General features: G+C 60.6%; 53 protein-coding genes and 1 pseudogene (2 of these 54 cut by a window edge). 30 read left to right on the top strand and 24 right to left on the bottom strand.

Translation table 11 applies throughout. From position 1 onward, the window contains the following. On the bottom strand, nucleotides 1-28 hold the start of the coding sequence (locus FRF71_RS06685; protein ID WP_147089853.1) for a 3'(2'),5'-bisphosphate nucleotidase CysQ. It extends 752 nt beyond the left edge of the window; 28 of the gene's 780 nt are visible here — the first part of the coding sequence; the start codon lies at nucleotides 26-28; its stop codon lies off the left edge, out of view. Nucleotides 29-190: 162 nt separating this feature from the next. Between FRF71_RS06685 and sucC the strand changes: the two genes are divergently transcribed. The 4 genes from sucC to FRF71_RS06665 all read left to right on the top strand — a co-directional run bounded on the left by sucC (nucleotide 191) and on the right by FRF71_RS06665 (nucleotide 4,149). Continuing rightward, on the top strand, nucleotides 191-1,399 hold the full coding sequence (gene sucC, locus FRF71_RS06680; RefSeq protein WP_147089851.1) for an ADP-forming succinate--CoA ligase subunit beta: 1,209 nt from the start codon (nucleotides 191-193) through the stop codon (nucleotides 1,397-1,399). Between the two features lie 79 nt (nucleotides 1,400-1,478). Beyond that, complete coding sequence (locus tag FRF71_RS06675; RefSeq protein ID WP_147089849.1) at nucleotides 1,479-2,231, top strand: electron transfer flavoprotein subunit beta/FixA family protein; 753 nt, start codon at nucleotides 1,479-1,481, stop codon at nucleotides 2,229-2,231. Continuing rightward, nucleotides 2,231-3,163 (top strand): electron transfer flavoprotein subunit alpha/FixB family protein, encoded by a 933-nt coding sequence (locus FRF71_RS06670; RefSeq protein WP_147089847.1) that lies wholly within the window; start codon nucleotides 2,231-2,233, stop codon nucleotides 3,161-3,163. The genes FRF71_RS06675 and FRF71_RS06670 overlap by 1 nt, the downstream gene beginning before the upstream one ends. Nucleotides 3,164-3,264: 101 nt before the next feature. Continuing rightward, nucleotides 3,265-4,149: an energy transducer TonB gene (locus FRF71_RS06665; RefSeq protein ID WP_147089845.1), complete on the top strand. Its 885-nt coding sequence runs from the start codon at nucleotides 3,265-3,267 to the stop codon at nucleotides 4,147-4,149. On the opposite strand, the gene FRF71_RS06660 is transcribed toward FRF71_RS06665, so the two are convergent. From FRF71_RS06660 to FRF71_RS06630, 7 genes are all read right to left on the bottom strand, one after another. Beyond that, the gene (locus FRF71_RS06660) at nucleotides 4,146-4,673 is read right to left on the bottom strand and encodes a GNAT family N-acetyltransferase (RefSeq protein ID WP_147089843.1); all 528 of its coding nucleotides are present in this window, start codon (nucleotides 4,671-4,673) and stop codon (nucleotides 4,146-4,148) included. The genes FRF71_RS06665 and FRF71_RS06660 overlap by 4 nt on opposite strands. Next, entirely contained in the window at nucleotides 4,670-5,878 is a 1,209-nt protein-coding gene (locus FRF71_RS06655) for a DUF445 domain-containing protein (protein ID WP_147089842.1), read from the bottom strand. Before FRF71_RS06655 ends, FRF71_RS06660 begins: the two co-directional genes overlap by 4 nt. A gap of 62 nt (nucleotides 5,879-5,940) precedes the next feature. Then, a complete protein-coding gene (locus FRF71_RS06650) occupies nucleotides 5,941-9,375 on the bottom strand; it encodes an efflux RND transporter permease subunit (protein WP_147089841.1) in 3,435 nt (1,144 codons plus the stop codon). A gap of 31 nt (nucleotides 9,376-9,406) precedes the next feature. Continuing rightward, nucleotides 9,407-10,594: an efflux RND transporter periplasmic adaptor subunit gene (locus tag FRF71_RS06645; RefSeq protein ID WP_147089839.1), complete on the bottom strand. Its 1,188-nt coding sequence runs from the start codon at nucleotides 10,592-10,594 to the stop codon at nucleotides 9,407-9,409. A 232-nt stretch (nucleotides 10,595-10,826) separates the two neighbouring features. Then, complete coding sequence (locus tag FRF71_RS06640) at nucleotides 10,827-11,093, bottom strand: GlsB/YeaQ/YmgE family stress response membrane protein (RefSeq protein ID WP_147089837.1); 267 nt, start codon at nucleotides 11,091-11,093, stop codon at nucleotides 10,827-10,829. 143 nt (nucleotides 11,094-11,236) lie between these two features. Beyond that, nucleotides 11,237-11,536, bottom strand: a complete 300-nt coding sequence (gene sciP / locus FRF71_RS06635; RefSeq protein WP_147089836.1) for a CtrA inhibitor SciP — start codon at nucleotides 11,534-11,536, stop codon at nucleotides 11,237-11,239. Between the two features lie 8 nt (nucleotides 11,537-11,544). Next, nucleotides 11,545-11,862, bottom strand: coding sequence for a hypothetical protein (locus FRF71_RS06630; protein ID WP_147089835.1), 318 nt, complete (start codon nucleotides 11,860-11,862; stop codon nucleotides 11,545-11,547). 136 nt (nucleotides 11,863-11,998) lie between these two features. Between FRF71_RS06630 and mnmA the strand changes: the two genes are divergently transcribed. Then, the gene (mnmA, locus tag FRF71_RS06625; RefSeq protein ID WP_147089833.1) at nucleotides 11,999-13,141 is read left to right on the top strand and encodes a tRNA 2-thiouridine(34) synthase MnmA; all 1,143 of its coding nucleotides are present in this window, start codon (nucleotides 11,999-12,001) and stop codon (nucleotides 13,139-13,141) included. Between the two features lie 6 nt (nucleotides 13,142-13,147). Here mnmA and FRF71_RS06620 read toward each other — a convergent pair whose 3' ends face one another. The 3 genes from FRF71_RS06620 to FRF71_RS06610 all read right to left on the bottom strand — a co-directional run bounded on the left by FRF71_RS06620 (nucleotide 13,148) and on the right by FRF71_RS06610 (nucleotide 15,370). Continuing rightward, nucleotides 13,148-13,951 (bottom strand): class I mannose-6-phosphate isomerase, encoded by an 804-nt coding sequence (locus FRF71_RS06620; protein WP_147089831.1) that lies wholly within the window; start codon nucleotides 13,949-13,951, stop codon nucleotides 13,148-13,150. After that, nucleotides 13,948-14,985, bottom strand: a complete 1,038-nt coding sequence (locus FRF71_RS06615; protein WP_147089829.1) for a mannose-1-phosphate guanylyltransferase — start codon at nucleotides 14,983-14,985, stop codon at nucleotides 13,948-13,950. Before FRF71_RS06615 ends, FRF71_RS06620 begins: the two co-directional genes overlap by 4 nt. Before the next feature lie 67 nt (nucleotides 14,986-15,052). Then, entirely contained in the window at nucleotides 15,053-15,370 is a 318-nt protein-coding gene (locus FRF71_RS06610; RefSeq protein ID WP_147089828.1) for a hypothetical protein, read from the bottom strand. Between the two features lie 57 nt (nucleotides 15,371-15,427). On the opposite strand from FRF71_RS06610, the gene FRF71_RS06605 reads away from it, so the two are divergent. From FRF71_RS06605 to FRF71_RS06595, 3 genes are read left to right on the top strand one after another with little or no spacing between them, the layout of a single operon-like run. Further along, the gene (locus FRF71_RS06605) at nucleotides 15,428-16,567 is read left to right on the top strand and encodes a serine hydrolase domain-containing protein (protein ID WP_192900040.1); all 1,140 of its coding nucleotides are present in this window, start codon (nucleotides 15,428-15,430) and stop codon (nucleotides 16,565-16,567) included. Beyond that, entirely contained in the window at nucleotides 16,564-17,625 is a 1,062-nt protein-coding gene (gene gmd, locus FRF71_RS06600; RefSeq protein ID WP_147089824.1) for a GDP-mannose 4,6-dehydratase, read from the top strand. The genes FRF71_RS06605 and gmd overlap by 4 nt, the downstream gene beginning before the upstream one ends. Before the next feature lie 7 nt (nucleotides 17,626-17,632). Continuing rightward, nucleotides 17,633-18,580, top strand: a complete 948-nt coding sequence (locus tag FRF71_RS06595) for a GDP-L-fucose synthase family protein (protein ID WP_147089822.1) — start codon at nucleotides 17,633-17,635, stop codon at nucleotides 18,578-18,580. On the opposite strand, the gene pdxH is transcribed toward FRF71_RS06595, so the two are convergent. After that, the gene (gene pdxH, locus FRF71_RS06590; RefSeq protein WP_147089820.1) at nucleotides 18,571-19,182 is read right to left on the bottom strand and encodes a pyridoxamine 5'-phosphate oxidase; all 612 of its coding nucleotides are present in this window, start codon (nucleotides 19,180-19,182) and stop codon (nucleotides 18,571-18,573) included. The genes FRF71_RS06595 and pdxH overlap by 10 nt on opposite strands. A 90-nt stretch (nucleotides 19,183-19,272) precedes the next feature. Here pdxH and FRF71_RS06585 point away from each other — a divergent pair, with 90 nt between their 5' ends. The 11 genes and pseudogenes from FRF71_RS06585 to FRF71_RS06535 all read left to right on the top strand — a co-directional run bounded on the left by FRF71_RS06585 (nucleotide 19,273) and on the right by FRF71_RS06535 (nucleotide 29,961). Beyond that, nucleotides 19,273-20,211, top strand: a complete 939-nt coding sequence (locus FRF71_RS06585; protein ID WP_147089818.1) for a DnaJ C-terminal domain-containing protein — start codon at nucleotides 19,273-19,275, stop codon at nucleotides 20,209-20,211. Between the two features lie 7 nt (nucleotides 20,212-20,218). After that, nucleotides 20,219-21,238, top strand: a complete 1,020-nt coding sequence (locus FRF71_RS06580) for a YihY/virulence factor BrkB family protein (protein WP_238339480.1) — start codon at nucleotides 20,219-20,221, stop codon at nucleotides 21,236-21,238. A gap of 3 nt (nucleotides 21,239-21,241) precedes the next feature. Further along, a complete protein-coding gene (fabI, locus tag FRF71_RS06575) occupies nucleotides 21,242-22,045 on the top strand; it encodes an enoyl-ACP reductase FabI (RefSeq protein ID WP_147089815.1) in 804 nt (267 codons plus the stop codon). Between the two features lie 106 nt (nucleotides 22,046-22,151). Further along, nucleotides 22,152-22,723, top strand: a pseudogene (gene rfbC / locus FRF71_RS15765) (dTDP-4-dehydrorhamnose 3,5-epimerase). Nucleotides 22,724-22,753: 30 nt separating this feature from the next. Further along, a complete protein-coding gene (rfbB, locus tag FRF71_RS06565) occupies nucleotides 22,754-23,809 on the top strand; it encodes a dTDP-glucose 4,6-dehydratase (RefSeq protein WP_147089813.1) in 1,056 nt (351 codons plus the stop codon). A gap of 5 nt (nucleotides 23,810-23,814) precedes the next feature. After that, nucleotides 23,815-24,726, top strand: coding sequence for a dTDP-4-dehydrorhamnose reductase (rfbD, locus tag FRF71_RS06560; protein WP_147089808.1), 912 nt, complete (start codon nucleotides 23,815-23,817; stop codon nucleotides 24,724-24,726). After that, nucleotides 24,723-25,607, top strand: a complete 885-nt coding sequence (rfbA, locus tag FRF71_RS06555; RefSeq protein WP_147089807.1) for a glucose-1-phosphate thymidylyltransferase RfbA — start codon at nucleotides 24,723-24,725, stop codon at nucleotides 25,605-25,607. Before rfbD ends, rfbA begins: the two co-directional genes overlap by 4 nt. Nucleotides 25,608-25,641: 34 nt before the next feature. Further along, on the top strand, nucleotides 25,642-26,646 hold the full coding sequence (locus FRF71_RS06550) for a KpsF/GutQ family sugar-phosphate isomerase (RefSeq protein WP_147089806.1): 1,005 nt from the start codon (nucleotides 25,642-25,644) through the stop codon (nucleotides 26,644-26,646). 28 nt (nucleotides 26,647-26,674) lie between these two features. Continuing rightward, the gene (locus tag FRF71_RS06545) at nucleotides 26,675-27,484 is read left to right on the top strand and encodes a 3-deoxy-manno-octulosonate cytidylyltransferase (RefSeq protein ID WP_147089805.1); all 810 of its coding nucleotides are present in this window, start codon (nucleotides 26,675-26,677) and stop codon (nucleotides 27,482-27,484) included. Between the two features lie 144 nt (nucleotides 27,485-27,628). Continuing rightward, nucleotides 27,629-29,200 carry a glycosyltransferase family 2 protein gene (locus FRF71_RS06540; RefSeq protein ID WP_238339478.1) on the top strand — a complete coding sequence of 524 codons (1,572 nt, stop codon included), beginning with the start codon at nucleotides 27,629-27,631 and terminating at the stop codon, nucleotides 29,198-29,200. Nucleotides 29,201-29,217: 17 nt separating this feature from the next. After that, the gene (locus FRF71_RS06535) at nucleotides 29,218-29,961 is read left to right on the top strand and encodes a DUF5672 family protein (RefSeq protein WP_238339477.1); all 744 of its coding nucleotides are present in this window, start codon (nucleotides 29,218-29,220) and stop codon (nucleotides 29,959-29,961) included. Nucleotides 29,962-29,979: 18 nt separating this feature from the next. On the opposite strand, the gene FRF71_RS06530 is transcribed toward FRF71_RS06535, so the two are convergent. Beyond that, complete coding sequence (locus FRF71_RS06530; protein ID WP_147089802.1) at nucleotides 29,980-30,684, bottom strand: glycosyltransferase; 705 nt, start codon at nucleotides 30,682-30,684, stop codon at nucleotides 29,980-29,982. A gap of 45 nt (nucleotides 30,685-30,729) precedes the next feature. After that, a complete protein-coding gene (locus tag FRF71_RS06525) occupies nucleotides 30,730-31,062 on the bottom strand; it encodes a hypothetical protein (RefSeq protein WP_147089801.1) in 333 nt (110 codons plus the stop codon). Nucleotides 31,063-31,447: 385 nt separating this feature from the next. Between FRF71_RS06525 and FRF71_RS06520 the strand changes: the two genes are divergently transcribed. The 6 genes from FRF71_RS06520 to FRF71_RS06495 are packed head-to-tail and all read left to right on the top strand — an operon-like array spanning nucleotide 31,448 to nucleotide 42,354. After that, nucleotides 31,448-33,979: a glycosyltransferase gene (locus tag FRF71_RS06520; RefSeq protein ID WP_147089800.1), complete on the top strand. Its 2,532-nt coding sequence runs from the start codon at nucleotides 31,448-31,450 to the stop codon at nucleotides 33,977-33,979. Further along, nucleotides 33,976-35,682: a glycoside hydrolase family protein gene (locus tag FRF71_RS06515; protein ID WP_147089799.1), complete on the top strand. Its 1,707-nt coding sequence runs from the start codon at nucleotides 33,976-33,978 to the stop codon at nucleotides 35,680-35,682. The genes FRF71_RS06520 and FRF71_RS06515 overlap by 4 nt, the downstream gene beginning before the upstream one ends. Then, on the top strand, nucleotides 35,675-36,304 hold the full coding sequence (locus FRF71_RS06510) for a hypothetical protein (RefSeq protein ID WP_147089798.1): 630 nt from the start codon (nucleotides 35,675-35,677) through the stop codon (nucleotides 36,302-36,304). The genes FRF71_RS06515 and FRF71_RS06510 overlap by 8 nt, the downstream gene beginning before the upstream one ends. 34 nt (nucleotides 36,305-36,338) lie before the next feature. Continuing rightward, nucleotides 36,339-38,651 (top strand): hypothetical protein, encoded by a 2,313-nt coding sequence (locus tag FRF71_RS06505; RefSeq protein ID WP_147089797.1) that lies wholly within the window; start codon nucleotides 36,339-36,341, stop codon nucleotides 38,649-38,651. Continuing rightward, the gene (locus FRF71_RS06500) at nucleotides 38,648-40,165 is read left to right on the top strand and encodes a hypothetical protein (protein WP_147089796.1); all 1,518 of its coding nucleotides are present in this window, start codon (nucleotides 38,648-38,650) and stop codon (nucleotides 40,163-40,165) included. The genes FRF71_RS06505 and FRF71_RS06500 overlap by 4 nt, the downstream gene beginning before the upstream one ends. Continuing rightward, the gene (locus FRF71_RS06495) at nucleotides 40,162-42,354 is read left to right on the top strand and encodes a glycosyltransferase family protein (protein WP_147089795.1); all 2,193 of its coding nucleotides are present in this window, start codon (nucleotides 40,162-40,164) and stop codon (nucleotides 42,352-42,354) included. Before FRF71_RS06500 ends, FRF71_RS06495 begins: the two co-directional genes overlap by 4 nt. A gap of 6 nt (nucleotides 42,355-42,360) precedes the next feature. On the opposite strand, the gene FRF71_RS06490 is transcribed toward FRF71_RS06495, so the two are convergent. Genes FRF71_RS06490 through kdsA form a run of 6 tightly spaced genes read right to left on the bottom strand, consistent with a single transcriptional unit; the run spans nucleotide 42,361 to nucleotide 48,331 of the window. After that, nucleotides 42,361-43,359, bottom strand: a complete 999-nt coding sequence (locus FRF71_RS06490) for an FkbM family methyltransferase (protein WP_147089794.1) — start codon at nucleotides 43,357-43,359, stop codon at nucleotides 42,361-42,363. Next, complete coding sequence (locus FRF71_RS06485) at nucleotides 43,356-44,489, bottom strand: NAD-dependent epimerase/dehydratase family protein (protein ID WP_147089793.1); 1,134 nt, start codon at nucleotides 44,487-44,489, stop codon at nucleotides 43,356-43,358. Before FRF71_RS06485 ends, FRF71_RS06490 begins: the two co-directional genes overlap by 4 nt. A gap of 21 nt (nucleotides 44,490-44,510) precedes the next feature. Continuing rightward, on the bottom strand, nucleotides 44,511-45,554 hold the full coding sequence (locus tag FRF71_RS06480) for a methyltransferase domain-containing protein (RefSeq protein ID WP_147089792.1): 1,044 nt from the start codon (nucleotides 45,552-45,554) through the stop codon (nucleotides 44,511-44,513). A gap of 48 nt (nucleotides 45,555-45,602) precedes the next feature. After that, the gene (locus FRF71_RS06475; protein WP_147089791.1) at nucleotides 45,603-46,697 is read right to left on the bottom strand and encodes a GSCFA domain-containing protein; all 1,095 of its coding nucleotides are present in this window, start codon (nucleotides 46,695-46,697) and stop codon (nucleotides 45,603-45,605) included. 4 nt (nucleotides 46,698-46,701) lie between these two features. Then, complete coding sequence (locus tag FRF71_RS06470; protein ID WP_147089790.1) at nucleotides 46,702-47,454, bottom strand: hypothetical protein; 753 nt, start codon at nucleotides 47,452-47,454, stop codon at nucleotides 46,702-46,704. Between the two features lie 34 nt (nucleotides 47,455-47,488). Beyond that, on the bottom strand, nucleotides 47,489-48,331 hold the full coding sequence (kdsA, locus tag FRF71_RS06465) for a 3-deoxy-8-phosphooctulonate synthase (RefSeq protein WP_147089789.1): 843 nt from the start codon (nucleotides 48,329-48,331) through the stop codon (nucleotides 47,489-47,491). A gap of 269 nt (nucleotides 48,332-48,600) precedes the next feature. Between kdsA and FRF71_RS06460 the strand changes: the two genes are divergently transcribed. Both FRF71_RS06460 and FRF71_RS06455 read left to right on the top strand, forming a co-directional pair. After that, complete coding sequence (locus FRF71_RS06460; RefSeq protein WP_147089788.1) at nucleotides 48,601-49,251, top strand: FkbM family methyltransferase; 651 nt, start codon at nucleotides 48,601-48,603, stop codon at nucleotides 49,249-49,251. A gap of 524 nt (nucleotides 49,252-49,775) precedes the next feature. Then, a complete protein-coding gene (locus FRF71_RS06455; protein ID WP_147089787.1) occupies nucleotides 49,776-51,284 on the top strand; it encodes a GSCFA domain-containing protein in 1,509 nt (502 codons plus the stop codon). 344 nt (nucleotides 51,285-51,628) lie between these two features. On the opposite strand, the gene FRF71_RS06450 is transcribed toward FRF71_RS06455, so the two are convergent. From FRF71_RS06450 to FRF71_RS06435, 4 genes are all read right to left on the bottom strand, one after another. Further along, the gene (locus tag FRF71_RS06450; protein ID WP_147089786.1) at nucleotides 51,629-52,546 is read right to left on the bottom strand and encodes a hypothetical protein; all 918 of its coding nucleotides are present in this window, start codon (nucleotides 52,544-52,546) and stop codon (nucleotides 51,629-51,631) included. 44 nt (nucleotides 52,547-52,590) lie between these two features. After that, on the bottom strand, nucleotides 52,591-53,259 hold the full coding sequence (locus tag FRF71_RS06445; RefSeq protein ID WP_147089785.1) for an ABC transporter ATP-binding protein: 669 nt from the start codon (nucleotides 53,257-53,259) through the stop codon (nucleotides 52,591-52,593). Continuing rightward, a complete protein-coding gene (locus tag FRF71_RS06440; RefSeq protein WP_337678501.1) occupies nucleotides 53,256-53,984 on the bottom strand; it encodes an ABC transporter permease in 729 nt (242 codons plus the stop codon). The genes FRF71_RS06445 and FRF71_RS06440 overlap by 4 nt, the downstream gene beginning before the upstream one ends. A 70-nt stretch (nucleotides 53,985-54,054) precedes the next feature. Next, nucleotides 54,055-55,179 (bottom strand): KpsE/RkpR family capsule polysaccharide export protein, encoded by a 1,125-nt coding sequence (locus tag FRF71_RS06435; RefSeq protein ID WP_238339475.1) that lies wholly within the window; start codon nucleotides 55,177-55,179, stop codon nucleotides 54,055-54,057. Between the two features lie 167 nt (nucleotides 55,180-55,346). Between FRF71_RS06435 and FRF71_RS06430 the strand changes: the two genes are divergently transcribed. From FRF71_RS06430 to FRF71_RS06420, 3 genes are all read left to right on the top strand, one after another. Then, a complete protein-coding gene (locus FRF71_RS06430; RefSeq protein ID WP_238339474.1) occupies nucleotides 55,347-56,624 on the top strand; it encodes a polysaccharide biosynthesis/export family protein in 1,278 nt (425 codons plus the stop codon). A 122-nt stretch (nucleotides 56,625-56,746) separates the two neighbouring features. Beyond that, nucleotides 56,747-57,271 (top strand): NAD-dependent epimerase/dehydratase family protein, encoded by a 525-nt coding sequence (locus FRF71_RS06425; protein ID WP_202878095.1) that lies wholly within the window; start codon nucleotides 56,747-56,749, stop codon nucleotides 57,269-57,271. Between the two features lie 265 nt (nucleotides 57,272-57,536). Continuing rightward, nucleotides 57,537-57,671, top strand: the 5' portion of a protein-coding gene (locus tag FRF71_RS06420) for a capsular polysaccharide export protein, LipB/KpsS family (RefSeq protein WP_161597896.1). Its footprint extends 1,218 nt past the window's final position; 135 of the gene's 1,353 nt are visible here — the first part of the coding sequence; its start codon is at nucleotides 57,537-57,539; its stop codon lies off the right edge, out of view.

The following is a 57,671-nucleotide window of genomic DNA, read 5'->3' as shown; positions in this document are numbered from 1 at the left end:
TGTCTTCAAGGCGGGCGCGGTCGATCATTGCTCCCGATTTGTGCCGTGCCCCTGCCCTTGGCAAGCCAGCCTTCATCAAAATCCGCAGTTAAGCGGGTGATCAAGGCTCTTTTCAAGCTTGCCGCACTGTGCTTAGGCCCGTGGCACTTTCCGGTCGCCTCACGGCCATCCCCAGTCCAGGAAAACCCAGATGAACATTCACGAATACCAGGCCAAGGAACTGCTCGCGAAGTTCGGCGTTGCCGTGCCCAAGGGCATTCCGGCCATGTCGGTGGAAGAGGCGGTTGCCGCCGCCAAGCAGCTCCCCGGGCCGCTTTATGTCGTGAAGGCCCAGATCCATGCCGGCGGACGCGGCAAGGGCAAGTTCAAGGAACTCGGCCCCGATGCCAAAGGCGGCGTGCGCCTGGCCAAGAGCCTTGCGGAAGTGGAAGCCCACGCGCGTGAAATGCTCGGCAATACCCTGGTCACCGTGCAGACCGGCGAAGCCGGCAAGCAGGTCAACCGCCTCTACATCACCGACGGCGTGGATATCGGCAAGGAGTTCTACCTCGCGCTGCTGGTCGATCGTGCCACCAGCAGGATCGCCGTAGTCGCCTCGACCGAAGGCGGCATGAACATCGAAGATGTCGCGCACGAGACACCCGAAAAGATCCACACCGTGACGATCGATCCGGCCACCGGCCTGATGCCGCACCACGGCCGCGTCGTTGCCAAGGCGCTGGGCCTGTCGGGTGATCTCGCCAGGCAGGCGCAGGCGATCCTTGCGGGTCTCTACGCTGCATTCCTGGGGACTGATGCCGAGCAGATCGAGATCAACCCGCTGGCCGTCTGCCCGACTCCGGAGGGCAACAAGCTTTATGTCCTCGACGCCAAGGTCGGCTTCGACGGCAATGCCATGTTCCGCCACAAGGACCTGCTGGAACTGCGCGACACCACCGAAGAAGATCCGGCTGAGCTCGAAGCCAGCGAATTCGATCTGGCCTACATCAAGCTCGACGGGAACATCGGCTGCATGGTTAATGGCGCGGGCCTGGCCATGGCGACGATGGACATCATCAAGCTGAACGGCGAATTTCCGGCCAACTTCCTCGACGTCGGGGGCGGTGCTTCGAAGGAAAAGGTCACGGCCGCCTTCAAAATCATCCTCAAGGACCCGGCGGTGAAGGGCATTCTCGTCAATATCTTTGGCGGGATCATGAAGTGCGACATCATCGCCGACGGTATTGTCGCTGCGGCCAAGGAAGTGAACCTCTCGGTGCCGCTGGTGGTTCGCCTCGAAGGTACCAACGTCCAGCAGGGCAAGGACATCCTGGCCAATTCGGGCCTGCCGATCGTCCCCGCCAACGATCTGGGCGATGCCGCGAAGAAGATTGTCGCCGAAGTCCGCGCGGTAGCCTGAGGCTGCTGATCGGAGTTGACGTTTACGTAAACGGCAGTAATGCCGCGTTGCAACATGGCAAAGCGAAAGGCTTGAACCGATGAAGGCCCTGGTCTGCGTGAAGCGCGTGATCGACTACAACGTGAAGCCGCGGGTAAAATCCGACGGCAGCGGTGTTGATCTCGCCAATGTGAAGATGAGCATGAACCCGTTCGACGAGATCGCGGTTGAGGAAGCCATTCGCCTGAAGGAAAAGGGCGTGGTGACCGAGATTGTGGCGGTGTCGGTCGGTCCAGCCAAGGCCCAGGAAACGCTGCGCACCGCGCTGGCGATGGGTGCGGACCGGGCGGTGCTGGTCCAGGTCGATGACGGGGTCGAGGTGGAACCACTCGCGGTTGCCAAGATCATCAAGGGCGTGGCCGAGGAAGAGCAGCCTGGCCTGATCATCACCGGCAAGCAGGCGATCGACGACGATTCGAACCAGGTCGGCCAGATGGTCGCGGCGCTGATGGGCCGCCCGCAGGGGACCTTCGCCAACGAAGTCACCGTGGAAGGCGATTCGGTCGTCGTGAAGCGCGAGATCGACGGCGGTCTGGAAACGGTGAAGCTGGCCCTGCCGGCCGTGGTCACCACCGACCTGCGCCTCAACGAGCCGCGCTATGCCTCGCTGCCGAACATCATGAAGGCCAAGTCGAAGCCGCTCGCCACCAAGGCACCGGCCGACTACGGCGTAGACATCGCGCCGCGCCTCAAGACCCTCAAGGTCAGCGAACCGCCGGTGCGCAGCGCCGGCATCAAGGTGGCAGACGTGGACGCCCTCGTCGCCAAGCTCAAGGAAATGGGAGTCGCCTGATGGCCAAGACGCTCGTTTGGGTCGAACACGACAACACTGCGGTCAAGGATGCTACCTTGGCCGTCGTCACCGCCGCCGCGCAGCTGGGTGAAGTCCACCTGCTGGTCGCCGGTCACAATTGCGCCGCTGCCGGTGCCGCCGCCGCGCAGATCGCCGGCGTGGCCAAGGTCCACGTGGCCGATGATGCCGCCTATGCCAACGCATTGGCCGAGAACGTCGCGCCGCTGATCGCGGACCTGATGGGGCACCACGACGCCTTCCTGGCGCCGGCCACCACCACCGGCAAGAACATCGCGCCGCGCGTCGCCGCGCTGCTCGATGTGATGCAGATTTCGGACATCCTCTCGGTCGAAGGCCCCAAGACCTTCACCCGGCCGATCTACGCCGGCAACGCCATCGCCACGGTTGAATCGAGCGATGCCAAGCTGGTGATCACCGTGCGCGGCACCGCCTTTGCCAAGGCTGCCGCTACCGGTGGTTCTGCCCCGGTCGAAGCTATTTCGGCGACTGCCGCTGCTGGCACCAGCAGCTTCGTCGGCGCGGAAGTCGCCAAGAGCGAGCGTCCGGAACTGACCAGCGCCAAGATAATCGTCTCGGGCGGCCGCGCGCTCAAGGATGCGGACACCTTCAAGGCGACCATCTTCCCGCTGGCCGACAAGCTGAACGCCGGCGTCGGCGCCAGCCGCGCGGCAGTCGATGCGGGCTATGTCCCCAACGACTACCAGGTTGGCCAGACCGGCAAGATCGTCGCTCCGGAAGTCTACATCGCAGTCGGCATCTCGGGCGCGATCCAGCACCTGGCTGGCATGAAGGATTCCAAGACCATCATCGCCATCAACAAGGACGAAGACGCCCCGATCTTCCAGGTCGCCGACATCGGCCTGGTCGGCGATCTCTTCACAATCGTGCCGGAACTGACCAGCAAGCTTTGATCAGCCGCACCACTCGCGGAATACGGAAAGGCCCTGCGCAAGCGGGGCCTTTTCTTTTACGCACGAACGACTTAGCCTTACGGCCAAAGAAGGGGATTGCCGTGAACAGCTTCTGCAAAGTCGCCCTGCCGGTTACCTTGATCTGTTCCGGTACGCTGGCCCTGGCCAAGGAGCCGGAAGCGCCCCTGAAGCGCGAAGGCAAATGGGCAATGGAATATGCCGAAGGGGCTTGTCACCTTTCAGCTGCCTTCGGTACCGGCAAGGATCAGGTGATAGCCCGGTTCACGCAGGTCGGGCCAGATCAGTCCTTGCGACTGAGCCTGTTCGGCAAGCGGCTCGACAATCCTTCCGTGTTCACGCGGGCCCAACTGACATTCCTGCCCTCTTCCGCGCGCAGCGAATGGCAGGAGGTGACCAATGGTTCCGTCAATCGGGCGGACGGGAAACTGCCGGCCATGTTCGTCGGCAGCGTGCGGTTCGACAATCTGCGCTACACTGGCCCGGATGATCCGCCCTTGCCGGCCATAGCGCCGGAAATCGAAAAGAGCGTAAGCGCACTGCATGTGCGGCGCGGCGGCGGTTCATTCACGCTTGCACTGGAGACGATGGGTCCGCCGATGGCGGCGATGCGGAAATGTATCGACAACCTGGTACGCCATTGGGGGTTCGAACCATCCGAACTGGCATACCGGCAAAGCCGCGCCGCGCCGATCGGAAACCCGGCCTATTGGGCGCGCTCTTCGGACTACCCCAGTTCGATGATTTCCGAAGGTTCGTCTGCCTTTGTGACTTTTCGCGCGCAGGTCGATGCGGCAGGGGCAGTTTCGGACTGCACCGTGCTGGAAGCCACCAATCCACCGACAATCGGCCCGCACACTTGCGGTCTGATCAAGAAGCGCGCCCGGTTCACTCCTTCACGGGACAAGGACGGCAAGCCTGTTCCCGACTTCTATATCAACCGGGTGTTCTGGCGGATGGGCGGCTAGAGCCGCTCCCACAGTCCCAGCGGCGCACCATCATCGGGCACCTGCTGGCCATAGCGCGTGAAGCCCAGCTTCAGCGCGATCGCCTCGCTGACCACGTGGCCTTCCTCGATCATGCAGGCAACGCGCTGGCGGCCGTGGATGGCGTCGAACCAGTCAATTGCTGCGGTCATGACCTCGCTGGCCAGGCCCTGACCCCAGGCGTCGCGATGGACGATCCAGCCGGCTTCGGGGACGTTGTCGAGGCCTTGGCCTGTGCCAAACCCGCGGTGGCTGCGGAAGACGCCGCAGTTGGCAATGATGCGCCCCTCCCCCTTCCGCCGGACCATGAAGGTGCCATAGCCCCACAGCGCCCAGGACCCGGCATTGCGGGTCAGGCGGGCGAAGCTGTCCATCTCAGTCGGGGTAAAGCTGCCCAGGAAACGCCGGGTCTCCTCATCGCGGGTCAGTTCGAACAGGTCGGCCAGGTCACCAACCTGCGGCTGCCACAGCTCGTAGCGGTCAGTGGTGAGGACCGGGGCGCTCACAGCAGCTGATCGACCGCGTGAATGATCACGCCGACCAGCCCGCCGACCATCGTGCCGTTGATGCGGATGAATTGGAGGTCGCGGCCGACAGCACCTTCGATCCGATCGGTCACGGTCTGCGCATCCCAGCGCTTGACGGTTTCCGAGACCAGCCGGACGATCTGATCGCCATAGCGGACCGATGCGCCGACTAGGGTGCGGCGGGCGAAGCGGTTGATCTGGGCCTGGAGCGCGGGATCATCACGCAAGTGGCGGCCGAGTTCGGCGAGCGCCTCGGCGGCCTGGCTGCCAATCTGGCCTTCGGGCTGGCGCAGGCGATCGAGCAGCTTGAGGCGCAGGCGTTCCCACACACCCTGCCACCAGGTCGAGACGGCTGGATTGGCGATCAGATCGCCCTTCATCCGCTCGATCTTGGTGCGCAGTTCCGGATCGCGCTGCAGGTCATCAGCGAGCTTGGCGAGGCCTTCCTCGATCTTGCCGCGCAGCGGGTGGTCAGGATCGACGATCACTTCGGCAAGCAGCTTGTAGAGCCCGTCGAGCACCGAATTGGCGAGGCGTTCGTCGAGGCCGGTCCAGCGCAGGATCGCATTGGCGCGGGTGTGGATCAGCTCGCGCACCAGCGGCTCGTTGTCTTCCAGCGTCAAGCCGGCCCAGCGGACCAGCGACTCGATCACCGGCATGTGGCGCTTGTCGACAATCGCGGTGCCAAGCATCTGACCCAGCAGCGGCGAAACCTCGAGCTTGTCGATCTGCTTGAAAAGACCGCCCCGAACCTGGTTGCCGAGCCGGTCCGGATCGAGCGATTCGAGCACGTGGGCGAGCATTTCCGCCGCCCCAGCGCGCAATCGGCTGGAGCCGCCGGTCTGCGGATCGGCCAGCCAGTTGCCGACCGCTGCCGCCAGGTTCATGCTCCGCATCCGCCGCGCCACCACCTGTGGGGTAAGGAAATTGGTGCGCAGGAAGGCCGCCATCGTATCGGCGATGCGATCCTTGTTTTCAGGCACGATCGCCGTGTGCGGGATCGGCAGACCAAGCGGGCGGCGGAACAGCGCGGTCACCGCGAACCAGTCGGCCAGTCCGCCCACCATGGCCGCTTCGGCGAAGGCCAGCAGATAGCCCATCGCCGGGTGCAGCCCCTGGTAGTGCCGCGCCACGAGATAGAGCCCGGCCATGACGACCAGCAGCCCGGTGGCCGTGCGCCGCATGCGCTGCGCGCGGTCGACCAGGGGGCCGCCGCGCGCAGATGTCAGGGGAGAGGGCAGACCACTCACTCGGCGGGTAGGGCCCCGCCATGGAGACCGTCCCTGGTGCCATGCTCGTCACCTGGCTCGTAACTGAGCAGCCGCTTGCGCAGCCACGGACCGGCGCGTTTTTCAAACCCGTCGGCCAGGCTGAAACCAGCAGGGACGATAACGAGGGTCAGCAGGGTTGAGAGGATCAGGCCGCCGATCACCACCGTGCCCATCGGTGCACGCCAGGCCCCGTCGCCCGAACCGATCATGCCCGAGATCGCAGTCGGCACCATGCCCGCGGTCATGGCCACGGTGGTCATGATGATCGGCTGGGCGCGCTTGTGCCCGGCTTCGATGATCGCGGTCGCCTTGTCGACCCCGCGCTGCATTTCCTCGATCGCGAAATCGACCAGCAGGATCGAGTTCTTGGCGACGATGCCGAACAGCATCAGGATCCCGATGAACACCGGCATCGACATCGGCTGGCCGACCAGCAGCAGCGCTAGCAGCCCGCCCAGCGGCGCCAAGAACAGCGAGCTCATGTTGACCAGTGGCGAAACGAACCGGTGGTACAAGAGCACCAGCACCGCGAAGACCAGCAGGATCCCCGAGACCAGCGCAATACCGAAGTTGCGGGTCATTTCCGCCTGCCATTCATCCTCGCCAAACGGCGCGTTGGAAACGCCGAGCGGCAGGTTCTTCATCACCGGCAGGTTGTTGACCTTTTCCATCGCCGTGCCCTTGACCACGCCGGGGGCAAGGTCGGCTCCGACAAAGACGCGGCGGTTCTGGTTGTAGCGCTGGATCGAAACCGGACCCGAGCCGAAGCCGATCTCGGCCACCCGCGACAGCGGGACCGAGCCGCCCGTGGTGGTCGGCACTGGCAGGTTCTGGATCGTCGACAGGTCCTGGCGCGCCTCGACCGGCAACCGCACGCGGATTGGCACCTGACGGTCGGTCAGCGAGAACTTGGCCGCGTTCTGATCGATATCGCCGATTGTGGCGATGCGGATCGTCTGGCTGAGCGCCGAGGTGGTGACACCCATGCTGGCGGCAAGATCAAGCCGCGGCTTGATCACCACTTCTGGCCGGCGCATGTCGGCGGCGATGCGCGGGGCGACCAGTTCTTTGACGCCCTTCATTTCTTCAACCAGCTTGGCTGCGGTATCGTCAAGCAGCTTGGAATCCGAGCCTGACAGCATGACCGAGATCGGCCGGCCGGTACCGCCGCCAGGACCACCAAAGCTCTGGATCGTGACCCGCGCATCGGCAATCTGTTGCAGGACGGGCGTCAGTTCGCGCTCGATCGCCATGCTCTTCTTTTCACGATCTTCCTTGAGCGTGATGAAGACGCGGCCGTTGCCTTCGCCAAAGCGGGCCAGCACGGTGTTGGTTTCCGGCCGGTCGCGGGCGATCTTGACGACCTGATCGATCACCGCCTCGGTCTGCTTGAGCGTGGTGCCGGGCACCATTTCGACACGGACCTGAATGAAATCGCCATCCGAGGTGGGGAAGAACTGGGTCGGGATGTTGGTGAAGAGAATCCCGGTCAGACCCAGGGCACCGAGGCCGATGCCGAGCATCCACACGCGGTGGTCGCGTCGGCGGGCGGCCCAGCGCAGGTGCATGAAGCGGTACCAGTCGGCAAAGCCGCGCGGGGCGAGACCGGCGAGGAACAGCAGGCCACGATAGACCGCCCAGGCAGCCGCAATCCCCACGCCAACGCCAAGGAAGGCGGAAATCCAGCCGGGCACCACGTCGCGCAGTGCTTCAATCTTGCCGAATACCTGCGAAGGGATCATTGCGCCGCCGCCAAAGGCAGCAAAGACCACCAGCGTCGCGATGATCCAGACCAGGTAGTACCACCAGCGCGACGGCACCTTGGGCAGGGCAGCGCGCAGCGCCTTGGCCTCGCGCTGATCGATCGACCAGCGCAGGACGTTGATGTACTTGTCCATCCACGGCCCGCCACCGTGTTCCTCCTGGCCATGGGCCTTGAGGAAGTAGGCCGCAACCATCGGCGTGATCATGCGCGCGACCGCCAGCGACATCAGCACCGAGACGACCACAGTCAGGCCGAAATTCTTGAAGAACTGGCCCGAAACCCCCGGCATCAGGCCAACCGGTAGGAACACCGCGACGATCGAAAAGGTGGTAGCGACCACGGCCAGGCCGATCTCGTCAGCCGCATCGATCGAGGCCTGGTAGGCACTTTTGCCCATGCGCATGTGGCGCACGATGTTCTCGATCTCAACGATCGCGTCATCGACTAGCACCCCTGCGACCAGGCCCAGCGCCAGGAGCGAGAGCGTGTTAAGGGTGAAACCCATCAGGTCCATGAACCAGAAGGTCGGGATCGCCGAAAGCGGGATGGCCAGCGCAGAAATCACTGTGGCGCGCCAGTCCCGCAGGAAGAAGAACACGACAATAACCGCCAGAATCGCCCCTTCGACCATGGCCGAGATCGAGCTCTCGTACTGCGCCTTGGTATAGTCGACCGTGGTGAACTGACGGATGAACTTGACCCCCGGGTTCTCCTTTTCGATCTTCTTGATCTCGGCCACGGCCGCATCATAGACCGAAACGTCCGAAGCGCCGCGGGCGCGGGCGATGCCGAAGGTGACCACAGGCTTGCCATCGGCCTTGCCCATGCTGGTGATCTCGCCATAGCTGTCCTGGACGCGGGCAAAATCGCTCAGCTTGACAGTGCGGCCATTGCCCAGCGGAATGTCGGTCTGCGACAGCTCATAAGCGGTATCGGCATTACCCAACACACGGACCGACTGGCGCGATCCGGCAATTTCGGCGCGGCCGCCGGCAGCGTTGATATTGAGCTGGCGCAGCTGGGCGTTGACCTGGCTGGCGGTAATCCCGAGCGACTGCATCCGCGCCGGATCAAGCGTCACCAGGATTTCCCGGTTGACGCCGCCGCCCCGGTTGACCGTGGCCATGCCCGGGATGTTCAGCAGACGCTTGGTCACCGTATCGTCGATGAACCAAGACAGCTGCTCAATCGTCATGTCGTCGGCCTGGACCGCGAAATAGGCGAAGGGATCGGACGAAGTCTGGGCCTTGACCACCTGCGGTTCGAGAATCCCGTCGGGCAGTTCGCCGCGCGCCTGGTCAACCGCGTTCTTGACCTCGTTGACCGCCTCGTTGACGTCTTCGCCGATCTTGAATTCGATCATCGTCTGGCTGCGACCTTCCGAGGCGGTCGAGCTGATCGACTGAACCCCGGAAATGGTTCGTACGGCGGATTCAACCCGCTGCGTGATCTGGGTCTCGATTTCCGTCGGCGCCGCGCCCGGCTGGGCGATCGAGACGATCACCATCGGGAACTCGACGTCGGGGTCGTTCTGGACCTCCATTTGAGCGAAGCTCATGATCCCGGCCAGCATCAGGCCGATGAAGAGCACGATCGGCACCACCGGGTTGCGGATCGACCAGGCCGAGATGTTACGGAAATTCATCGCCAGATCCTGTCTTCAGCCAGCGGCTGCGTTACTTCGTCACTACCTTGGGATTGATCGTCTCGCCCGGCGAGAGGAAGCCGCCCGCCCGCAGCACGACCTTTTCGGTGCCGCTCAGCCCTTCGACCACGGCAATACCATTGGCCGTAACCAGACCGGTCTTCACATTGCGCCGCTCAGCCTTGTTGTCCTTGCCGACAATGTAGACGTAGCTGCCTTCGTTATCCGAGAGAATGGCGGACTCGGGCAGCATCGGCGCCACCACGGTCCCGGCCTTGATCACTGCCGTGGCAAAGCCGCCGGGGCGCAGTTCGGGCGCATAGGGCAGCGCAACCCGGGCGATGCCCTGTCGGCTCTGCGGATCGATCACCGGAGCCGTCTGCCAGACTTCACCCGTGAAGGTCTTGGCCCCGCCAACCGGGGTGACTTCAGCGCGGACGCCGTTCGAAACCTGGGCCAACTCGGTTTCACCGAGCAGCGCGCGCAGTTCCATCTCGCCGCCCTTGGCAAGGCGGAAGAGTATGCCGGAACCGGCGCTCACAACCTGGCCTGGCTCGACCCGGCGCTCAAGCACCAGTCCGGCCGCCGGAGCGACGACGTTGAGGCGATTGAGCTGGGCATTGAGCACGCCGAGCTGGGCCCCGGCGACACGAACCTGCGCCACTGCCGCATCGCGCTGGGCAGTCAGTCGGTCGATATCGGCGGTCGAAACGAAGCCGCGTTCCACCAGCTTCAGCGCGCGGTCGAGATTGGCCTGGGCCAGCTGCGCATTGGCGCGGGCGACATCGATCTGCGCCGCCTGGCTGGCACGCTGCTGGACCTGAACCGAGCGGTCAATCACTGCCAGCACCTGTCCCGCGCCAACCCACTGACCGGGCTCGACCAGCACGGAAACGACCTGGCCGCCTTCACCCGGCACGCCAACCGGCAGTTCCCGGCGAGCCGCCAGAGTTCCGGTCACATTGATCGCGCCTTCGATTGTGCCGCGTCCGGGCGCCACGACCGAGACCACCGCAGCCTGCGACTTCTTGTCACCGCTGGCAGCGTCATCGCCGCTGTGGGTCAGAAACCAGATGCCGATCAGGCCAGCCAATACGGCCAGCCCGATGATCCACAGCTTGCGCCGCGATTGCCGCTCTTCCTCGGCATCGCCCATCAGCACCGCAGCGGAATCGGTCACCGCCAGGTCCTCTGCTGCAATCCGCGTGTCATAGTTCATGGCCGACTCGCCCCATCTTGCATCACTGCCGGTCCGCCGCAGTCAGAGTGACTGCACTGGCCAGGCTGCGCTGTATTACTCTGCTAAATCACTTCGGGCAAGTCCGCAGCGCGGCAGGCCTGACGAAGCGTCCTAACTCAAGGGTCGGGCCATAGGCCTTGGCTTGCTGCGGCGCAACGTAATGGTCGGCAAACGGTCAACCCCGTTCGGCGAAATGCGCTGGGCTTGGCGGTTAACGCACCTTGCCGCGCTGGATCAGATTGAGCGCGCCGAGCAGAATCACCGCACCCAGAATCGCGATCGCCAGCCCCGGCAAGGAAAACTCCCGCACCGAGCCGCGGATCCCGACCAGCGGGCCGATCACCAGATTGCCGACCACCGAGCCGACGCAGCCCACAAGGATATTGGCGAGCACGCCCATCGAGGCATCGCGATTCATCAGTTTGCTGGCGAGCCACCCCGCCAAGCCGCCAACGATCAAAGCAACAATCCAGCCCATACCCAGCTCCTTTGCCAGGCTGCCGAAGCGCGTGAGCCAAGTATCGGCCCCGCAAAGCAGCCGCCCCGGAACCAGTCTGGCTGGTCCGGGGCGGCAAGTCTAGCGCGGCGGCAGAGGGCTGTCGCGCATAAATTGTTGTACCGTCAGTACTTGAGCTGCCGCTCGTAAAGATCGCGGTAGTGCTGAATGCGCGTCACGCGCAGGCCCTGCATGCCCGACCGGTCAACCGCGCGCTGCCACGAGGCGAACTCCTCAAGCGTCAGGTTGTAGCGCTCGCAAACCTCGTCGATGGTCAGCAAGCCGCCATTAACCGCCGCCACGACTTCAGCTTTGCGGCGCACGACCCACCGGGTGGTGGTCGGCGGCGGCAGCGAATCGATGGTCAGCGGCTCGCCGAGCGGGCCAATCACCATTGCGGGTCGGATTTTCTGGTTCTCGATCATATTCATCCTCAGCCGTCGCCCAGCCTGTTGGTTCCGGCGGAGACAGCATTGCCCACAGGGGCTTTGCCATCTGCTAAATCACTTGGGTTAATTTCGTGTGAGGCATGATTGCCCCCCACCAGGGTCAGGCCCGACTGGGAACCAAACGACCCTCCCAGCAGCCGAAGATTTTGAATCTCGGCGCGAATCAGTTCAACTCGGGCAGCATGGGCAGCCTGCAGCCGCGCGCTGATCGCTGCCCAGTCGCAGCGGCCCGCACTGGCCCCTTCGCTGCCGGGGAGCACCCGGTCGCGCAGGCTTGATATGAGGTCCTTGCCGAATTCCATGACGGCCGTTCTAGCCGAATAAGGTCAACAGCCCGTAAAGGCCCAGTTTACTGTCTGGTCACTCACCTTACCGAAATGCGCTGCCGCTCCTGCGGCTTTTTGCCAGGCGGGCGCGATGCGTGTAAGGCGCGCCGCCATGGACCTGGCCGCCCTTCCCACTCTTGATCCCGCCGCGCTGTTCCAGCTTGATGGACCGGCGAGCGGCAAGCGCATCGTGGTCGCCATGTCGGGCGGAGTCGATAGCTCGGTGGTCGCCGCCCTCGCCGCACAGAGCGGGGCCGAGGTGATCGGCGTGACGTTGCAGCTTTACGATACGGGCGGGGTTGCCGCGCGCAAGGGCGCTTGCTGCGCCGGTGACGACATTCGCGATGCCCGCGCGGTGGCCGACCGGCTTGGCATCCAGCACTATGTGATTGATCACGAGTCTGCCTTTCGCGAGGAAGTGGTCGAGCAGTTCGCGGACGAGTACCTCGCGGGGCGGACGCCGATCCCCTGCATTCGCTGCAACATGGGGCCCAAGTTCACCGACCTGTTCCGCATGGCGCGCGAGTTCGGTGCCGATTGCCTCGCGACCGGGCACTATGTCCGCCGCGTGATCGGACCGGCCGGGCCGGAGCTGCATCGTGCGCGCGATCCGGCGCGCGACCAGTCCTACTTCCTTTACGCGACGACCGAAGCCCAGCTTGCCTACCTGCGCTTCCCGCTGGGCGGCCTGCCCAAGCCGCAGGTCCGCGCCCTCGCCGAATCGGCCGGACTGCGGACGGCAGCCAAGCCCGACAGCCAGGACATCTGCTTCGTGCCCGACGGAGACTATGCCCGGATCGTGGAGGCGGTCCGCCCCGAAGGCGTGCGCCCCGGTGCGATCGTTCATGTCGAGACGGGTGCCGTGCTGGGCCGGCACGACGGCGTCATCCACTTTACCGTCGGCCAGCGCCGCGGGCTGGAGATTGGTGGCCAACCCGAACCGCTATACGTCGTGGGCATCGATGCCGTCGCTGCCGAAGTCAGGGTCGGCCCGCGCCGGCTCCTCGCGGTAAGCGCTGCACAGGTGATCGAAACCAACCGCATCGGCCCGCTGCCTGATGCGCCGCTGCTGGCGAAGGTCCGCTCGCTGGCCAAGCCGGTCCCGGTGACGCTGGAAGGCCCGCTGGGTGACGGTGCCAGCACCACAATCCGCTTCGCAGCGCCCGAATACGGGGTGGCGCCAGGCCAGGCTGCAGTGCTCTATGCCGGGGACCGGGTGGTCGGCGGTGGCTGGATTGCCGCGACGGAATCTTGAGCGTGGCTAGACCGGCTGAGCGAGCAGGCTGAGGCCCTCTCCCGGAAAGGTGATGACCGCGAGGCTATCGGCCAGCGCACATTGGCCTGGGGCCACGGACTTGCCATCGACCACGACGGTGCAATCAAGCGGGACCACCAGCAACGCTCCGGTAAAACGCTGAGCGGTTGCAGCATCAGGCACCCCGTCGATACGGTCCAAACGGAAATAGGGGCCATCCACCAGGCGGGCGGCGCCCTTTGCCGGCAGATGCTGATGGTTTTGGCGGGGATAGGGCTGGCGGAGGGCTACGGCAGCGCCCTCTTCCACATGCAGCTCGCGAGGGCGGCCATAGTCATAGAGGCGATAGGTGATCTCGGAATTCTGCTGGACTTCGACCAGCGTGATCCCCGCGCCAATGGCGTGGACCGTGTTCGCCGGGATATAAAAGAAATCGCCCGCGCTGACCGGGTGCCAGGTCAGCAACTGCTCGATCGAACCGTCCTGCATGGCCGCCCGCATCGATGCGAGATCAATCTCTTGGTTGAACCCGATGGCCAGCTTTGCGCCGGGTTCGGCATTCAACACCAGCCAGCACTCTTCCTTGCCCTGGCGCCCCAGACCCTGGGCCTGGGTCTGCGCGTCAGAGGGATGGCACTGGACCGAAAGCTTTTCGCTGGTGAAGATGTACTTGATCAGCAGGCTATTAAGCGCGGCCGGGGGTTCGAACCAGACCTCGCCGATCGGCTCGGCTGCCGGGCCGCCGAACGCCGCAGGCAGGTCGGTCCGCCCCCAGGGCTTGGCGACGGTCCGGGTCAGGAGGAGGGTCACTGGTTGACCGCCCCATCCAGCTTGCCGACGCGCTGGGTGCCGGCGTGGCTGGTCACCAGGATCTCGTTGCCATCAACCACGATAACGACATCTTCAAGCCCAATTACCGATACGCGCGGGCCGTCGCTGGTCACCATGACATTGCGGCAGTCAACCAGTTCCGCCCGCCCCTGTACGCTGTTGCCATCGGCATCGCGCTCCAGCGCCAGGTGCAGCGCGTCCCAACTGCCGATATCGGACCAGCCCATGTCGACCGGGACCATCGCCGCGCGCGCTGTATTCTCCATCACCGCATAGTCGACCGATTCGGGGGTGAAACCGTCAAATTCTGCCGCCCCCGGATGAAACTGGCGACCCTGCTGCTGTCCGGCAGCATCCGCAGCGCGGGCCGCTGCAAGAATAGCCGGTCGGTGCGCTGCCAATTCGTGAAGGAAAGTCCCCACATGGAAGGCGAAAATCCCGCCATTCCAGGCAAAGGTTGCAGCTGCGACCAGGGCTTCTGCCTTGGCGCGGTCAGGCTTCTCGATGAACCGGACTACGCGGGAGCCGCCATGCGCCAGCGCCTCGCCTTTCTCAAGATAACCAAAGCCGGTTTCCGGCGTCTTGGCCTCGATGCCGAAGGAAACCAGATAGCCTTCGGCAGCGAGGGCTGCGGCATTGCGGGCAGCTGCGCGAAATGCCCCGCCATCAGCGATGTGATGGTCGCTCGGGCAGACCAGCATGATGGCATCAGGGTCCAGCCGCAGTGCGGCAAGGGCAATGGCAGCCGCCGTATTGCGCGCCGCGGGCTCAACCACGATCGTCGCATCAATCCCGCCCAGCTGCGCCTCCACATGCTCAACATGCCGTGCGCCAGTCACCACTAGCGGCGGCGCAAACCCGTATTGAGTTGAGGCACGCTCGATGGCCGCTTCAAACAGCGTGGAATTGCCGACCAGTGGCAGGAACGGCTTGGGCTTATCCGCGCGACTACGAGGCCAGAGCCGGGTGCCGCCGCCACCGCACAGAATAACGGGAATAATAGTCAGGGTCATTGGCGTAATCTACTGGCTGATCGGGGAAATGGCCCCTGAAGTTCCGGGCAAGTCAATTCGCCTTCGACTATTCGCTCCAAGGCTCAAGACGACAACCCTGCCCTTCATAGAAAGTTGCAGTCTGGCTGGCGAGCAGCGGGAAGCGGGCCGTAACGCTTTTTGCTTCTTCATCGGCGCTGAGCAGGACAAGCTCCATGCCGGGTTCAAAGTCCTTGCGGCAATCCTGAAGGCTGCGCCCCCCCAGATAGTGGCACGAGCAGGCCAGCCGCGCCCCATAGGATGCGCCGGTGATGGCGAAGCCATTGAGCGGAGCCCAGAACCAGGCAAGCAGCCCCGCCAGCGCCACCAACAGTACCCACGGCCAGCGACGGCGCGGCGAAGGCATTGACGGAGCAGGGATTGCAGTTGCCATCGGCGAGCCTTTGCGCGAGGGATGCGCGCCATGCCGACGCGTCGCCCACCCTTTATCCTGCCCTTGCTGGCCCTGCCAAGCCTGATCGCATGCGGGCAGCAGCAGTCTGCGCCCGAACCGCCCCCGCCCCTCGCCGAAGCCGCGGTGAACGCCGTTGTCCAAAACCCCGGTGTGCGCCGCGAGGCGCTGGCCCGGGCGGTCGATCTGTTGTTCAGCGCGCCCGAGACGGCCGAAACCCGGGCAGTGGTGGTGGTGCACGACGGGCGGATTGTCGCCGAGCGCTATGGGCCCGGCTATCACGAGAACACCCGCTTCGTGAGCTGGTCAATGGCCAAGACCGTGACCGGCGTGCTGATCGGCCTGCTCGTGGCCGACGGTCGCCTGCGGCTGGACGAAAGCGTGCCAGTGCCCGCCTGGCAGCGCCCCGGCGACCCGCGCGGCGAGATCACGCTGCGGCAGTTGCTGCAAATGCGCTCAGGCCTCCGTCATACCGAAGCCGGGGACCCGGTCTATGAATCCGATGAGGTGCGGATGCTGTTCCTCGACGGGCGCGATGCGATGGCCGCCCATGCTGAGGCTCAACCGCTGGAGGCTGAGCCGGGCCGCCAATGGGAGTATTCCAGCAACACGACCGTGATCTTGGCCGACATTGCCGCGCGCGCGCTGACCTCCAGCACCAATCCGGCCGAGCGTCGGCGAGTATTGAACGACTACCTGCGCAGCCGCCTGTTCGACCCGCTTGGCATGAAGTCGATCGTTCCGGAATATGATGCGGCCGGAACCTTGATCGGCGGCAGCCTGATGCATGCGACGGCCCGCGACTGGGCCAAGTTCGGCGAGTTCCTGCGCAATCAGGGCAGCGTCAATGGCGCGCAACTGGTCCCGGCCGGCTGGATCGAGTTCATGACCACAGCCAATCCGCGCAATCCGGGCTATGGTGCCCAGACCTGGCTCAACCGGCCGCAACCCGGTGATAAGGAACCGCCCTTTCCCGGCGCGCCGCGCTCGGCCTTCTCGATGAATGGCCACCTGGGCCAGTTCGTCCTGGTCTCGCCGGACCAGGGACTCACCGTCGTCCGGCTGGGCAAGACACTGGACGGAGAACACGAGCCGGTTCGCCAGGCAATCGGCAAGATCGCGGCGCTCTTTCCGCGAAAGGCCGCAACGTGACCGGCAAGACAGCATTGATCACCGGCGTAACCGGGCAGGACGGAGCCTATCTGGCACGGCTGCTGCTGTCCAAGGGTTACCGTGTCCACGGGATCAAGCGGCGCTCGTCATCGTTCAATACCGACCGGATCGACGACATTTATGAGGACCCGCATGTCCCCGATCCGCACCTGACGCTGCATTATGGCGACCTGACCGACGCGACCAACTTGATCCGCATCGTCCAGGAAACCAAGCCGGACGAGATCTACAACCTGGCCGCGCAAAGCCACGTCCAGGTCAGCTTCGAAACGCCGGAATACACTGCCAATGCCGATGCCCTCGGCACGCTGCGCCTGCTTGAAGCGATCCGTATTCTGAAGCTGGAGCAGAAGACCCGGTTCTACCAGGCATCGACCAGCGAGCTCTATGGGCTGGCCCGGGAAGTGCCGCAGCGCGAAACCACGCCGTTCTATCCGCGTAGCCCTTATGGGGTCGCCAAGCTCTATGCCTATTGGATCACGGTCAATTACCGCGAGGCCTATGGCATCCACGCCTCGAACGGCATCCTATTCAACCACGAAAGCCCGCTGCGCGGCGAAACGTTCGTCACCCGCAAGATCACCCGCGGTGCCGCAGCGATCGCGCTGGGGCGGCAGGACGTGCTTTACCTCGGCAATCTCGATGCCCGGCGCGACTGGGGCCACGCCGCCGAATATGTCCGCGGTATGTGGATGATGGTCCAGCAGGATGAACCCGACGACTATGTGCTGGCAACCGGTGAGACCACCAGCGTCCGCCAGCTTGCCGAATGGGCTTTTGCCGATGCCGGGATCATCCTCGAATGGCGCGGTACAGGTGTGGAGGAGCAGGGCTTCTGCGCCAAAACCGGCGCGTTACGCGTTGCGGTGGATCCGCGCTATTTTCGGCCGACCGAGGTTGACCTGCTGATCGGCGATCCCGGCAAGGCGCACCAGAAGCTAGGCTGGAAGCACGAGACGTCAGTGCGTGAACTGGTGCGCGAGATGGTCACGGCCGATCTTGAAACGATGAAGCTCGCGCGGATCGGGCGGAGCTGACGCAGCAATGGCCTACGACCTTATTGGCAAGCGGGTCTGGGTGGCAGGCCACAAGGGTATGGTCGGCAGTGCCATTGTCCGCAGGTTGGCCAGCGAAGCCTGCGCAGTGCTCACAGTGGATCGGGCGACGCTCAATCTCACTGATCAGCGCGCAGTGCATGACTGGATGCAGCGCGAACGGCCCGATGCCGTGTTCCTGGCCGCCGCACGGGTCGGCGGGATCCTCGCCAATACGACCTATCCGGTCGACTTTCTGCGCGACAACCTGCTGATCGAAACAGCTATCATGGCCGGGGCGCAGGCGGCTGGCGTTGGCAAGCTGCTGTTCCTTGGCTCGTCCTGTATCTATCCAAAACATGCTGACCAGCCGATCCGGGAGGAAGCGCTGCTGACCGGCCTGCTTGAGCCGACCAACCAATGGTATGCCATCGCCAAGATCGCCGGGATCAGGTTGGCCCAAGCCTATCGGCAACAATACGGCTGCGATTTCATCAGCGCCATGCCGACCAACCTCTATGGTCAGGGCGACAACTTCGATCCTGACGGCAGCCATGTCCTCCCTGCACTGATCCGCAAGGTGCATGAGGCCAAGGCCAGCGGCACTCCGGTGACTTTGTGGGGGACCGGCAGCCCGCTTCGCGAATTCATGCATGTCGACGATTGCGCCGATGCCTGCGTGTTCCTGATGAAGACCTATTCCGAGCCCGAGCATGTCAATATCGGCGCGGGGAGCGAAATCTCGATCCGCGACCTAGCCCGCTTGGTCATGGACGTGATCGGATATGACGGTGAGATCGTCACCGATCCCAGCAGGCCTGATGGCACCCCGCGCAAATTGATGGACAATTCTCGCCTCACGGCGCTGGGCTGGCAGCCCAGGACCGACCTGCGCAGTGGGATCGCCAAAGCCTATGCCGCATTCCTCGCCGGCGAAGGCCGGGGGCTTCAGGGATAAAGCAGGCCCGAAGTCCAGTTTCCGGTACCGTCCAGCTCAAATCGGCGGCGTTCGTGCAGGCGGAAGGGGCGGTCCATCCAGAATTCAAAGGCATGTGGTACAAGCCGGAAGCCGGTCCAGTGCGGCGGGCGCGGGACCCGGCCAACCAGGTGCTGGGCGGTAACCTTGGCGATCCGGCCCAGGAACTCGGCGCGCGAGGAAAGTGGCCGCGACTGGTCTGAGGCGAGGGCACCAAGCTGCGAATCCCGGCTGCGGCTGGCGAAATAGGCATCAGCCGTGGCGGGATCGACTTCCTTGATCCGGCCTTCGATGCGGATCTGGCGGCGCAGGCTCTTCCAGTGGAACAGCATGGCTGCCTGCGGATTAGCCAGCAATTCTTCGCCCTTGCGGCTTTGCGCGTTGGTATAGAAGACGAAGCCTTCCGGGCCGTAATCCTTCATCAGCACCATCCGCACTGACGGCGCAGCATCCGGTGTGGCCGTTGCCAGGGCAACCGCATCGGGATCATTTGGCTCGCGCTCCTTCGCCAAGGCGAACCACTCGGCAAAAAGCTGGAGCGGCGAGGCGACGGGGATTGCGTCGGCGGATTGCTGTTCGTCCATGCGCGCGGCATAGCGCCAAGCGGGGACAAGCGAAAGGCGCTGGCACGGGAACGGCTTGCCGTATGGCCCCGCCGCTCCTAGCTAGGGCAAATGGCCGATCCGTATTCGATCCTGGGGGTAGCGCGCGGCGCGGACGAGAAAGATATCAAGTCCGCCTATCGCAAGCTGGCGAAGGAACTGCACCCCGACCGCAACAAGGATAACCCCAAGGCAGCGGAGCGCTTTTCCGAAGTGACCCGCGCCTATGACCTGTTGTCTGACAAGGACAAGCGCGCCCGGTTCGACCGGGGCGAGATCGACATTGACGGCAACCCCACGGGGTTCGGCTTTGGCGGCCCGGGCGGCGGCGGTTTCGGCGGGGCCGGCGGGCAGCGCGGCTTTCGCGCCGACGGGTTTGAGGGGTTCGGTGGCGGCGATGCCGGGATCGACCTGGGCGACATCTTCGAAGGCCTGTTCGGCGGGCGCGGCGGCTTCGGCGGGGCCGGCGGCGGCCGAGCGCGGCCCGCGCCCAAGGGCGCCAACGTTTCCTACCAGCTGGGTGTCTCGCTGCCCGACGCTGCGGCGCGGGCAACGCAGCGGATCACCCTGGCCGACGGCAAGACCATCGACCTGAAGCTTCCCGCCGGGGTTGAGGACGGCACCCAGATGCGCCTTGCCGGCAAAGGGGAGGCCGGCCCCGGCGGCGCAGGCGATGCGATCGTCACGATCCGCATTCAGCCGCACGCTTTCTTCCGCCGCGATGGTGACAACCTGCGGCTGGACTTGCCGATTACCCTCGACGAGGCGCTGAATGGCGCCAAGATCAAGGTGCCAACCGCCGAGGGGGCGGTTATGCTGACCGTCGCGCCGGGCTCCAGCTCGGGCAAGACGCTGCGCATTCCTGGCAAGGGGTTCAGCCGCAAAGACGGCAGCCGCGGCGATCAACTGGTAACTTTGGAGATCCAGTTGCCTGAAGGCGATGCCGATCTGGCCAAGCGGCTTGAGGGCTGGACCGACCAGCGCAACCTGCGCGCCCGCTTCGGCGTTTAAGCGCACTGTGGAAGAAGTCCCTCTTGAACAGGCTCGCGCCGAGGCGCACCTCGCTCCCGACCTGACCCCCGAAGGCCGTCGTCGGCAGGCGCTGCGCTGGCGCGCCGGATTGGAAGAGCAAGTTGGCGAAGAGACGCTGCTGCGGATCGCGCGGTTCAAGCGCGTGATCCAGCGGGTCTGGCTAGGCGCGTGGAACGATGGCTTCATTCATGCAGGCAACCTGGCCTACATGGCGATCCTGGCGATTTTCCCGTTCTTTGTAACGGTTGCGGCGGTCTTCGCCCTGGTCGGCGAGACCTCGCAGCGCGCCGCCTCGGTCAGCGCCTTCTTGCTGGCGGTGCCGCCGATGGTCCGGCAGGTACTCGAACCGGTCGCGCAGGATGTGGTTCAGGCGCGCTCCGGCTGGCTGCTCTGGGCCGGGGGGATCGTTGGCCTTTGGACGGTCGGCAGCCTGATCGAGACGATCCGCGATATCCTGCGCCGCGCCTATGGCACCGGACCGACGGCGGCCTTCTGGCGCCATCGGCTAATCTCCACCGGGGTGATCTTTGCTGCCGTGGTCGGGTTATTGCTCTCGCTCTTTGCGCAGGTCGCGATTGGTACGGCCGAGCAGATAATCGACGCCTGGTTCCCGCGCCTGGCCGACTGGACCGCCACGCTCGCGACCTCGCGCCTCATTCCCGCAGTGATCCTGTTCCTCTCACTCCACGCGCTGTTCTTTACGCTCACTCCCACCGCCTACCGCTCGCGCCGCTATCCCAAGTGGCCTGGCGCGCTGCTGGTAACCCTGTGGTGGGCGGCGGTAACGATCGCCCTGCCCTGGGTCCTGGCACGGTTCTTCACATACGATCTCACGTACGGCAGCCTGGCCGGAGTGATGATCGCGCTTTTCTTTTTCTGGCTGGTTGGCCTAGGGATGGTGGTGGGAGCCGAGCTGAACGCCGCCCTTGCCGTCACGCCCGAAGAAGGCGAAATGATCGGCAAGGCCGTAGCGGAAAGCGAACGGCATAAGGACGGTGGATCGTAACGCATGACGGGATTGATGCAGGGCAAGCGCGGGCTGATCATGGGGCTCGCAAACGATAAGTCGCTGGCCTGGGGGATCGCGCAAAAGCTGCATGAAGCGGGGGCCGAACTGGCATTCTCGTACCAGGGTGAGGCGCTGGAAAAGCGGGTCCGCCCGCTGGCCGCATCACTTGGCAGCGACTTCCTGATCGATTGCGACGTATCCAGCATGGCTGCCCTCGATGCGGCTTTTGAGAAGCTTGCATCGCGCTGGCCGACGATCGATTTTGTGGTCCACGCGATTGGCTTTTCAGACAAGAACGAACTGCGCGGGAAGTATGTCGACACCAGCCTCGACAATTTCCTGATGACCATGAACATCTCTGCCTACAGCCTGGTCGCAGTGACCAGGCGCGCGGCAGCAATGATGCCCGAGGGCGGGTCGGTCCTGACGCTGAGCTACTACGGCGCGGAAAAGGTCGTGCCGCACTACAACGTGATGGGGGTGGCTAAGGCCGCGCTGGAAACCAGTGTGAAGTACCTTGCCAACGACCTCGGCCCGGTCGGCATCCGCGTCAACGCGATCTCGGCCGGCCCGATCAAGACCCTGGCCGCCAGCGGCATCGGTGATTTCCGCTACATCCTCAAGTGGAACGAGCTGAACTCGCCGCTGCGCCGCAATGTGACGATCGAGGATGTCGGCGGGGCTGGGCTATACTTGCTCTCTAATCTCTCAAGCGGCGTCACGGGCGAAACGCACCATGTCGATGCCGGCTATCATGTGGTCGGCATGAAACAGGAAGACGCGCCGGATATTGCGTTGAGTTGAGTGAATTTTCGGTCTCAGTTGAACGACTTGGTGTTGACGGCCGTCCTCGTATGCATAAGGCCGCACGGCGCGCAACGCGCGCGCCTTCCAGATCGAGAATCGTTTGATGACACTCAGAGTCCTTTGCCCTCGCCGCTTCGGGGATTCCCGCGGCTGGTTCAGCGAGACCTGGAACCGAGCCAAGCTTGAGGCCGCAGGTATCGCGATCGATTTCTGCCAGGACAACCACTCGCTGTCGCGACCGATGGGCACGCTGCGCGGCCTACACTTCCAGGCCCCCCCTATGCGCAGGCAAAACTGGTCCGCTGCCTCCGCGGCCGCATTTTTGACGTTGCGGTCGACATTAGGCGCGGCTCGCCTACCTTCGGCAAGTGGGCCGGACTCGAACTGTCGGCGGAGAACGGAAAGCAGTTGCTGATCCCGCCAGGCTATGCCCACGGTTTCGTTACACTCGAGACGAACTGCGAGATCGCTTACAAGGTCGATGCCTATTATTCAGCCGAATGCGATGGCGGGATTGCCTGGGACGATCCGACGATTGGAATTGGCTGGCCCGAGATTGTTTCAGATCCTGTGCTTTCTGACAAAGACCGGGCTTTGCCCCCGCTCTCAGCATTGCTAATCGATTTTCCCTACGACGGAAATCCACTGGGTCCGCTGCAGGAAATCACCGTCTGACCCGCGCCGAATTGGAAGGGCCTTGATGAAATGAAGATCCTCGTTACCGGCGGCGCTGGCTTCATCGGCTCTGCTCTGATCCGGCACCTGATCGGCGAGAGCGTGCACGACGTGCTGAATCTCGACAAGCTGACCTATGCCGGGGTGCTCACTTCGCTCGCAGAGGTGGACAGCAATCCGCGCTATCGCTTTGTCCAGGGCGACATTTGCGATCCGGACTTGGTCGCCAGTCTGCTGGCCGAATTCCAGCCCGATGTAGTCGCACACCTCGCGGCCGAAAGCCATGTTGACCGATCGATCGATGGTCCGGGTGAATTCATCCAGACCAACGTGGTGGGAACCTTCACGATGTTGCAGCAGGCGTTGGGATATTGGCAATCCCTGCCGGCCGAACGGCAGGCGGCTTTCCGCTTTCACCACATCTCGACGGACGAGGTCTACGGATCGCTCGGCGATGAAGGCCTTTTCACAGAAAGCACCGCCTACGATCCCCGCTCACCATATTCAGCATCAAAAGCCGCCTCGGACCATCTCGTCCGGGCTTGGGGCCATACCTATGGCTTGCCGGTGCTAGTCACCAATTGCTCCAACAACTACGGCCCCTATCACTTCCCCGAAAAACTCATCCCGCTGATCATTATTCGCGCGCTCGCCGGTGAACCACTGCCGGTTTATGGTGACGGATCGAACGTGCGCGACTGGCTGTTTGTCGAGGATCACGCGCGTGCGCTGCGACGGGTATTTGAAGCTGGGGTTCCGGGTGAGACCTACAACATCGGCGGCAATTCGGAGCGCCGGAACATCGAAGTAGTGCGTGCCATCTGCTCAGCGCTCGATGCTCGGTGCCCACGCGAAGACGGGAAGTCTTATGCCGAGCAGATCACCTTCGTTGCCGACCGGCCTGGGCATGACCAGCGCTATGCCATCGACGCCGCCAAGATCGCACGCGAATTGGGCTGGAAACCAGAAGTGCGGTTTGAGGACGGCATTACCCAGACTGTTGACTGGTTCCTCACCCGCAAGGACTGGTGGGAGCCAATCCTGCAACGCCGCTACGCCACCGAGCGACTGGGTCTGAAGGGTTGATGGCGATGTCGGGCTACACAGTGCTGGTGACAGGCGGTACCGGACAGGTGGGGCTGGAGCTGCTGCGCCAATCTTGGCCCGCTGACGTTACCGTGCTGGCCCCGGCGCGGGACCAGCTTGACCTTGCTTCCGGTGACAGCATCGCCGCCTGGTTCGCCAGCCGCGAAGTGCATTGTATCATCAATCCAGCTGCCTACACGGCGGTAGACCTCGCCGAAGACAACGTTGGCGCGGCCTTTCTCGCCAATGCGCAAGGACCGGCATGGCTGGCAGACATTGCTCGCCAGCGCGACATCCCGCTGCTGCACGTATCGACTGACTATGTCTTTGATGGTTCGCTTGATCGACCCTATCACGAAGAGGATCCGGTTTCACCACTTGGCGCCTACGGTGCCAGCAAGCTGGCCGGTGAGCTGGCGGTCCGTGCCGGGGCGCCGCGCCATGTCATACTCCGGACCGCCTGGGTCATCAGTGCCCAGCGCAACAATTTTCTTAAGACCATGTTGCGCCTGGCCGCCGAGCGGCCGGAACTGAGCGTCGTCGCAGATCAGCATGGTTGCCCCACCAGCGCACGCGATATCGCCGCAACGCTCCGGACGATTGCTCTTGCCCATCTTGCTGATGGGTCTGCCCCTTCCGGCACCTACCACTTCGTTAACGATGGCAGTACGACCTGGCACGGTCTGGCCGAAGCAGTGATGGCGGCGAGCCGTGCGCATGGCGGAGCCGCCGTGCCGGTAAGACCGATTGCCAGCGCCGACTTCCCTACCCGCGCGCGCCGACCGGGCAACTCGCGGCTCGGGACGGCCAAGATTCGCAGCGACTTCGGCATTGCCCCCCGGCCATGGCAGGACATAGTCGAACAAATAGTCAGCGAACTTTCGCTGCCTTCCCCGAAAAGTGAGAAGCTTACATGAAGGGTATCATTCTGGCCGGCGGCTCGGGCACGCGACTTCATCCGATGACCATGGTGACGTCGAAGCAGTTGATGCCAATCTACGATAAGCCCATGATATATTATCCGCTGTCAACACTGATGCTGGCCGGAATTCGGGAAGTTCTAGTCATCTCGACCCCGCGTGACACTCCGAGTTTTCAGGCGCTCCTTGACGATGGCTCGCAATGGGGGATGACAATCGAATATGCTGTCCAGCCAGAGCCGGAAGGTCTTGCCCAGGCCTATATAATCGGCGCTGATTTTGTCGCCGGCGGTCCCTCGGCCTTGATCCTCGGCGATAACATTTTTTACGGTCATGGCAGTACAGATTTGTTCCAAAGCGCGATTTCGCACCAGGTCGGGGCGAGCGTCTTCGCCTATCACGTGACCGATCCAGAGCGGTACGGCGTGGTCGAATTCGACAAGTCTATGCGCGCCATTTCGATCGAGGAAAAGCCAGCGCAGCCTCGCTCGAACTGGGCAGTGACAGGGCTCTACTTCTATGACCAACAGGTGGTGGATATCGCGGCCAACCTCAAGCCAAGTGCGCGCGGCGAGCTCGAAATCACCGATGTAAACCGGACATACCTTGAGCGTGGGCAGCTATCTGTGGAGATCATGGGGCGTGGTTATGCCTGGCTTGACACCGGTACACCTGACAGCTTGATCGAAGCAGCCGAGTTTGTCCGCACGCTGGAGAAGCGGCAAGGCTTTAAGATTGCATGTCCGGAGGAAATTGCGCTAAATCAGGGATTTGTCGATCAAGTACAGTTTGCAGCTCTTGTCGCGCGATACGGAAAGTCCGAATATGGTCGCTACCTAGACCGGATCGGCGAACAGTTTGCCGGCAACCAAGCGTGACATTACACTATCAAATGCCAAGGATCAGCTAGCCATGACCGCCAACCCACTCCTGCACCCTGCTGAGACCGCCAGTCGGGTGCTTACCCGTGGCATCGAGGTCATTGAGCTTGAAGCGCAGGCGCTAGGCGAACTGGCACGCGCGCTTGACACCCATTTTGTCGAAGCCTGTGAAGCCATCGTCCAAGCAAAGGGACGGGTCGTAGTGACGGGGATGGGTAAATCGGGCCATATTGGGCGCAAGCTGGCTGCCACGTTGGCGGCAACGGGCACCCCGTCGAACTTCGTGCACCCGGCCGAGGCCGCGCATGGCGACTTGGGCATGCTAGTCCCAGGTGATGTGCTGGTAGTAATCTCGAACTCGGGGAATACGGCTGAGTTGCGGGCCTTTCTCAATCACGCAGAAGCACTGGGTGTCTTGGTGATAGGGATCGCCTCGCGACCCGACTCCCAGGTGATAACCCGCGCAAGCATCGGCATCTGTGTGCCAAATGTCCGCGAGGCTTGCCCAGCCAATATCGCCCCCACCACCTCGACGACGGTCCAACTGGCATTGTGCGATGCGCTGGCGATGGCAGTGATGGATCTACGCGGTTTCGGTCGCGATGGGATGCGCGCACTCCATCCAGGCGGAGCCATCGGTCTGCGCCTTGCGCCGGTTTCGCGGATTATGCATGGCCGCTCTCGGCTGCCACTGGTGCCGGCCAATACCCCGATGCGTGAGGTTGTAACGGTGATGACCAGCAAGGGCTTTGGCATCGCGGGGGTGGTTGACGACGCCAACCAGCTTGTTGGAGTGATCACCGATGGAGATTTGCGGCGCCATTTTGAAACCCTACAATCCTCGTTAGCCCGCGACGTCATGAGCGCGACACCACGCACAATTGCTGAAGATGTCCTAGCCGAAGAGGCCCTTCACTTTCTCAATGAACAAAAGATCACTTGCGTCTTCGTCGTTCCATCCGGCAGTCAGGACAGCCCCTGCCAACCGACCGGCATCATCCACATTCACGATTTCCTGCGGCTTGGTCTGAGCTGAAAGCCCAGCCTGGCAGAGCGAGTTGCCCATGTCCCGCCCGAGTTTTGCGATCATCATCCCCGCGCGCTACGCCTCGACGCGCTTTCCGGCCAAGCCGTTGGCACCCCTGGTTGGTGCTACCGGCGTTGCAAAATCACTAATTCACCGATCATGGGAGTGCGCCAGCAGCGTCGCAGGGAGCGTCGGGGTCTGGGTAGCAACGGACGACGAGCGTATTGCAGAGGCGGTAACCGCCTTTGGTGGCCAGGTCGTGATGACCTCGGAGAGCTGTGAGAACGGCACCGCGCGCTGTGCCGAGGCGGCGGTCAAGCTGGGTGATGTAGCCGAGGTTTTCGTGAACCTCCAAGGCGACGCGCCGCTATCGCCCAATTTCATCGTGACCGAGTTGGTCGATGCCCTAGTTGCCGATTCTGAAGCGTTGATGGCCACACCGGCCGTGCGATGTTCGCGCGGAGTCTATGAGCACCTGATCGCCGACCAGGCAGCAGGTCGGGTAGGCGGAACTACCGTGGTGATAGGCCGCAATGGCCGCGCGATCTATTTCTCCAAGCGGGTGCTCCCCTACCTTCCGACAAAAGCCGCAGAATCGAGCGAACCGCCAGTGCACCTCCATCTTGGCCTCTATGCCTATCGCCGGACCGCCCTTGAGCTTTATGCCGGAGCCAGTCCGTGTGAGCTTGAGGAGCTGGAAGGACTGGAACAGCTTCGCTTTCTCGACATGGGGCTGCCAGTTCGGGTGGTTCCGATCGATCGACTTGATTGGGATTCAATCGAGCTCAACAACCCAAGTGACACCCCAGTAATCGAGGCGATCCTGAAGGAACGTGGAATTGCATGAAGCCGCCGGACGGCGCATGATTGCAGCATGAGCATTGCTCCAGACCGACCGCAGGGCCGCTCCTGGCTAGTTTGCGCCGGGCTATTCCTGGCGATCCACTGTGAAGCCTTTCTGCGACACCCCCGGTTATACTTTACCGGGCTGTTGTGGCTGATTGTCGGCAAGCGGGTGCGGGGCCGCAACCTGCTTTCTCCCTTGATCGGATCAAGCCGGCAGGCTTACCCATTTTGGGTGGCGCAACGTGAGGCGAAGACCTGGCCGGCGACAGGTCCAGCCACTGCAGCAGTGCAAATCGTGGTTGCAATCGATGCCCGTCATACGCCGGAGCTGCTGGCGCAAACCTTGAAGTCCCTGTCCCGCGCGGGCAAAGCGGATGCCGTGGTGGTGGTGGGCGGACTGTCAGAGCAGCGGCTGCCCGAGGATGGGCCGCAGGATTTGCGCCTTCGCTGGGCAAATGAACTGAGCGATCTCTATCAGGATCTGCTGCACAGAAGCGGCGCTTGGCTAGTGATGCTGAATTCTGGTGATTGCCTCGCTCCCGGCGCGCTGACGCTGGTGGCAAACGAAGTGCATGGCGCCGGCACAATAATCTATGGTGACGACGATCTGATTGACCGGCGCGGACGGCGCTATGATCCCCACTTCAAGCCAGACTGGAATGCCGAGCTTTTCCGCCATCACGACTATCTCTCGGGAGCCGCAGCGGTGCGGCTCGAAAGCGCCTTGCTCGGGAGTCTGCCGCCGCTTGGAAGTCCAGACTGGATTAGCGCCCTGACCCGCAAGGCCGTTGATCTTGCAGCCAATCCTCCGCGGCACATGCATCAGATCTTGGTCCATCGCCACGTGCGGCCTAATCCGGCCGCGCCGCCCATGCAACGACCACACATCGAGACACCGCCAACGGTGACCGTGATCATTCCTACTCGCAACCAGCTGGAACTGCTGAAGACCTGCTTGCAAGGCTTGCAGCAGTCCAATTATCCAGAGCTAGATTGTATCATCATCGACAACGGATCGGACGATCCCGCGACGATCGCCTTTCTAGACAAACTGGACTCCCCGTTCTTTCGGGTCCTGCGCCAGCCTGGCCCATTCAATTACTCCGCACTCAACAATGCCGCAGTGGCAGAGGCGCGGGGCGAATTTCTATGCTTTCTGAATAACGACGTCTCGATGATCGGGCCGGACTGGTTGATGTATCTTATCGGCCAGGCCCGAGGCGAGCGGGTCGGGGCGGTTGGCGCACGCCTGCTATATCCGGATGGGACGATCCAGCATGCCGGGGTGGTTCTGGGGGTCGGCGGCGGTGCAGGCCATGCCCATCGGGGCCATGACCCCGTTGAGCCAGGCTACTTCCTTCGCGCCAGCCTGCCGCAGTTCGTCAGCGCAGTAACCGGAGCCTGCATGGTTGTGCAGCGCGAGAAATTCCTCGCAGTTGGTGGGTTTGACCAGGACTGCTTCCCGGTTGCCTTCAACGATGTCGATCTGTGTCTCAAACTCAATGCCCAGGGTTGGCAGACGCTCTACGAGCCGCGGGCCGAATTGGTGCATCACGAGTCCAAGAGCCGCGGGACCGACCATTCCGGCGAAAAGAAAGTGCGCTTTGCCGGTGAACTGGCACGCCTGAAGAAGCGTTGGAACACTGATCGCCTAGTAGACCCCTACCATCACCCGGCACTTAGCCGGTTCTCCGAACAATTCGTGATCGGGTTGTAGCGATGGCGCGACTAGCCTTGCCCCAGATCACGCTCTGCGCGGCGACCTCGGTCAATGTCGCAGCAACAATTGCGGCAATGCAGCATAGCATGGCGCTTTGCGATTTCGGTGCAGCGGTGTTGCTTACCGATCAAGTACCCGATCTGGTGCCGGAAGGGATCGAAATCCGACCGATTGAACGCCTGACTAGCGCCGAGGCTTATTCGCGCTTCATGCTCGCTGGGGAGATGGCGCAGCATGTCGCAACTAGCCATCTGTTGGTGGTGCAATGGGACGGCTTCGTCGTCAGTCCTGCTGCGTGGGATGCAGACTTTCTAGACTTCGATTACATCGGCGCGATCTGGCCGCAGTTCGATGACGGCGCGGTTGTCGGCAACGGTGGGTTCTCCCTGCGGAGCAAGCGTCTGCTCGAAGCATGCAAGTCGCTCGGCCTTAACGATCACCCGGAAGATGTGACCATTTGCCGGACGCACCGCCTCCGCCTCCAGCACGAATTCGGGATCCGCTTTGCCGATCCGACAACAGCCGCGCGCTTTTCCTATGAACGATCAAGCAGGACTGGCGCAGAATTCGGCTTTCACGGTGTGTTCAACTTGCCGGAAGAGTTGGGTCCCGATGGTTTCTGGCAGACCTATCTGGCCCTTGACGACCGTCGAACGCTCTGGCCCGATTTTAAAGCATTAGTTTGGTTCATAGTCCGCCGCAAACACGGCTTGCGGCGTGCTTTGCGCATGGTATGCGACCGGCTTGGTGAGCACTAAAGGCCCACCCAACGCTCCTTATGCCGCTTCGGCGTTAACCTGGTCGAGGTAAAGATCCCGCTCAGCCAACCAGAGATCTGCATAGTCGACTTCCTGCCAGTTATCGAACCAGGGACCGCCATTGGTGTAGTGGATCACCCGCGGCGTGGTTTCCGGTTTGGGATATTCACCTTCCAGGAAATTCCAGTCGAGTGGCAGACTTCCAATATGATCATCGTTGCCGACCCATTCGAAACGATGGAGAAAAGCCGGCATCGCACTGTTCACAACACTCGGCGTCAAGGCCCTTACATCGGGATGACCGCAATTGAACAACATAAACGAGGACCAGTTCTTGCGCGGATAGGTTGTCTGCTGTTTGCCATCCATCTTGATGTCGTGGGCGGGCGTGTAATCGTGCTGGACGCAATAAAGTGCCTTCGCGGTATCAAGCCCGTGGAACACCATGCGAACATCGGCGGTGAAGAGGAAGTCGCAATCGCAGAAAAGTACCCACCCATCTTCCTGTGCGGCAAGAAAGGGCGTCAGAAATCGCGTCAATGAGAATTCAGTCGACGACATGGGGTCAAACGGGCGGGTGTAAAGGCCAAGCTCGCGGAGAACGGTCTGGCGCAGCGGGATAACTTCAAGCTCGTTGGCAGCATGGCGCTGCAAGGAATGGCGGGCAACCTGCCAAGCGATGTCTTCCCGGCTGTCGTATCCTACAAAAATCTTGTGCTTCATTCAGAATTTCCCTTGTGCTGCAGCCGTCGCCGGAAGAGTTCGCGCTCAATTCGCTCGTTTGCCCATCCTAACCTTGAAAAGCCGCCTGACGTCCCATTTGGCCCCCTTTGCGACCGAACTCTTCTGAACCGAAGAATGTCCGTTCAATAGGTACTCGATCCTGGCTTCACGGCGCTCTATGATAGCTACCTGTTCCTTGCGGCGAGCATTTGCCTCCTGCAACTCCGCCCTAAGCCTCTGGACCGCGCCTTCGTCGCGGTCACAATGTGCCATGTGTCGATCCATCGCGGACTGAAGCATCGCTGCCCTGCCTTGTGCGTCTTCCGAAATTTGTCGGTAACGCTTGACCTCCAGCTTCAGCAATTCGATCTGTCGCAAGTGGTCGAGCCGCTCCTGCTCGAACCTCGCCAGCAAATCCCCAACCGCAGTTCCGGAGTTTTCAGTAGTTTCTAGTCTAGTCCTCGCCATCGGATGTCCTGAGCACTGTTTCGTTTGCTGGGCGGCGAAGCCGTGATCGTTGCGCCACAGCCCTTCCTAGGTGCAGTTTGGGGTTGGCTCAAGTGCGACGTGCAGGTGATTTAATTCCTAACTTTCAAGGGAAATGGTTGTGGCTTGAGATCAGGCAGCGGTCGTGTCATAGCCTTTGCTGCGCTGCACTTCATGTTCGACGCGCAGATTAGTTCGCTGTTCCGGGGTTGGCTATTCTTGTGAAAAGTCTGCATGATCGCTTCGCTCTGCCAGCCGGCATTTCCGTCTTCTCCCAATGACCGAACCTGCCTCTAGTCTGCATCTGCATTTTCCCGGATTCGCGCTGCTTCCGCCGCAGACCAAGCCCGCAACCGTGCGGCCCCGAATCGGTTGGTTTCTGCTAAAGGTAGACGTTAGTTCTGCCAGCGCGCGATATCGCTGCTTCCACTTCGCCCGGGTCCTGGCGGACGACTTCGAAAGCGTATATTTCACCCGCTATCAGGACCTGAAGGCTGAAATCGACACGCTTGACGCCATTATTGTGGTGAAGCGACTTGATCGGTCCGTGATTGATCTTGCCGCCCTGGCGCAACACACGGGCAAGCCCATATTTCTCGATCTTTGCGACGACCTGATCCACCCCAGCTATCCAAACCGCGACGAACCGGGTTTTGCAATCACTGCCTTGCGGGCAGTTTTACCGGTCCTTGCTGGAATAACAGTGCCAAGCGCGGAAATGGCTGCGCGGATCGAAGCCTATTTGGGGCCTGCCGGGCGGGCGACCTGCTCTTGCCATGTCATCCCCGATATTGCCGAGACTAGTGACCTGTTCACTGCCACAGCGAGGTTTGTCACGGGGCGGTCTCCTCGCGGGATGCCACCGGTCGGGAACGGGCCAAGATTCCTCGATGTGCAAGTGGCACCAGTAGAATCTCGCGAAAAACGGATCGTCTGGTTCGGCAACTATGGTGCCCACCATAGCGATTTTGGGATGTTCAGCCTGAAAAGCCGACTGAGACCGCTGCGCGAATTCCATCAGGAAGTCCCGTTGGAGTTGGTAGTGATCAGCAACAGCCGCCCAGTATTCGATGCGCTAGTCGACAAATGCGGCTTCCCAACGCGCTACGTGCCGTGGTCCGGCTCCGCAGTGTATGAGGAGTTGCTGAACGCCGATGCGGCGCTGCTGACCACGGGCACTGATGATTTTTGTACGGTCAAATCGTCCAATCGAGTGGTCCAGGCCCTGGCTTGTGGCGTGCCCGTGATCGCAGACAAATCGACCGCGCTAGCCGAGTTTGAAGACCTGATCCTTTCTGGGAACATGCGGCGCTGTCTCGAACTGTGTCTCAAGCCCGAAAACGAACGGCTGATAGCTGCTCGATTGGATCAGACCCGACGCATACTTGATCGCTATTCACCAGAGATCCTATCTCGCAGCTGGTCGGTCCTTCTGACAAGGGCCATCGGGCAACATTTGGTTAAAGCTGCAACTGTCCGCCGCACCGGCCTGCTACTTATCCTGGGCCAGGGTGACGAGCTTGACGATGCCCTTACAGCCATAAAGGCCATGAACAACACCCCCGGGCTGGATTACCACTTGCTTGTTTCCACCGAGCTGCTGGAATCCGACCCGCGTTTCGCCCGCGCTATTCATGCTGCTCGCGTCCTGCCCCGCTTTTTTTCAGGCAAGCTGCGCGGGATGGAAGGTCCAATCGCGCAATACAGTGCAGTCATAATCGGTGAACGGAATTCGTCCCATGGCAAGATTGTGGTCGATTTGTCTGTGGAATCAGGGCTTGAGCTACTTGATTTCAAAGACGTCCGGCACCTCGACCTGACCGTCTTCTGCACTGCAGATAGCCCAGCTGTTACCAGTGTGGAACGGCCTACTCCCGGGCCCTACCCACAGCGCCTCAACGCAGATGGCTCGGTGGACTGGGCTTTCATCATCCACAGCAATGCGCGGGGCTGGATTCTCGACGCAATCTGCCAAGAGATCGGTTCGCGGCAGCCCGGGAGCTGGACTGTGGTCGGGCACCGTTCGCCCCCACCACCCGCTAGGAATCTGTTCTTCAGCCATTTCTCGCTGCTCGACAGCTTTGACCGACGCTACCCGGAGCAGCTGTCGGCCAGCAAAGTCTTCCTGTGGTACACCCACCCCCGCGAAGAGACGCAAGCGAGCATTGCGCGCAGCCTTGATCTGTTCAGCCGTACCACGCGAGTCATCTTCACCTGCGAAGCAAATCGAACAGTATGGCTGTCGCGTGGGCTCGCGCCAGAACGTACAGCAGTTGTCCTCGGCGCAGCAGACCCGCAACTGTTCAAAGGTCACCAGCGTGGCGACGGCTGTGTCGGATTGTCCTCATCGTTTTACGAACGCAAGAACCCGGACCTGATGCTGGATGTCATCAAGGCCCTGCCGCACCGGCAATTCACACTGCTGGGTCGCAACTGGAATCGTTATGCGCGATTCGAAGAGTTGCGGGCGCTGCCAAATTTTACCTACCGGACTGCCGCTTACCGTGATTACCCCGGGATTTACGGAACTTTCGACGTGTTCCTCTCGATCTCCAGCCTAGAAGGCGGGCCGATCCCGCTGATCGAGGCAATGATGAGCAATGCCGTACCGGTTGCGAGCAATACCGGGTTCGCACCCGACCTGATCACGCCAGGAGAGAACGGCTTTATCTTCGATAATGGAGTTGAGCCGGCATATGTGGCGAGTCTGGTGGAGCGGGCATTCACCCTTGCGACTGACGTTCGCTCGACTGTTGCCATGTACGACTGGGACAGCTTCAGCGCGCGCATCGTGGAACTTGCTCAATGACAGTTATTTCACAGGCGCTCCGCCACGCAGCGCTGCACCGCTTGCTCCAGGTCAGGCGCCCCGATCTGCTGCAGCGCAACCGCATGGCCTGGCAGGCGTGGGTCAAAATGCGCCAAGCAGATTTACCAGATCCATCGCTTTCGCGGATCCATATCGTGGTGCCGATCCAGACGATCCAGGATGTCGCGTTATATCCCGGCTTGCTCCAGCTCCTGCAGGTTCCGGGCTTGCTGCCGTTGGTGGTGCTGGTCCTGCCGGATCGCACAGCGGCCCGCTTGGCTTGGATCGAAGCAATGCTCGAAGGCTGGGCTTCGCTGGTGACGATTGAATCGTCCGCTGATTGGGCAATTTCCTCGGCCAAGCTACCGGCTACAAACCGCCTGGTAAGCTTCCGCTTCCCCGGAACGTTCTGCACTGCGGCCGATATTCTTATCGCCCGGGATTGGGATGACGCCGACTGGGGCCGACTTGCTGCATCTACACGGCCGGCTAAAGCCGCCTGGATCGGGCCTGTCCAAGATTTCGAAGGCGAAGCTTCCCAGCCGCAGCTACCCGAGCTTGAAAGTCATTTTGGCTCGCTCTGCGAGCCTTCTATCGAACTTGGCAATGCTTCGGTCGCAGCGCCAAGCCATTCGGAGCGTGCGCCAACCAAGGCACACTATCGCCCGCAAAGCATCGTTCTGGAGAATATTGCGCCAGGGGACCTGGTGGCCGTGTCGACCGTTCAGGATGGTCAGTCAGTTGTGACGGCCCTTCAGCCGGCGTGCTTGCGCGACGAGCGCGGGGGCCTCTCGCTACCGCTCCCGCCCCGGTTCGCGACGGTGGCCGAGCAATGCCTGGACGTTCACCTGATCTCTGAGCTCGGCGGAGTCCGAGGCCTAAACCTTACCGCACACACCAATCCCACGGCTATCCAGTCTTGGATGCTGAGTGCTTTTCTCAATCGCGGTGGTGCCGGGAATCCGGTCGTTACTGCCTTCGCGCAAGGTGCAGGCTGCCGGATTGCCTATGCCGAGGATGAGCTTGACGAAACTGAGTCCCTCGGATCCATTCCTGTGGTATGGGGCGTGTTGCGCGGCAGCGACGCAATCATTGCGCGGGCCAAGGCAAAGGGACTACATTTCTACTACATCGACCATGCCTATTTCGATCGCGGGCATGGAAAGTCCTATCGCATCACGCGCAATGGCTATGAGGCTGGGCCGGTCCGAAAGTGTCCGGACGATCGCTTCCGCAATTTGGGAATCACTATTGAACCATGGCGCAAATCTGGCAGATCGATCATCGTCTGTCCGCCGACCGACTTTTTTGCGGCTGCGCACAACTGCGAGAACTGGTTGGACGATACATTGGCCCAATTGCGGCTTGAGACCGACCGCCCTATCTTGATCAGAACTAAGCCGCGCACCGGTGAGCCGTTCTTGCCATTGCAGGAAGCTTTGTTAGACGCCCATGCACTTGTCACCCATTCGTCCAACGTTGCAATCGAGGCGGCTTGCCTCGGTACGCCAGTTTTTGTGTCCCCCACCAGCGCGGCCGCTCCAATTGGCCGCACCGATTTTGGCATGATTGAATCCCCGCGCTATCCCAAGCGCGACGGCTGGTTGGCCCATCTGGCCTATTCGCAGTTCACGCTGGAGGAATTTGCCAGTGGCGCAGCCTGGGCGTTGATGCGCGAGCACGAGGAACGGGATTTTGTCTAACGCGCCAATTGCAATGCTTCTCTGCTCTCTGGATGCTCACCATCCGGCGCTCGATTGGTTTCCGGAACCCGCCGTCGACACGCGACATTTCCTGGCTGTTATGGCCAAGACTTGGGTGCCAAAGGGTATCCAGGTTTTCAATCTGGCTGCGAACTATCCTCGCGAACTTGCCCGCATCGAATCGCTCGCGGCCATCACTGAGGCGCGCAAGTTGGCTCGACCGCAATTGTGGGACAGCTTGCAGCTGTTCGGCTTGCGTCAGCTCCTCACGCTCGAACGCGACGTTATGCAGGTAGCCTTGCTGCGCGGTCCAATGATCGCCGACCCCGCATCCCTTCGGCGAGCCTTCGATTCCCAAAGCCAGCCTTTTGCATCACTGGCGGACGATCCCGCCCTGCTATTGTTCGACCGTTCAAAGGTTGGTGCGGAACTCACCCTATCGCTCGCGTTGGATATGGCCCTGAGCGGTGCAATCTACGGGTTGGGCGCCTATCGACTGGAATCATTACTGGATCAGGTGCAGCAAGTCGTGGCCGGGTCGCAACTTGATGACCTGATCGAGCTTCAAGCGGAAACTGCACCCGGAGCCGATGCCGCAGAACGCGCGTCCGAAGATTCCTGACCGGAGAATGTCTAAGGTGTTCACTCGCTCGTTCATGGACCTGGTTTCCCGGTTGCGGCCAGGGCGCAGGCGCGGTGCCCAGCAGGTTGAACGTGCCAGACACTTAATCGGCCAAACCGACCTGTTCGATCCGCAATGGTATCTCCAACGCTATCCCGATGTTGCCCGCTTTGCGCAGGACCCGCTGGAACACTTCATCCTGCATGGGGGTGCGGAAGGACGCAGCCCAGGGCCGCGGTTCGATGCGCGATGGTACTTGCGGCGAAATGCGGATGTGGCCCGTTCAGGCACCAACCCGTTGCTTCATTACCTTGAGCACGGAAGGCATGAAGGAAGATCGATCAAGGCATTGCAGCCAGGGAGTCAAAAATTTGAAGTAGCGCAGTCGGGCGGCGATGAGAAGGCTGGCACCGCAGCAACGGCACAGCCCTATGCCAGCGAATACGACACGCGCTGGCAGGCAAGGCCGCTGCAATGGCAACCGCTGCTTACACAGCTTGAAGCGGCGAACAGTCCTCAGCCGGAAGCTACTGTTGATTGTGAAACGATTCTATCCGGCTTGGCGGCAGGTGCCAACGGGGCGCGGATTGAACTGTTTCTGGCGAGTGCCCCCAATGCGACGCCAGGCCAGGCAGCATGCTGGCAGGACGTAGCCCGGATTGGCCTCGGTCTGGAAGCGGTGGGCGATGGCTGGTTCGCGCATGCCCGGCAATTGTTGGTGCGCAACACCGCGAACTTTCCGGGAGCCGACCGGGTCTCTGCGTACCAGTACGGAACTGATGGCGGCTTGCACCGGATTGCTGCACAGAAATGGCTTGTCGACGGGGGACTTGTGCGGCTCAACCTTGAGAATCCGTTGAGCCCAGTCCTGCTGGTCTTGTTGGCCGTCGATGGGTCATGCGTCCACTCAGCACTAATTGCATTTCCGTCGCTCTATCGTGGTGGCCTGCATCACACAGAGATGCTGACGGTCGAAGTCCGTAGCGGTGAGGGATGCCAAGTTGCCGGGTACATGACCGAGCTTGCAGCCGAATTGTTTGCCTCCGAGCGGCTCCTGCTCGGCAGCGTGGTTGTAAATTTGCGCGGTGCCAACGGATCCGAGCCGATTTTTCAGCCCGCCATCGTAGCCAGCTTGCGCCAAAACTTCGGAGTCGCGCTGGCCAGCGACGGCCAAGCGACCGGATCAGCACTCGTGGCTCAAAGGCTTGTATCCACACCCAGCGGCTCGCCGTTCGCTTCTCGCCGCGCCGGTGGCACTTGCCTTAAGTTGCCAGCGGACTGCATCCCTTCGCTTGCGACACTCTGTTCAAGTTTACAAAGCCACAGGGTCGGCGCTGGAACGTTCTGCATAGTGCCCGAGGACGAGCCCCGGGCGGCACTGCTCGCGTGTTTGCCGCAGCCGGATCCGGCACTGGCATCGATCGAGCATCCTGCACTGCCTCTTGCCCAACCGATGTGGCTCCCTGGATCGAGCGGAGCGCAGCCAAGAACGGTTTGTGGTCTGCCGAGTGCCGTCAGATTCATGAAGCAGCGCACTTGGCAAGTTGACCCACTGCTACCGCTCTCCCCCGATCTTGCGCGCCCTCGGTTGGAGCGGGGACATTCCGGGCAAGCGAAGATTAGCGTGGTAATCAACCATCTCGGCTCGCGTGAGGACCTGGAGCTTTGCCTTCAGGCAATCGCTGCACAAACGGAGGTCCAGATTTCCGAAGTTGTAGTTCTGTCGGATCAACCAGAACTCGTCATATCGACCGTTGAAGGACTGACAATCCGGATTGGAGCTCGATTGGAAGACAGCGACTACGGCAGCCGAACGGACCGCAGCGAGGAGACCGCGGTGCTAGTGGATTCAAGCGCCTTCCCGCCGGATCCAAGGACTTTCGCGGTCTTGGCGGATCTCTGCTCCATTGAAAACATCGGCGCCGCTACCTGTCCAGTAGCAGTCTCCTCCCCGGATGAAGGCATGGAGGAGCGCGCTGTGCTGGTCTGGGCCGCTGACTGCACCGGTGAGGCTGCAGTCCCCGCTGAACCGGCACAAGTGAAGCTTCTCCCCCCGGGAACCTTCGCTGTCGCACTGGTGGATCCGCGGATCGTTGCACTCAGTCCACGTATATCGCACGCCGTTCGATCTCTGATGCCATCCTTGCAAGACCCGGCAGCATTATCCGGCGCGCTTGCGGAAATTTGTGCGCACAATGGGTTGCACATGGTTGTCACATCGCTGGTTAGAGTCGCGACTGGTCGTACAGTGGCTGCCCTGCCGGGAATCACTCCGGCACTTGCGCGTGCCTTCGAAGCAGATGGAGTATGCGAACGCGCAGCCCATGTTGTCAGGTTGATGTCGTGAAAATTCAGATACTAGTCCGATCCGTCGACTGGCTTAACAGCGCAGGTACACGCATCCGTTATGCGCGGCTGAAGCGTCAGCTAAAGGCGCTCGGCTGGCATCTGGCGATCGACCCTATCGCTGCGATCAACGACGGGTTGCGACTGAACGCCGACGTATACCTGTTCAGCAAGTGCCAAGATTCTGGTGCCATGATGTTGGCTGAAATGTTGCGCGAAGCAGGTGCGCTAGTGGGCTTCGACCTGTTTGACGACTACTTCAGCAACTCGACGAGCCTCGCTTTTGGGCACCGAGCATTCCAGCGCACCATGGTCAACCGGGTCGATTTCCTGCTTTGTTCAACAAAGCGCATGGCTGAAATCGCGAGCGATTTCGATCCGCAGGTGCCAGTTCATGTCTTGAATGATCCTCACGACCCAATCTCGTCGGCGAGTGTGGCACAGTCGCTTAGAATCCGGTTGGAAGAAACCCAAGCCAGTCGAACTATAAAGCTTGTTTGGTTTGGGCACGGCAACAATCCCATTTTTCCTGTGGGTCTCAATGACGCAGTCGCTTTCGGTTCCGAGCTGTCTGCCTTGCAGCAGGCGGGCTGGCTGGTCCAGTTGCATGTTCTTAGCAACCGTGAGGCCCTTGATGAGGCCATCGCGGGCCCGCTGCAGACGATTCCAGCAGAGGTCACGGTGGAAGAATGGTCCGAAGCCGGCGAAGCTGCTGCGTTAGACCGGGCCTTGGTCGCCTTCGTGCCAGTCAACTTCCAAAACTTTAGCACTGCGAAATCGCTCAATCGGGCGGTGTCGGCATTGGCCCGCGGCGCACAGGTTCTGAGTCCGGGTTACCCTCTTTACGATCCGCTGGCACCTTTCATCTACAAGTCCGTTCAGGAACTCGGTGACCACCTGACTTCCCGCGAGCTCAGGCTTAACGAGCAATCGGTTCAAGAGCTAGCTTCGCGACTTGCAGCCATTGCCGATCCGAAACACGAGGCCGAACAACTGATCCGTTTCCTCAATCGGCTTAAGGGCTGTGCAGCGCGGCCGGTCGAGGAACGGCTAATGCGCGGTATCATCCACGGCTCCGCCTCGCCGCCTGCTATTCATCGCCTGTGCAAGTCACTCGGCTGGTTGTCGCTCGGCTCGCCGTTCTCACGACTTCATCAACCATTCCATGGCGAGATTGCGCAGTTCGAACCGGGCAAAGCTCTCGAATTGCGAGTCAGCCGCGAAGGGTTTGCCAGGCTAGGCAACAACTGGCGTGAAAGTGCGCAACCACTGGCACGTAGCGCCGATGGATACAGCCATCTGGTTCCGTTACCCGACAATGCAGCCGGGCGTGTGCTGGCAGGAGCCAGTTCCATCATGTGGGAGAGCAGGGCCGCACGTATCGTCACCTTTCCGACCCTGATGCACGCGACCTGCGAAGTCTATGCGGAGATCTTCCCCCAAACCCGCTTTATCTTTTCGGAACAAGAAATGCCCCTCGCAGCACCGGAACCGTTTTTGGAGGGTGGAAAATGAGCCAGCCGCAGGCGCTATTGGTCTTCCTGTTCGACCTGATCCAAGACATCAATGTGCTGCGACCGATTGTTCGGGTGCTGGCACAGGAGACGCCCTACAAAATCTTGCTACTCCGCTCAAACAAGCTGCCTCGACGCGACCGGACTGGCGTATGGCAAGCTGAACTGGCGGAACTCGCGAGCCTGTCAATGGCGGAACTTGGCGCATTCGACTCTCCGCGAGCAGTCTATGAGCGGCTGCAGGGTGGCCGCGGGCTGGTGTTCAGCGCCAGCGAAACTGACTTGCCTGCTCATGAAACCAACCATGAAGCATTTAAGGCGGTTCCCAATACGTACGTGCGAGTTACGGTTCAGCATGGCCATGAGTGCGTAGGTTTTCGCCAGAACGTCGAACAGACCATCGCCCACGGTGAAAGCGTGCGGTTTGCGGCGGACGTTCTCTGCGGGTGGGGTCCGTTGGAGAGCATGACGCATTTGGTTAGTTCGGAGCGCACCAAGTTTGTAGAGCTGGGACCACCCATGGTGCTTGATCGACTGTACAACCGCCGCCGGGCTGGAGAAGGACAAAAAGTTGGGCTGGTCTGCGAGAACCTGCACTCGGTGCGAATGCGAACGACGGGCGATTTTCAAACCGCCTATATCGACACGATCCGCAAGTTTGCCGCCAGCCAAGCCGAGGCGGGACGTAGGGTGGCCCTTCGTCCCCACCCTGGTGGGCAATTCGTCCTTAAGAACAATGTAGAATTGCCGGGCAATTTGGATCTCGCCAACGCCGCCATGTACAAGACTGATTTGGCGCGATTTGCCTATGGCATTTCCGCCCCATCTTCAGTGCTGATCGACATGGTCATGGCCGACATCCCAACGGCCGTCTGGCAGGACGCTGACGGACAGATCGATACGTCGGGTTATGCCGGTCTGGCCAAGGTTTCGTCAGTCGAGGACTGGATCGCCTTTGCTGAAGACGCGGTAGCCGACCCGGCACCGTTTCGAGCGCGACAGCAGGAATTCCTTGAGCGCAGCCACTTGTCCGTTGCGCCTGAAGTTGTCCGCGATCGCCTGCTTTCGCTGGTTCAAGGCCTGCTTAGCGAGCGGGTGAAGGCGCGGCCGCGGCGCGTTCTACTGATTGCCAACGGGGTTATCCCCACGTTGAAGATCAGCTTCATCAAACCACTTGAGCCGATGGTCGATGCTGGGTTGGTTGAGCTGACGGTATTGACGGAAGCCGACATCAAGACTGCTTTAGGCAAGGCCAATCCGGTTACAACTGAGACCTCTATTGCCCGTGCCCTTGTCGATCCAAGCATGCCCGACCTGGCTGTATTCTGCCGCTACAGTGGTCCGTTGGCGGCCGGTCTCATGGCGGAGCTAAAAGCCTCGAACGTGCCGGTGATGCTCCACATCGACGACGACCTGCTACATGTCCCGCCAGAAATTGGCCCCAAACATGTCGAGCACAACCGACCCGAGCGGACAGGCGCAGTCCGCACACTGCTGCAGGGCGCCGATCTCGTCTACGCTTCAACGGAGAAGTTGCAGCAGCGTCTGGCGGCATTGGGCTTCTCTGAGCGGGTCAGCGCCGGTGCTGTCTATTGCAGCGGCGAAGTGGCCGTCCCGGCAGAACGGTCGGACGTGACAGTGATCGGCTTCATGGGCAATGACAAGGCACCAGAGCTTGAAGACCTCGTTCCCGCTTTGGTCGAAATTCTGGATGCCAATCCGCAGGTGCGATTCGAGCTCTTTGGCTCAATGGCCATGCCGAGTGAACTTCAGAGTTTCGGCAATCGCGTTCATGCGATTCCCCGGGTCAGTGACTATGACGCCTTCGTCGAAACGTTCCGGCAGTTGCGCTGGCAGATTGGCTTGGCCCCTCTTCGCCCGACGCCTTTCAACGTCGTAAAGGCCGATACCAAGTGGGTCGACTACACTTCGATCGGGACGGCCGTGATTGCCAGTGCAGGCACGGCTTATGACCGGTGCTGCGCTGATGGCTGCGGCCTCCTTGTCGAGGATACGGCGGGCTGGCGCGTTGCGCTGCAATCGCTGATCGATGATCCGGACCGCCGCGTCACGATCGTCAAAGCCGCACAACGAAAGCTTGCACAAGACTATTCCCCTTGGGCTCTCACCCGCCAAGTGCTGGAGAAATTTGACCTCGCAACGCGTATGGCGGCGCCCTCGCGCGCCTAAATCCGCTCAAGCATCTGGGAGCGGCAAAAGATCGCGGGTGTCCAGCGCAATACCGGGAACATAACGCTCGAACAGCGCCTTAAAGTAAGCATCGTATCGTGCATCGCGGTAGAATATGTAGTTAAGGCCACCTACGCCGCGCGCCTGATAGTCCTTGATCTGCTCTACCGTGAACTTGACCTTCCGGTTGATCCGCAACTGGTCCCACGAGAAACGCCAGCCCATTTCGGTTAGCGCATCGATGACGGCAAGATTCTTTGGATTATCGAAGTTAATCTCGATCAACAGCGATTTCAGCCGCGGGTCGCGCAGCGTGGACGCCATCCCAGCAATGACCCTGTACTCAAGGCCATCGACGTCGATCTTGATATGGTCCGGAAACGGCAAACCATCCTGGGTCAGGCTGTCGAACCGGCGACCGATGCACCCCTGCGGCTTGCGGTCGTCGCGGGCAACGGTCCAGTCCGGAGCAAAGGTCTTGTCCTCGGTCCAGCTATTTTCCTCAAAGTCATGGTAGGAAATGCCGAGCCCAAAATCGCTGAGCAGCAGCCGGTCGACCTTGTCCACATCCGAGAGGGCAAGGCAATACGCCAAAACCTGACCGTGCAGCCCATTTAGGTAGATGTTCTTGTTAAGCTCGGCGTAATTAAGCGCCTCGGGTTCGAATGCGTGGACCTTAATCTGGCGCATAATCGCCGCGTAGATCGTATACATCCCGACATTCGCACCGACGTCGTAGAGTACCTCTCCGCTTGCGAAACTGTCGATCCAAGCAAGCGTTATCGGCTCCTTGTCGAAGAGGCTACGAACTCGCTTTACGCTCGACTTGCCGGTCGTCGCAAATCGCATGATCTCACCAAGGTGCTCCACTTCCGCATATGCCTGGTCAAACCATTTGGTCTGAACTCGCATTTCCGCAGACGCCTGGGTCTGGACAGCTGGCAGCTCTGCCGCGACCGGTGGCCGTAACGGCCGCAGTCCGAGCTTACTGAGCCACTTGATCATCCTGCGAGGTTCCTTTTGCGAAGTTCTTCGTTGGCTTTATCTAACTGGTCTTCGGGGATTGGCTGGGTCCCTACCCAGTCAACAAATCGTCGCAATCCGTGCTCAAGCGAGACTTGCGGCGTTACCCCGAAACTGGCCTGCAACTGGCCCAGATCGGCAAAATTGTGTCGTATGTCGCCGACCCGATAGGCTCCGCTCACGTGCGGCATCTCACGCGCATCCATGATATTGGCGAGCAAGGTCGCTACTTCGAAGATTGAAGTCGCGCGGCCCGACCCAACATTGGCGGTTACACCGGCAGCGGCGGGGGTCAGAACACTGGCGAGCACGGCTTCGGCGACGTCATCGACATGCACAAAGTCCCGAGTTTCAGAGCCATCCTCGAAAATCGGCAACGACAGGCCAAGCCTGATGCGCGTGGAGAAGATCGAGAGAATGCCGGTGTACGGGTTGGCAAGCGACTGGCCTTCACCGTAGACGTTCTGGAAGCGAAGCACGGAGTGGGCCAGCCCCTGCGCGGATGCTGCAACCCGGACTAAGTCCTCTTGGGCCAGTTTCGTTGCGGCGTAGATGGACGCCGGTTGCAGCTTGTCGTCCTCACGGGTCGGCACAGGCTCAAGCGCGCCTTCACATTCGCTGCAACGAGGTTCCCAATCGTGCCGGGCCAGTTGCTGCTGCTGACGGGGGGGGGGGAAGCGGCGTGCGGCACAGGCCGAACAATTGTACGCGCCTTCGCCATAGACCGAGCGGCTCGATGCCAACACGAAGTTCGACACTTGTCGGTCAGCTCGGTTGGCAAGCACATCGAATATCAAGGCGGTCGCCTGGACATTGACCCGATAGTATCGGTCAATCTCGTACATCGATTGGCCTGTGCCCGTTTCGGCAGCGAGATGCACGATGGTGCTCACCTCGTCGATTGCGCGCATCACATCGTCACGAGAGGTGACATCGCCCAGCACGAAATCGACGCCAACAGGCGGTTCATAATGCAAATGCGCCTCAGTCCCGTGTATTTGCGGCGACAGGTTGTCGAGTATTCGAACCCGCAACCCCGCTTCAAGGAGCTTATGCACCAGGTGGGTGCCGATAAAGCCGGCTCCGCCGGTGACTAGTACCAATTGCGACATTGCATTGCCCCCACGCGGAATTTAGCGAACCAGCAGGAAATGGAAGTCCTTATGATTGGGCGTATGGTTGATCACGTAGTCAACATAGCCCTGCTCACGGACAGCGAAATCAAGCAACTGCTGGCAATTGATATTATCGTAGTAGTGGACATGGATCGATTCACCGCGCTCCATCAAGGCGATCAAGCGCGGGTCATCGACGCTGCGCCGGAGGTGGCGCGAATAGTGTTCGGGCTCTGGCAACCAGATGTCGCGCCGAAACTCGTCAATCATACTGTCGAGCGAGCAGCGATGATGAACGGAATCTTTTGTCCCATGCAAGTCCGGCACCACCATGGCGACTTTGCCACCTGGCTTCAGCTTGGCATACCAGCGCTGCAAATGGCCGATGGGGTTAGCCAAATGTTCGAAGACATGGCTGCCAAAGATAAAGTCAAGTGAACCGTCCGGCACCGGCAGGTTCGAGGCTTCACCAACGATGTAACTCGACCAGAGTTCGGGGCGAACCGGGTACTTCCCTCCGCCGTTATAGAGCCGGTTCCAGTCCTCGGCCGGCATCTGTTCCAGATAGGAAACATCGCGTTCAGTTTGGGGTAGGATTTGAGGAACCGGGCCGGGTCCGATCTCCACCCCGCGGCCGGTGCAGTGATCGTAAAGCCATTGCCGTGACAAAAGTCGGTGGTCCCCGACAAACAAGGGCTGTGGCCTCGTGCTGAAGAACGCAACTTCAAGATCGACTGCGCCGCATGGTGCGAGTGGCCAGGGCATTTTCACCGCGTGAACGCCTTCAGTGTAGATTACCTCGCCAACAACCATATGTTCGTCGCGCGACAATAGGCGCAGGCGAGCCGTCCCGCCGGTGGGAACTTCGAGCCGCCATCCAATCTGTTCAGGGAAGTGCCGAAAAGTAACAAAACGCCGGATATCGAGAATCCGGAAAGCTGCGCCCCGCGGAACAGCCAAGCCGCGCCAGACACCGTCGGCATATGATTGTTTGGAAACGACCACCTCGCCATCAAGCAAAAGGTTTGCGTCTTGGCGTCGTGCGAGATCGAACAGGTTCAAAGCGTTATTCCGGAATTGTCTGGCGTGGCCGCGGGCTGGCGATGCTCCTCATGGCCGGTCGAGTGCAGCTTCGTCGCATTCGACCTCAACTACGTGCCGCGCCAGATCGAGATAGGCATCGCCTTGGCCAGCAGGGAAACTGCTGTCGCTGGGGTTCTCGTTCTTCGTGCCAGCTTCCATTCGCGGCCCGGTCGCGTGCTTCATGAAAAGTCCCATGACATGGGAAACTCCGCTCTCGACCACGTTGCGCAGATCGGGAGCAAAATATCCGCCGCGGTTGAATGCGCCGGTGATGATCTCGTAGGAAGGGAAGTAGGCGACATGAGCAAATCGCGTCGCCAATGTTTCTGCCGCGACGCGCAGCACGGACTTTGAATAGGTAGTGGCGGCGAGAACGTGCTGGTCATGCCGCGCCGTGGCCGCAAGCGGCACGGGCGATACGGTCAGGATGACCTGGGCGCGTGGATTGATCCGCGCGAGCATCATCAGGAAGCTGGTCATGTCCGCAATGACATCGTCCAGCGTCTGATTGTAGAATACATGGCGATCAGGATCGAACACTCCGCCTTCGACACCGGGGCAGATCGGAAAGACCGCCCCGTCCTGTCGCGACATCCAACATTCGGTAAGCCCGAGCGTAAAGACGAAGACGTCGAGCGTCTCTAGCATCTCGCGCACCGCCGCCAGGTGTTGGGTGCGGTCAAGTTCGAGTTCCAGCTGCGAGATGAAACCTCCGGGCTGAGCCGACGGCCGAAATGGATCCAGGAAGACGTCGTCGGCTTCTTGCCAGACGGATTCGACTGGAACGAACCGACCATAAGCTCGTTCAACCAGCTGGATCAGCTGGCGAGCGGTATAGATGTTGCCGTACCGCGCTGAAAACAAGCCATAGTTATTCTTCGTCCGCACCAATTCCGGAAGGATCGGATGGCCGGGTTCGGTAACATAGTAATTGAAGCCGCTGTTGCGCAGGTATCGCGCGATATGCTGCGCAAAGCAGCTGCCGGCCGTGGCCACCCGCGTGTTCGGATCGATGCGGATGGGAAAATTGACGACGGGGTCAACTTGGCTAGGCTCTATGTCGGCGAGCGAGCGGCGCCAGAAACTGTGCGCCGGAGCTTGTTTGTATGGGTGCTCCTTCACGACCTCAGTCTCCAATCGCGGCGCGGGTCAGCCAGCGTGACTCGAGCTTCTGCATGATCAGCTCACCATAAGATGGGTTCGCATGGGTCGCATCGTTCGCGTAGTATTCGGGCAGAAGGAAGCCATCGGCGTCGCACGCTTCCTCAGGCGGAAACATGACCTCAACATCGATCTTTCGGCAGAATTTGACGAGCACATCCTTTTGAAGAATCCAGCATTTCATCCGTAGTTCGGCAGAAGAAACACCCAGTTTGGCAATGTTGTCTTCAGCAAACTTGCTTTCGTGGTGCTTGAGGATGTGTGCCGTGTCCCGCTTGGGCGGCGGCGGCAATACATGAACCACATGCGCGGCTGTGGCATCTCGCAGCGCCATTATCGACTTCCCGTCCCCCCCTGCAATGCCCTCTGCGAAATTTGCTCGAAGTACCGCATAGGGAATTATTTCACTTCCGGTGGCTGGCACCCAGTCCGGCCGCGATGGCTCCAAGAAATCGAAAGGTCGGGGATGCTGGATCGTACTGAATACGGCATGCTGATTTCCACCGATCATTGAAATGACAGAATCATCTGGCGTTAGTTTCCGTATCTTCTCAACGAACTGTTCAAGCGTGGTGTCGCCGATAATCACGTCGTTCTTTTGCTTAAGCAAACGATGAATCGCGATTGGCACTTCAAGCCGCTTCTTATCCCGCCGTTCTGCCGCACGCTGCATTGCATACGAATGGCTGTCACCAAATAGCATGATGCGATTGGTCATCTTTGAGTCCCATTCTAAACCTGCGGCAGGCAAATTAACCACTGACGATAGTCGGCATCGACTTCACGAGCCGATCAACTGCGAGCATTTGCTCTAAATAGCCGCGGAGTTGATCGAGTGGCAGTGCACAAGGGCCATCGCACAATGCCATTTCTGGATCGGGATGGGCTTCAAGGAACAGCCCGGCGATGCCCAGCGCCATGCCCGAACGGGCAAGCGCAGTTGCCTGAGCGCGGCGACCGTCAGCGCTGTCACTGCGGCCGCCCGGCCGCTGGAGCGCATGGGTGGCATCGAACACCACCGGGGCGTACTCCTTCATCATGTCCATGCCCAGCATGTCGACGACCAGATTATTGTACCCGAAGCTCGACCCACGCTCGCACAGGATCACCCGGTCATTACCCGCTTCGCGGCATTTGCGAATGATGTGCGGCATTTCCTGGGGGGCGAGAAATTGCGGCTTCTTGACATTGATCGCTGCACCCGTGCGGGCCATTGCCACGACCAGATCGGTCTGGCGGGCGAGGAAGGCCGGCAGCTGGATGATATCCGCCACTTCGGCAGCAGGCTCGGCTTGGTGTGGTTCGTGCACATCAGTCAGCACCGGCACCCCGAACCGCGCCTTGACCTCTGCAAGAACACTCAGGCCCGCTTCCAGTCCCGGTCCGCGGAAGGAAGAAATCGAGGAGCGGTTCGCTTTGTCAAACGAGGCCTTAAATACGTACGGAACGCCAAGTTCGCGGGTCACCGTAACGAAATGCCCTGCAACTTCCATCACGATGTCGCGATCCTCGATCACGTTCATGCCGCCTATCAGGACAAATGGCATATCGTTGGCAAATGAGACTCCGCCGGCAACTTCAACTTTTGAATACAATGGCTTGATCCTTTGGGAAAGAAACAGCGATGCTACGTCAACCCTCTACAGTTCTGCCTGATTTTGGCAACGTCGGATCGACAGCGCAAAGACAAGGACCGCCAAACTGGTGTTGTGAAGAACCTGGCGTGTTAGGCCATGAGGTGGACCCCGCAATCAGATGCGCAGGCCCGGCATGGAAACTGCAACATATGCCTTGCCCGGCAGCATCGGCTTGGACATAAGCATGCTCCCGCCTAAACATAGCAATCGCTGCCGGATATAGTACCATGCCAAACCGTGCTTTGCCCAACCCAACGGAATGGCAAGACAATCCTTACCAACCGGAGTGGGCAGAGCGAGACTTCCTCTATTCGCCTGACGGACACCGCGAGTATCCTCAGCACGCGTGCAAAATAACCTACGAACTAAGCAAGCCGTATATCCGGAATTTTCGCAATGCGCTCGATATTGGCTGCCGCGTCGGAGAGTTCACCCGCTACCTCCATCTGGATTTTGCGCATGTATACGCATTCGACCCCAATCTCTGGCCGGATTTCCGAAAGAACGTCGATCTAGGCCGTGTCACGCATTACAATTGTGCCATCGGGGCTGAGCCAGGTGAGACCATGATGTTTGGCGGAACCCACGCAATGCAGGAGGGGGCAACCGGGAGAATCGTACCCGTGCATACGATCGATTCTTTTGGTTTTGAGGACATCGACTACATCAAGATTGATGTGGAAGGGTTCGAGAAAAAGGTGCTTCAAGGCGCGGCCGCGACAATTGAGCGCTGTAACCCGGTCATCGTCATTGAGCAGAACCATGTGGTTCTGAAGGATGACGTCCAGTATTCCGCTAAGGAGTACCTGGAAGCTCTTGGTTATATATCGGTTGCGGTTGATCGGCGGGGCTGGGACTTCGTAATGGTCCGAGACTAACCGCACGAAACCTCAAGCGGAGGCAAACAGATCGATCGCCCGCACTTTCCGCGATACCCGCGCTCCAGCTGTCAATGATACGCACACCGCACTGTCCAGACCGCCGGAAAGGGACAGCGGCAACATCCGCCACGGCAGTCCACGACGCAAGGATCATGAGCATCGTCTCGGCAATCTGCCAAAGTGGCCACCCGTGGAGTCGGCCCAACCTCAGATGACGCGGGGAGAGCGGCTCCAGAACTGCCCATTCGCCATTGATCAAGTGACTTGCCAGATCCATCTGCGCACAGCCTCCGTCCAAGTGGCATCGGCCCACACCATTTATCTTCAACCGTTTGTTGCAAGGCGGGTGAATTTGAGCCTTGGATGGGCGTGAAGCTAACTTACCTTGACAGAAAAGCGGATACGCTTGATTCGGATAGGTATGTTCACCACCTCACAGCCCCGACGGTACACGCCGTCCTGTGGTATTGGCGCGGCGACCGACAGATCATCCAGGCTCTAGTAAAGCGGACCTCCCTGCAATGCCGATCGATAGCTTTTCCGTTGATGAAACCCAGGCCAACCTGCGGAAACCGGGCGCCATTTACCCAGATGGGCGGAAAACGCGGGATCGCTTGGGCAAGTATACGGTTGTCGGTTCCCAACCAAGTTTTACTTTTTCGCGGGATGATTTGATCTTCACAATCGGCTCGTGCTTTGCGCGGAATATAGAAAGGAAGCTTGCCAGCCTGGGATTCCAGCTTCCCACCATGACGCTCGAGGTTCCGGCAGAGGAACGCGTCAGTGAAACGCCCAATGAAATTCTCAACAAATACACCACGGCTGCCATCGTAAACGAATTCCGTTGGATCCTGGGGATCGACGCGTTTCCGGAAGAAGGCCTAATTGCCGTCAGCGAGAACCAGGTGTGCGATCCGCATCTCCACCCCGGCCTGCCTCCAGTCAGCCGCGCCCGCGCGCTCGAACGTCGCTCGGAGATTCATGCGCTTGGGGCCGTGCTGCCCAAATGCCGGGTCATCATCGTGACGCTTGGCCTCGTTGAAACCTGGTTCGATGGCCGGACAGGCCTCTACCTCAACGGCATGCCGCACCGCTCAGCGTTGAAGGCTGATCCGGAGCGATACAGCCTGCGTCGCCAATCCTATGAAGACATCGTGGCCGATTTGGAGGCGATGCATGACATCCTCAGCTCACATGGCAATCCTGAGTTCAAGATGATCGTGTCCGTGTCGCCTGTGCCTTTTAAGGCGACGTATTCGGGCCAGGATGCCATCGCCGCGAACACCTACAGCAAATCGGTGTTGCGCGCCGCCGCGGAGCGATTCTGTACCGCGCACGACAATGTCGACTACTTCCCCAGTTACGAGATGGTCACTTTGAGTGAGCGCAGCGCTGCCTATGCCGACGACAACATCCACGTTCGGGAGGAAATGGTCAGCCGCATCATGGAATTGGCCGCGTCGCGCTATGTCCCCGGCTACCAGGCTATCGAAGCCGATACGGCGAAATGGGTCAATAAAGACAAGCCTCTTCTATTGTACCAGGATGCGCTGGCTGCCAGGGCTCAGGGCAATTATGAGCAAGCTGTCGAGCTGATGAAGTACCTCGACGATACCGGATTAGTCGCCAAGGCCAAGGTGGAGCCTGGCGAGTTCTATCTTAGATATGGCACCACACTGGCACGGGCCGGTTACGCCGGCCTCGCCGAGCCCTACCTCGCCCGTGCGGTTTCGCTGCTTCCCGGCCAAGCGCTTCCGCAGTACAAGCTGGGCCTGATCACAGCGCGCCTTAGGCGCCGCGAAGCACTGTTCCATTTTCAACGCGCGGTCGAACTGGCGCCGGATTCGGTCGAATTCCTGCACCGTCTGGCCATACAGTACGAACGGGAAAAGCAGCCCGATCTGGCTGTCCGCACATTTGAAAAGGTTTTGGAGATGGATCCGAACCACGATGGAGCACACACCGGGCTCGCCCGACTCAAGGTCAGGGCGGCGCCGGTGGCGCTAGTACCGGCGCCACCCAGAGCCTAAGTCATAATTATCCCGTGCATTGTCGTAACCTCGCAATAGGACGGGCGATCAAGCACATAGAAACTTCGGACCGTTTGATGGCTTGGATGCTCCAATTGCCGATGCGGCGCACGGCATTTCTGAGCGGGGCACACGCAAACCTCGCTCGTTAAGCATGTTGATGTGATTCTGCATCAATCCAAATGATATCGCCAATGCAACCGTCAAGCATGGTTCCTGGCGGAGGGCCTAGGATAGTGCGATGGGCCGAAGGGAGGCAGACCCGCGGCAGATGCTAACGAAGTCACGCTCGCCAGTCTGGATAGATGCACTTCGAGGCCGCAGACAAGAAGTCTTTCCCTTGGCTAAACTCGCGTCGCCATTTCCCGATGGACCGCCTCGATCCTCTGATTGAAGCGGTTTTCTGGGCTGGCCATGTCCCCCATGTGCATGAACCACATGAACACCAAGGCAGCTTCACCATAGTAGATCTGGTGTGAAATCAGGCGAGATTCGCCAGCCCAGACCTCACCGGGGTCAAATGCAACTTTGTGCTTGGGCAAGTTCTCCATCCAAGTCTGGCGCGTTCCGCCCAGCAGATCGGCATGAATGAATTCCAGCATTTCGTTCGGATCCCGACCAGCGAAGCGGGCGAGCCCATGAGCTTCGTAAACCTGCCGAATAAAGTCATCCGAATGGTGGCTAATGTGCCAGATCCGAGGTCGATTATCGAGATTGGCAAAGATTCGTGCCTGATGAAAGTCGTCGTCGATTGAGTGGTTATCCCAGTGCAGATTCTCAAAGAAGGTCTGGGTCAGCCGGATGCTGGGTATGAACCGGAACGGCTGGTAGCCAGGAAAGCAGATGCCGAAAATTCGTAGAACCTCGTCCTGAGCACGCTTCAGGCTTGTCCTGGCGGCTTCAAACAGGGTCACGTCACCCCGGCAAAGCACATCAAAGATCGCCTGCCGCAAGGGATCCCGAAATTGCAAGACAGGGCCGCTCCGATCGAAGCGCGAGCGGCGGGCAGGTGGCTCGCCTTCGAGAAAGGCCGAGGTCGTCAGCTTCTTGACCCGGCGCCGGATCTCCGGCTCAGGGATCAGGTCGAGATCCTTTTCCATCGCGGCAATCGAAGCAAAGTCCATCGGCAGCCGGTAATCCCGGATTAGGACCAGATGGCCCTGTTCGAACAGGTCAGTGATGCCACCGCGCGCGCCAATCTCTGCCAACGAGAGCTCAAGGATGTAGTCCTTGACACCGGGGTGGCGATCGATCCGCGCCATCGTCTCTAATCCTTATCTCCATAGGCGTTATCCGCCCGCTGCAATCAGAACTTCTGCGGCTCGGCGAGGAGTTCCTTGTACTGCGCGTAAACTTCGTCGAAGTCATCGTATTCCGTTATCGAGCCGTCCCGGAACAGCAGGAAGCGGTTGCAGGTGCCTTTGAGGTATCGGTGGCTGTGCGAGACGATCAGCATTGCCTTCTCTTTGCGCTTCTCGAACAGCTCGACCTTGCACCGCTCCCGGAAAGAATCATCGCCCACGGCCATGACTTCGTCGATCAGATAGCAGTCGAAGTCGATCGTCATCGAAATCGCAAAAGCCAAGCGGGCCCGCATACCCGACGAGTAGACCCCAACCGGCTCGTAGAGATACGAGCCAAGCTCAGAGAAGTCCTTTACGAAGGCCAGACGCTCGTTGAAATCGACACCATAAATCCGGCAAATGAAGCGCAAGTTGTCGATCCCGGTCAGCTTGGCATGAAAGCCGCCCGTAAAGGCGAGCGGCCAGGACACGCTCATGCTTCGCTCGACTGTTCCCGAGGTCGGCGGCTCAGCGCCGCCAATCACGCGCACCAGTGTAGATTTGCCAGCGCCGTTGCGGCCCAGAATACCGACGTGATCGCCAGGCTTGATCGTCAAGTTGATGCCCTTGAGGATCATCCGCATCCCGGCGTTGGTCGGGTATTGCTTGGTAACGTCCGTCAGCCGGATCATTCGTAATCCGATTCGATATCCATCGCGCGTACGAGAACCATGGCCACGAAAGTCAGGCACAGATTGAAGATCGCGACGTACGCCATGTCGTAGTGCGCCGTCATCTTAGATCCAAAATAGCCTTCGCGGATGAACTCGACACAGTTCAGCATTGGAAGATAAAGCATCACTTCACGCAAGCGCTCGGGCAGACTGTCTGCGATGAAGGCGGCGCCGGAAAAGGGGAAGAGAAGGTAGGACAATGGCGACCAGAGCTTTTCAACCAGATCCGAACGTTCCGACAGCGCGCCCAGCAGCCAGGCCAGACCCATCCCGAACCATGCCAGCATCAGCCACCCGCCAAGCACCTGCAGGGCATCCTCGGGCAACTTCATCCATTCGATCGACCAAAAGGCCGCAATGAGAAAGACGAACGCGGCGCTGCTTCCGACAAATTCCAGCAACGTCCGCGCAAGGTAAACATCCAGCGGCCTGACTTGGCGGTGGAACAGCAGCGACTTGTTGCTACTCAGTGCACCGATGCAGCGACCTGGCATATTGCGCCACATCATCATCGAAGAGTAGCCAGTCACCGCAAACGCTACGATCGGCAGGTCGGATCCGTGAACCGAACGGGTCGCAGTCCAAATCGCAGTGACGGCCAAAGTGAACAGCATTGGCTCAAGAATGAGCCACAGAAAGCCGAAATTGTTCCGACCATATCGCGTAAGCAATTCGCGGATCAACAGGGCGTAAACAACCCGACCCTGGACTCGCAAGCTCGAGCCGTGGAGTCCGGCGTCGTTTGCAGGAGCGTTACTGGCCATGCTCTTTGATACCGGCCATTAGCATCGAGGCTACACCCCACGCCACCAGGCCAAGGGCAAAAGTTGCCAAAATGCCGCGCAGCCGCCGTGGTTCGAGCGGCGCATCAGGCTGATTTGGCTGAGCAATACGTTCGACATAAACCTGTTGTCGCCGGGCTTCGTTCCGGGCCTCCTGCAGCGAGGCAAGCGCACCTGTGAGCTGCTTGTCGGCAAAGCCTTTTTCTAGAAACAACTTCTGGTACTGTACCGCACTTCCGGCAAGGGAGCGGTCACCGCCCGCGAGCGCGCCCATTTCCCTACGCACGGCCTGCTGAAGAGTCTGCAGGCGATTCTCGAACACAGGGATTTGCGGATTGCGCGGCGTGAAAGCGCGCAATTGGTTAAGCTGGGTTTGCGTGGATATCACCTCGTCTTGCAGCTTTGAAATCATCGCCATCTGTGCAGTGGCCTGCATTTCCGGATCGACGACACCTTCCCGATTGCGGAAAGCGGCCAGCGCCAGCCCGGTCTGTCGGGCTTTATTTTGCGCCTCGTCCACTTCGAGCTGGGCAAACCGGATCATGTCGTCGCGGCCACGCTGGTTCATACGATTGATCGTCTGTTCGGACATTTGAAGCAATTGTTCATTGATCCGATGCGCATCAGCCGCAGTGTAAGCTCGGACCGTCAGCGACGAGATCCCCGTTGCCACATCGTTTTCGACACGCACCCGACTGGTGTAGTACTTGAACAGCGCTTCGAACGAGCCGTCCAAGCCAAACGGATCAAAGCGATCGAAAATCGAAATCTCGGGCCGTGTGAAGGCTTTTGCAAAGGCACCGCCTCGGTTTACTGCTGCCAGGGCACCGCGAGATTCAACAAATGCCTTCGCCGCATTAGCCTCTTCCCCAGCATTGCTGAAGCCAGCACCTGCGAGCACGAGGCCCAGGCCAGAGGTAGAAGGCCGCTCGGGGCTGCGGACTACGTAGCGCGATTCGGAGATGTAAATGTCGGTCGCCAGCAACCCAAAATAGATCGTCGACAGGGCAGTCGGAACGATGACGAAAAGAACAAACAGTCGGTTAAGCTTGCGGAAGCGCGCTGAAAGGCGAAAGGCCATATCCGTCTTGATCACTTCAATGGTTTAGTTGAACTGCCGCCTATGGGCGGGTGCCTCCTTGGTCGCATCGGACCAGATTTGCAATTCGAAAACATCGCACCTCAATGCATCGACCGCAAATCGCCCTTCACGACAAGTTTGGGCTTCATTTCAGGGGTTGTGATTGATCTCAGGTGTTGTGATTGATCGCGGACCCGCTTCGCACTACACGCGGCAGCCGGATTGAACTGATCGAGAACACGATGACAGCTCACACTTGCCCCACGGAACAGACTGCTGCTGGCAGAAGGCAGCTTCGCGCCGTGCTAATCTGCGCCGTTGCGCTCAGCACGGCGGCGTGCACGGCGCTGGGCAGCAGCGGGCCCACGACCGGTCGGATTGTCGGCAGCAACACGTCGTCGGTTCAGGGTGCCAACGTCCAGGTAATTGAAGTCAATGATGTTATCGCCATGCACCTGGCTCACGCTTCCGCGCCGGTCGGTTTCGCGGACACGCTTGGAGAATCTGCACCTGTCGGAACGACGATAAATCGCGGCGATGAGGTTGGCGTTGCAGTCTGGGAAGCTCCTCCTGCCGTCCTGTTCGGAATGCTTGGTGGGTCGGGTGTCAGCACGCAGACCACCATTGGCACCGGGCGAAACACCGAAATTTCGCCGCAGATGGTGGATGATCGGGGGCTGATTTCCTTACCTTTTGTCGGTACAATCCGTGCAGCCGGGCTAACCCCTAGACAGCTTGAGCAGGAGATTCGTCAGCGCTTGCTGGGCATTGCCAATCAACCACAGGTGATGGTGGGAATTGTCCGCAATGCCAGCGCCAATGTTACCGTCGTTGGAGAGGTTTCGACCAGTGCGCGCGTTCCGTTAACCGCCCGAGGTGAGCGGCTTCTTGATATTCTTGCAACGGTCGGAGGCGTCCGCCAGCAAGTCGACAAGATCACAATCCAGGTGACGCGCGACCAGACGGTCGCGACCATGCCGATGGATGCACTCATTCGCGACCCTCGTCAGAATGTCCGACTTCGCCCTGATGATATTGTCACGGCAATTTTCCAGCCATTCAGCTTCACGTCCCTTGGTGCGACTGGGGTCAACGCTGAAATTCCGTTTGAAGCATCGGGCATCACCCTGTCGCAAGCGCTTGGTCGAATCAACGGTCTACAGGATAGTCGCGCAAACCCGAAGGGTGTGTTCATATTCAGATGGGAGGACCCTTCGGCACTTCAGGGTGCAATCCCGGTTGGCGCTCCAGCCCGCGCAGACGGGAAAATTCCAGTGATTTATCGTGTAAATCTCTCGGATCCAAAGACATTTTTTGTCGCACAGAACTTCCCGGTCAAGAACCGCGATGTACTCTACGTCTCTAACGCTCCCGGCGCGGAGTTGCAAAAGTTCGTTTCGATCCTATCCCAAACTGCCTTCTCAATCATTGGCATAACGAACGGCATTAGCGGTAACTGACGCAATCGCTCTTACTGCTCGCATGCCAGAAGGCCCTTCTCGCGTGTGGCCTTTTTGGGCATGAGCTGCCCGATGCTGTTTTGGCGTCTCGAGATTGCGAGCAAGCGATGCACAATCCCTTGGTGACCGGCGGTGCCGGATTTCACGGCTCACACTTTTGCGATCGGCTTGTCGCGCGCGGCAATGGCGAGCTGTGCGTCGACAACTTCTATACCCGCAGCAAGGCTAACGTGGCGCACCTTCTGGGCAAGACATCGCCCGCGCTGATGCGCCACGATGCCGGCTGGTCGCTTTACTTCGAAGTGGAGCAGATCTTCGACACCTCTGGTGTGCGGATGCATCGGCAGGATAGCCGGGGGGCATCCAACTTCGTCGGCCGGGCGGGGCAAGGCGAGGACCAGCCTATCTATGGCAACGGCATGCAGACCCGCCGCTTCTGCTATGTCAATGATCTGGTCGAAGCGATGCTGAAGCTGATGGACAGCCCGGCCGTTTTCACTGGCCCGAACGACGCTGAAATAGTAGCCGAAGGGCCGCCAGGAAAGCGCGCTAAAGGAAACAATCGGCTGCTTTCGCACGTTTGCCAGGGCCAGGCATGGTCGAGCCGCCACCCTCACACCGTTCCAGCCCTGAAGCCGCGAGGGTGAGGGTTTGACCGAGCAGTTCCTGCGGGTTCCACCCTTTCCTGGCGCGGCCCGCCCGCAACTGTGGCAGCTGGGATCGACTACTTTACAGTCAACTGACGTTCAAGCTGCGCTAGTCGACAACCAAGTCGGCGGGTCCTTCTGGGCTAGGCCGGCCCAGATTGCGAATGGCTTTGAACTGATTCTCGTCCCCGACAATGCGGCGCAACTGGCCGCAATGCTGCAACCACTGTCCGAGCCTGGGGTGACGATCGTCTTGCCACCCGGCATGCGCGCACCTGCCGGGTTCGCCGTTTTGCAGGCCCCGTTCGATCCCTGGAGCGCTGCGCAGCGGGCCAGCGCAGTCTGGGCTGGAGCGGAGCGCGAACTGGCTACGATTGCCGCCCTGCTCGGCAAGCCAGTG

This window comes from Novosphingobium ginsenosidimutans, from assembly GCF_007954425.1.
Lineage (GTDB): Bacteria > Pseudomonadota > Alphaproteobacteria > Sphingomonadales > Sphingomonadaceae > Novosphingobium > Novosphingobium ginsenosidimutans.
Note: the sequence above shows the minus strand (reverse complement) of the source record. Positions and strands in the feature narration are given on the sequence as shown.

Coding starts and splice junctions, on each gene's coding strand:
- rfbB (WP_147089813.1), top strand. CDS start 22,754: ATGAAGATCCTCGTTACCGGCGGCGCTGGCTTCATCGGCTCTGCTCTG.
- FRF71_RS06670 (WP_147089847.1), top strand. CDS start 2,231: ATGGCCAAGACGCTCGTTTGGGTCGAACACGACAACACTGCGGTCAAG.
- FRF71_RS06470 (WP_147089790.1), bottom strand. CDS start 47,454: ATGACCAATCGCATCATGCTATTTGGTGACAGCCATTCGTATGCAATG.
- FRF71_RS06490 (WP_147089794.1), bottom strand. CDS start 43,359: ATGATCAAGTGGCTCAGTAAGCTCGGACTGCGGCCGTTACGGCCACCG.
- FRF71_RS06455 (WP_147089787.1), top strand. CDS start 49,776: ATGCCGATCGATAGCTTTTCCGTTGATGAAACCCAGGCCAACCTGCGG.
- FRF71_RS06585 (WP_147089818.1), top strand. CDS start 19,273: ATGGCCGATCCGTATTCGATCCTGGGGGTAGCGCGCGGCGCGGACGAG.
- FRF71_RS06605 (WP_192900040.1), top strand. CDS start 15,428: ATGCCGACGCGTCGCCCACCCTTTATCCTGCCCTTGCTGGCCCTGCCA.
- FRF71_RS06615 (WP_147089829.1), bottom strand. CDS start 14,985: ATGACCCTGACTATTATTCCCGTTATTCTGTGCGGTGGCGGCGGCACC.
- pdxH (WP_147089820.1), bottom strand. CDS start 19,182: ATGGACGAACAGCAATCCGCCGACGCAATCCCCGTCGCCTCGCCGCTC.
- FRF71_RS06495 (WP_147089795.1), top strand. CDS start 40,162: ATGAGCCAGCCGCAGGCGCTATTGGTCTTCCTGTTCGACCTGATCCAA.
- FRF71_RS06645 (WP_147089839.1), bottom strand. CDS start 10,594: ATGAACTATGACACGCGGATTGCAGCAGAGGACCTGGCGGTGACCGAT.
- FRF71_RS06515 (WP_147089799.1), top strand. CDS start 33,976: ATGACAGTTATTTCACAGGCGCTCCGCCACGCAGCGCTGCACCGCTTG.
- FRF71_RS06640 (WP_147089837.1), bottom strand. CDS start 11,093: ATGGGCTGGATTGTTGCTTTGATCGTTGGCGGCTTGGCGGGGTGGCTC.
- rfbA (WP_147089807.1), top strand. CDS start 24,723: ATGAAGGGTATCATTCTGGCCGGCGGCTCGGGCACGCGACTTCATCCG.
- FRF71_RS06550 (WP_147089806.1), top strand. CDS start 25,642: ATGACCGCCAACCCACTCCTGCACCCTGCTGAGACCGCCAGTCGGGTG.
- FRF71_RS06520 (WP_147089800.1), top strand. CDS start 31,448: ATGACCGAACCTGCCTCTAGTCTGCATCTGCATTTTCCCGGATTCGCG.
- FRF71_RS06545 (WP_147089805.1), top strand. CDS start 26,675: ATGTCCCGCCCGAGTTTTGCGATCATCATCCCCGCGCGCTACGCCTCG.
- sciP (WP_147089836.1), bottom strand. CDS start 11,536: ATGATCGAGAACCAGAAAATCCGACCCGCAATGGTGATTGGCCCGCTC.
- FRF71_RS06595 (WP_147089822.1), top strand. CDS start 17,633: ATGGCCTACGACCTTATTGGCAAGCGGGTCTGGGTGGCAGGCCACAAG.
- FRF71_RS06485 (WP_147089793.1), bottom strand. CDS start 44,489: ATGTCGCAATTGGTACTAGTCACCGGCGGAGCCGGCTTTATCGGCACC.
- FRF71_RS06655 (WP_147089842.1), bottom strand. CDS start 5,878: ATGCGGCGCACGGCCACCGGGCTGCTGGTCGTCATGGCCGGGCTCTAT.
- FRF71_RS06505 (WP_147089797.1), top strand. CDS start 36,339: ATGGACCTGGTTTCCCGGTTGCGGCCAGGGCGCAGGCGCGGTGCCCAG.
- FRF71_RS06650 (WP_147089841.1), bottom strand. CDS start 9,375: ATGAATTTCCGTAACATCTCGGCCTGGTCGATCCGCAACCCGGTGGTG.
- FRF71_RS06450 (WP_147089786.1), bottom strand. CDS start 52,546: ATGGCGCGGATCGATCGCCACCCCGGTGTCAAGGACTACATCCTTGAG.
- sucC (WP_147089851.1), top strand. CDS start 191: ATGAACATTCACGAATACCAGGCCAAGGAACTGCTCGCGAAGTTCGGC.
- FRF71_RS06610 (WP_147089828.1), bottom strand. CDS start 15,370: ATGCCTTCGCCGCGCCGTCGCTGGCCGTGGGTACTGTTGGTGGCGCTG.
- FRF71_RS06460 (WP_147089788.1), top strand. CDS start 48,601: ATGCCAAACCGTGCTTTGCCCAACCCAACGGAATGGCAAGACAATCCT.
- FRF71_RS06630 (WP_147089835.1), bottom strand. CDS start 11,862: ATGGAATTCGGCAAGGACCTCATATCAAGCCTGCGCGACCGGGTGCTC.
- FRF71_RS06445 (WP_147089785.1), bottom strand. CDS start 53,259: ATGATCCGGCTGACGGACGTTACCAAGCAATACCCGACCAACGCCGGG.
- FRF71_RS06675 (WP_147089849.1), top strand. CDS start 1,479: ATGAAGGCCCTGGTCTGCGTGAAGCGCGTGATCGACTACAACGTGAAG.
- mnmA (WP_147089833.1), top strand. CDS start 11,999: ATGGACCTGGCCGCCCTTCCCACTCTTGATCCCGCCGCGCTGTTCCAG.
- fabI (WP_147089815.1), top strand. CDS start 21,242: ATGACGGGATTGATGCAGGGCAAGCGCGGGCTGATCATGGGGCTCGCA.
- rfbD (WP_147089808.1), top strand. CDS start 23,815: ATGTCGGGCTACACAGTGCTGGTGACAGGCGGTACCGGACAGGTGGGG.
- FRF71_RS06530 (WP_147089802.1), bottom strand. CDS start 30,684: ATGAAGCACAAGATTTTTGTAGGATACGACAGCCGGGAAGACATCGCT.